The 56,995-nt window shown below is 63.8% G+C and carries 55 protein-coding genes, 2 tRNA genes, 1 other RNA gene and 3 pseudogenes (1 of these 61 cut by a window edge); 35 read left to right on the top strand and 26 right to left on the bottom strand.

The window, feature by feature from the left end:
• Window positions 1-680: tyrosine-type recombinase/integrase (locus ASG84_RS05480; RefSeq protein ID WP_057476019.1), on the top strand; the 680-nt coding region annotated here is incomplete at its 5' end.
• A gap of 25 nt (window positions 681-705) precedes the next feature.
• Here the strand turns inward: ASG84_RS05480 and ASG84_RS05485 are convergent.
• Genes ASG84_RS05485 through ASG84_RS05495 form a run of 3 tightly spaced genes read right to left on the bottom strand, consistent with a single transcriptional unit; the run spans window position 706 to window position 2,820 of the window.
• Entirely contained in the window at window positions 706-1,368 is a 663-nt protein-coding gene (locus ASG84_RS05485) for a hypothetical protein (RefSeq protein WP_057476020.1), read from the bottom strand.
• A 38-nt stretch (window positions 1,369-1,406) separates the two neighbouring features.
• Window positions 1,407-1,940 (bottom strand): DUF2637 domain-containing protein, encoded by a 534-nt coding sequence (locus ASG84_RS05490; protein ID WP_082520815.1) that lies wholly within the window; start codon window positions 1,938-1,940, stop codon window positions 1,407-1,409.
• Between the two features lie 13 nt (window positions 1,941-1,953).
• Complete coding sequence (locus tag ASG84_RS05495) at window positions 1,954-2,820, bottom strand: tyrosine-type recombinase/integrase (RefSeq protein ID WP_057476022.1); 867 nt, start codon at window positions 2,818-2,820, stop codon at window positions 1,954-1,956.
• 421 nt (window positions 2,821-3,241) lie between these two features.
• Here ASG84_RS05495 and ASG84_RS05500 point away from each other — a divergent pair, with 421 nt between their 5' ends.
• Window positions 3,242-4,156: an AfsA-related hotdog domain-containing protein gene (locus ASG84_RS05500; RefSeq protein WP_057476023.1), complete on the top strand. Its 915-nt coding sequence runs from the start codon at window positions 3,242-3,244 to the stop codon at window positions 4,154-4,156.
• Here the strand turns inward: ASG84_RS05500 and ASG84_RS05505 are convergent.
• Window positions 4,131-4,775 carry a ScbR family autoregulator-binding transcription factor gene (locus ASG84_RS05505; protein ID WP_057476217.1) on the bottom strand — a complete coding sequence of 215 codons (645 nt, stop codon included), beginning with the start codon at window positions 4,773-4,775 and terminating at the stop codon, window positions 4,131-4,133. The genes ASG84_RS05500 and ASG84_RS05505 overlap by 26 nt on opposite strands.
• A gap of 105 nt (window positions 4,776-4,880) precedes the next feature.
• On the opposite strand from ASG84_RS05505, the gene ASG84_RS05510 reads away from it, so the two are divergent.
• From ASG84_RS05510 to ASG84_RS05520, 3 genes are all read left to right on the top strand, one after another.
• On the top strand, window positions 4,881-5,348 hold the full coding sequence (locus ASG84_RS05510; RefSeq protein WP_057476024.1) for an NUDIX domain-containing protein: 468 nt from the start codon (window positions 4,881-4,883) through the stop codon (window positions 5,346-5,348).
• Between the two features lie 75 nt (window positions 5,349-5,423).
• Window positions 5,424-5,603, top strand: a complete 180-nt coding sequence (locus ASG84_RS05515; RefSeq protein ID WP_156399397.1) for a hypothetical protein — start codon at window positions 5,424-5,426, stop codon at window positions 5,601-5,603.
• 55 nt (window positions 5,604-5,658) lie between these two features.
• Window positions 5,659-7,125, top strand: coding sequence for an MFS transporter (locus ASG84_RS05520; protein ID WP_057476026.1), 1,467 nt, complete (start codon window positions 5,659-5,661; stop codon window positions 7,123-7,125).
• A 10-nt stretch (window positions 7,126-7,135) separates the two neighbouring features.
• Here ASG84_RS05520 and ASG84_RS05525 read toward each other — a convergent pair whose 3' ends face one another.
• On the bottom strand, window positions 7,136-7,858 hold the full coding sequence (locus ASG84_RS05525; RefSeq protein WP_057476027.1) for a GAF and ANTAR domain-containing protein: 723 nt from the start codon (window positions 7,856-7,858) through the stop codon (window positions 7,136-7,138).
• 126 nt (window positions 7,859-7,984) lie between these two features.
• On the opposite strand from ASG84_RS05525, the gene ASG84_RS05530 reads away from it, so the two are divergent.
• The 4 genes from ASG84_RS05530 (at window position 7,985) to ASG84_RS05545 (ending at window position 11,275) form a co-directional block, all read left to right on the top strand.
• A complete protein-coding gene (locus tag ASG84_RS05530; protein WP_057476028.1) occupies window positions 7,985-8,452 on the top strand; it encodes a universal stress protein in 468 nt (155 codons plus the stop codon).
• A gap of 104 nt (window positions 8,453-8,556) precedes the next feature.
• Complete coding sequence (locus tag ASG84_RS05535; RefSeq protein ID WP_057476029.1) at window positions 8,557-10,347, top strand: TIGR03767 family metallophosphoesterase; 1,791 nt, start codon at window positions 8,557-8,559, stop codon at window positions 10,345-10,347.
• Window positions 10,344-10,694: a hypothetical protein gene (locus tag ASG84_RS05540; protein WP_057476030.1), complete on the top strand. Its 351-nt coding sequence runs from the start codon at window positions 10,344-10,346 to the stop codon at window positions 10,692-10,694. The genes ASG84_RS05535 and ASG84_RS05540 overlap by 4 nt, the downstream gene beginning before the upstream one ends.
• The gene (locus ASG84_RS05545; RefSeq protein WP_057476031.1) at window positions 10,691-11,275 is read left to right on the top strand and encodes a hypothetical protein; all 585 of its coding nucleotides are present in this window, start codon (window positions 10,691-10,693) and stop codon (window positions 11,273-11,275) included. The genes ASG84_RS05540 and ASG84_RS05545 overlap by 4 nt, the downstream gene beginning before the upstream one ends.
• Before the next feature lie 16 nt (window positions 11,276-11,291).
• Here ASG84_RS05545 and ASG84_RS05550 read toward each other — a convergent pair whose 3' ends face one another.
• The 3 genes from ASG84_RS05550 to ASG84_RS05560 all read right to left on the bottom strand — a co-directional run bounded on the left by ASG84_RS05550 (window position 11,292) and on the right by ASG84_RS05560 (window position 14,338).
• Entirely contained in the window at window positions 11,292-11,912 is a 621-nt protein-coding gene (locus ASG84_RS05550) for a YdeI/OmpD-associated family protein (protein ID WP_057476218.1), read from the bottom strand.
• Window positions 11,913-12,056: 144 nt separating this feature from the next.
• Window positions 12,057-12,133, bottom strand: a tRNA-Ile gene (locus ASG84_RS05555).
• Window positions 12,134-12,202: 69 nt separating this feature from the next.
• The gene (locus ASG84_RS05560) at window positions 12,203-14,338 is read right to left on the bottom strand and encodes a molybdopterin-dependent oxidoreductase (RefSeq protein WP_057476032.1); all 2,136 of its coding nucleotides are present in this window, start codon (window positions 14,336-14,338) and stop codon (window positions 12,203-12,205) included.
• Between the two features lie 85 nt (window positions 14,339-14,423).
• Between ASG84_RS05560 and ASG84_RS05565 the strand changes: the two genes are divergently transcribed.
• From ASG84_RS05565 to ASG84_RS05575, 3 genes are all read left to right on the top strand, one after another.
• Entirely contained in the window at window positions 14,424-15,227 is an 804-nt protein-coding gene (locus tag ASG84_RS05565; RefSeq protein WP_057476033.1) for a serine hydrolase domain-containing protein, read from the top strand.
• Between the two features lie 144 nt (window positions 15,228-15,371).
• A complete protein-coding gene (locus ASG84_RS05570; protein WP_057476034.1) occupies window positions 15,372-15,884 on the top strand; it encodes a DUF3145 domain-containing protein in 513 nt (170 codons plus the stop codon).
• 109 nt (window positions 15,885-15,993) lie between these two features.
• Window positions 15,994-16,422, top strand: coding sequence for a cold-shock protein (locus tag ASG84_RS05575; RefSeq protein ID WP_235581550.1), 429 nt, complete (start codon window positions 15,994-15,996; stop codon window positions 16,420-16,422).
• Window positions 16,423-16,638: 216 nt separating this feature from the next.
• On the opposite strand, the gene ASG84_RS05580 is transcribed toward ASG84_RS05575, so the two are convergent.
• The 6 genes from ASG84_RS05580 to aceE all read right to left on the bottom strand — a co-directional run bounded on the left by ASG84_RS05580 (window position 16,639) and on the right by aceE (window position 25,230).
• Entirely contained in the window at window positions 16,639-18,072 is a 1,434-nt protein-coding gene (locus tag ASG84_RS05580; protein WP_057476035.1) for an acyl-CoA carboxylase subunit beta, read from the bottom strand.
• A gap of 129 nt (window positions 18,073-18,201) precedes the next feature.
• The gene (locus ASG84_RS05585) at window positions 18,202-19,452 is read right to left on the bottom strand and encodes a KasA/KasB family beta-ketoacyl-ACP synthase (protein ID WP_032403883.1); all 1,251 of its coding nucleotides are present in this window, start codon (window positions 19,450-19,452) and stop codon (window positions 18,202-18,204) included.
• 8 nt (window positions 19,453-19,460) lie between these two features.
• On the bottom strand, window positions 19,461-19,805 hold the full coding sequence (gene acpM, locus ASG84_RS05590) for a meromycolate extension acyl carrier protein AcpM (protein ID WP_052058428.1): 345 nt from the start codon (window positions 19,803-19,805) through the stop codon (window positions 19,461-19,463).
• Window positions 19,806-19,891: 86 nt separating this feature from the next.
• Window positions 19,892-20,800, bottom strand: coding sequence for an ACP S-malonyltransferase (locus tag ASG84_RS05595; protein WP_057476036.1), 909 nt, complete (start codon window positions 20,798-20,800; stop codon window positions 19,892-19,894).
• Between the two features lie 128 nt (window positions 20,801-20,928).
• Window positions 20,929-22,323 (bottom strand): PucR family transcriptional regulator, encoded by a 1,395-nt coding sequence (locus ASG84_RS05600; protein ID WP_235581551.1) that lies wholly within the window; start codon window positions 22,321-22,323, stop codon window positions 20,929-20,931.
• Between the two features lie 87 nt (window positions 22,324-22,410).
• Window positions 22,411-25,230, bottom strand: a complete 2,820-nt coding sequence (gene aceE / locus ASG84_RS05605; protein ID WP_057476221.1) for a pyruvate dehydrogenase (acetyl-transferring), homodimeric type — start codon at window positions 25,228-25,230, stop codon at window positions 22,411-22,413.
• Between the two features lie 258 nt (window positions 25,231-25,488).
• Here aceE and ASG84_RS05610 point away from each other — a divergent pair, with 258 nt between their 5' ends.
• From ASG84_RS05610 to ASG84_RS05645, 8 genes and pseudogenes are all read left to right on the top strand, one after another.
• Window positions 25,489-25,911, top strand: a complete 423-nt coding sequence (locus tag ASG84_RS05610) for a DUF3052 domain-containing protein (protein WP_032379129.1) — start codon at window positions 25,489-25,491, stop codon at window positions 25,909-25,911.
• 31 nt (window positions 25,912-25,942) lie between these two features.
• Window positions 25,943-26,404: a peroxiredoxin gene (locus ASG84_RS05615; RefSeq protein ID WP_057476037.1), complete on the top strand. Its 462-nt coding sequence runs from the start codon at window positions 25,943-25,945 to the stop codon at window positions 26,402-26,404.
• Window positions 26,405-26,491: 87 nt separating this feature from the next.
• A tRNA-Val gene (locus ASG84_RS05620) sits at window positions 26,492-26,566 on the top strand.
• A 462-nt stretch (window positions 26,567-27,028) separates the two neighbouring features.
• Window positions 27,029-27,193, top strand: a pseudogene (locus ASG84_RS28105) (IS21 family transposase); the annotation flags it as partial.
• A gap of 392 nt (window positions 27,194-27,585) precedes the next feature.
• A complete protein-coding gene (locus ASG84_RS05630) occupies window positions 27,586-29,667 on the top strand; it encodes a hypothetical protein (RefSeq protein WP_057476039.1) in 2,082 nt (693 codons plus the stop codon).
• Window positions 29,668-29,806: 139 nt separating this feature from the next.
• Window positions 29,807-30,928, top strand: a complete 1,122-nt coding sequence (locus tag ASG84_RS05635) for an NYN domain-containing protein (protein ID WP_156399399.1) — start codon at window positions 29,807-29,809, stop codon at window positions 30,926-30,928.
• Between the two features lie 93 nt (window positions 30,929-31,021).
• A pseudogene (locus ASG84_RS05640) lies at window positions 31,022-31,225 on the top strand (MetQ/NlpA family ABC transporter substrate-binding protein); the annotation flags it as partial.
• Between the two features lie 98 nt (window positions 31,226-31,323).
• A complete protein-coding gene (locus ASG84_RS05645) occupies window positions 31,324-31,995 on the top strand; it encodes a nitroreductase (RefSeq protein ID WP_057476042.1) in 672 nt (223 codons plus the stop codon).
• Window positions 31,996-32,007: 12 nt separating this feature from the next.
• On the opposite strand, the gene ASG84_RS05650 is transcribed toward ASG84_RS05645, so the two are convergent.
• A complete protein-coding gene (locus ASG84_RS05650) occupies window positions 32,008-32,949 on the bottom strand; it encodes an NAD(P)/FAD-dependent oxidoreductase (RefSeq protein WP_057476043.1) in 942 nt (313 codons plus the stop codon).
• Between the two features lie 113 nt (window positions 32,950-33,062).
• Between ASG84_RS05650 and ASG84_RS05655 the strand changes: the two genes are divergently transcribed.
• Entirely contained in the window at window positions 33,063-34,472 is a 1,410-nt protein-coding gene (locus ASG84_RS05655) for an amino acid permease (protein WP_057476044.1), read from the top strand.
• Here ASG84_RS05655 and ASG84_RS05660 read toward each other — a convergent pair.
• On the bottom strand, window positions 34,469-35,635 hold the full coding sequence (locus ASG84_RS05660; protein WP_057476045.1) for an iron-containing alcohol dehydrogenase: 1,167 nt from the start codon (window positions 35,633-35,635) through the stop codon (window positions 34,469-34,471). The two genes, ASG84_RS05655 and ASG84_RS05660, sit on opposite strands and share 4 nt — an antisense overlap.
• A gap of 88 nt (window positions 35,636-35,723) precedes the next feature.
• Window positions 35,724-37,217: a CoA-acylating methylmalonate-semialdehyde dehydrogenase gene (locus ASG84_RS05665; protein WP_057476046.1), complete on the bottom strand. Its 1,494-nt coding sequence runs from the start codon at window positions 37,215-37,217 to the stop codon at window positions 35,724-35,726.
• 112 nt (window positions 37,218-37,329) lie between these two features.
• On the opposite strand from ASG84_RS05665, the gene ASG84_RS05670 reads away from it, so the two are divergent.
• The 3 genes from ASG84_RS05670 (at window position 37,330) to ASG84_RS05675 (ending at window position 39,558) form a co-directional block, all read left to right on the top strand.
• Window positions 37,330-38,226, top strand: coding sequence for a LysR family transcriptional regulator (locus ASG84_RS05670; RefSeq protein ID WP_057476047.1), 897 nt, complete (start codon window positions 37,330-37,332; stop codon window positions 38,224-38,226).
• A 191-nt stretch (window positions 38,227-38,417) separates the two neighbouring features.
• The gene (locus tag ASG84_RS28515; protein ID WP_268793484.1) at window positions 38,418-38,543 is read left to right on the top strand and encodes a hypothetical protein; all 126 of its coding nucleotides are present in this window, start codon (window positions 38,418-38,420) and stop codon (window positions 38,541-38,543) included.
• Between the two features lie 46 nt (window positions 38,544-38,589).
• Complete coding sequence (locus tag ASG84_RS05675) at window positions 38,590-39,558, top strand: cobalamin biosynthesis protein (protein ID WP_057476048.1); 969 nt, start codon at window positions 38,590-38,592, stop codon at window positions 39,556-39,558.
• Here the strand turns inward: ASG84_RS05675 and ASG84_RS05680 are convergent.
• From ASG84_RS05680 to ASG84_RS05690, 3 genes are read right to left on the bottom strand one after another with little or no spacing between them, the layout of a single operon-like run.
• Complete coding sequence (locus ASG84_RS05680) at window positions 39,499-40,434, bottom strand: SURF1 family cytochrome oxidase biogenesis protein (protein ID WP_057476049.1); 936 nt, start codon at window positions 40,432-40,434, stop codon at window positions 39,499-39,501. The two genes, ASG84_RS05675 and ASG84_RS05680, sit on opposite strands and share 60 nt — an antisense overlap.
• A gap of 18 nt (window positions 40,435-40,452) precedes the next feature.
• Window positions 40,453-40,926, bottom strand: coding sequence for a low molecular weight protein-tyrosine-phosphatase (locus ASG84_RS05685; protein WP_200936506.1), 474 nt, complete (start codon window positions 40,924-40,926; stop codon window positions 40,453-40,455).
• Window positions 40,923-41,615, bottom strand: coding sequence for an HAD-IA family hydrolase (locus tag ASG84_RS05690; protein WP_057476050.1), 693 nt, complete (start codon window positions 41,613-41,615; stop codon window positions 40,923-40,925). The genes ASG84_RS05685 and ASG84_RS05690 overlap by 4 nt, the downstream gene beginning before the upstream one ends.
• A gap of 56 nt (window positions 41,616-41,671) precedes the next feature.
• Between ASG84_RS05690 and cobC the strand changes: the two genes are divergently transcribed.
• The 7 genes and pseudogenes from cobC to ASG84_RS28715 all read left to right on the top strand — a co-directional run bounded on the left by cobC (window position 41,672) and on the right by ASG84_RS28715 (window position 47,709).
• Window positions 41,672-42,757: an Rv2231c family pyridoxal phosphate-dependent protein CobC gene (cobC, locus tag ASG84_RS05695; protein ID WP_082520832.1), complete on the top strand. Its 1,086-nt coding sequence runs from the start codon at window positions 41,672-41,674 to the stop codon at window positions 42,755-42,757.
• 14 nt (window positions 42,758-42,771) lie between these two features.
• The gene (locus ASG84_RS05700) at window positions 42,772-43,893 is read left to right on the top strand and encodes a Nif3-like dinuclear metal center hexameric protein (RefSeq protein ID WP_057476051.1); all 1,122 of its coding nucleotides are present in this window, start codon (window positions 42,772-42,774) and stop codon (window positions 43,891-43,893) included.
• Between the two features lie 105 nt (window positions 43,894-43,998).
• Complete coding sequence (locus ASG84_RS05705) at window positions 43,999-44,736, top strand: zinc ribbon domain-containing protein (RefSeq protein ID WP_057476052.1); 738 nt, start codon at window positions 43,999-44,001, stop codon at window positions 44,734-44,736.
• Window positions 44,737-44,741: 5 nt separating this feature from the next.
• Window positions 44,742-45,851: a bifunctional RNase H/acid phosphatase gene (locus tag ASG84_RS05710; RefSeq protein ID WP_057476053.1), complete on the top strand. Its 1,110-nt coding sequence runs from the start codon at window positions 44,742-44,744 to the stop codon at window positions 45,849-45,851.
• A 97-nt stretch (window positions 45,852-45,948) separates the two neighbouring features.
• The gene (locus tag ASG84_RS05715) at window positions 45,949-46,245 is read left to right on the top strand and encodes a Uma2 family endonuclease (protein WP_057476054.1); all 297 of its coding nucleotides are present in this window, start codon (window positions 45,949-45,951) and stop codon (window positions 46,243-46,245) included.
• Between the two features lie 18 nt (window positions 46,246-46,263).
• A pseudogene (locus ASG84_RS26855) lies at window positions 46,264-47,426 on the top strand (IS30 family transposase).
• A complete protein-coding gene (locus ASG84_RS28715) occupies window positions 47,410-47,709 on the top strand; it encodes a Uma2 family endonuclease (protein WP_057476057.1) in 300 nt (99 codons plus the stop codon). The pseudogene ASG84_RS26855 and the gene ASG84_RS28715 overlap by 17 nt, the downstream one beginning before the upstream one ends.
• A 58-nt stretch (window positions 47,710-47,767) precedes the next feature.
• Here ASG84_RS28715 and ASG84_RS05735 read toward each other — a convergent pair whose 3' ends face one another.
• Together ASG84_RS05735 and ASG84_RS05740 are read right to left on the bottom strand one after the other, a co-directional pair.
• Window positions 47,768-49,018: an SLC13 family permease gene (locus tag ASG84_RS05735; protein ID WP_057476058.1), complete on the bottom strand. Its 1,251-nt coding sequence runs from the start codon at window positions 49,016-49,018 to the stop codon at window positions 47,768-47,770.
• Window positions 49,015-49,539 (bottom strand): DUF1697 domain-containing protein, encoded by a 525-nt coding sequence (locus tag ASG84_RS05740; protein ID WP_057476059.1) that lies wholly within the window; start codon window positions 49,537-49,539, stop codon window positions 49,015-49,017. The genes ASG84_RS05735 and ASG84_RS05740 overlap by 4 nt, the downstream gene beginning before the upstream one ends.
• A gap of 63 nt (window positions 49,540-49,602) precedes the next feature.
• On the opposite strand from ASG84_RS05740, the gene rnpB reads away from it, so the two are divergent.
• From rnpB to ASG84_RS05750, 3 genes are all read left to right on the top strand, one after another.
• An RNA gene (gene rnpB, locus ASG84_RS06830) (RNase P RNA component class A) lies at window positions 49,603-50,044 on the top strand.
• A gap of 61 nt (window positions 50,045-50,105) precedes the next feature.
• The gene (locus ASG84_RS05745; RefSeq protein ID WP_032379104.1) at window positions 50,106-50,288 is read left to right on the top strand and encodes a hypothetical protein; all 183 of its coding nucleotides are present in this window, start codon (window positions 50,106-50,108) and stop codon (window positions 50,286-50,288) included.
• A gap of 2 nt (window positions 50,289-50,290) precedes the next feature.
• The gene (locus ASG84_RS05750) at window positions 50,291-51,721 is read left to right on the top strand and encodes an RNB domain-containing ribonuclease (RefSeq protein WP_057476060.1); all 1,431 of its coding nucleotides are present in this window, start codon (window positions 50,291-50,293) and stop codon (window positions 51,719-51,721) included.
• Here the strand turns inward: ASG84_RS05750 and pip are convergent.
• From pip to ASG84_RS05770, 4 genes are all read right to left on the bottom strand, one after another.
• Window positions 51,711-52,667: a prolyl aminopeptidase gene (gene pip, locus ASG84_RS05755; RefSeq protein ID WP_057476061.1), complete on the bottom strand. Its 957-nt coding sequence runs from the start codon at window positions 52,665-52,667 to the stop codon at window positions 51,711-51,713. The two genes, ASG84_RS05750 and pip, sit on opposite strands and share 11 nt — an antisense overlap.
• 1 nt (window position 52,668) lies before the next feature.
• Entirely contained in the window at window positions 52,669-53,115 is a 447-nt protein-coding gene (locus ASG84_RS05760) for a hypothetical protein (RefSeq protein WP_057476062.1), read from the bottom strand.
• A gap of 31 nt (window positions 53,116-53,146) precedes the next feature.
• Window positions 53,147-53,998, bottom strand: coding sequence for a 3-methyl-2-oxobutanoate hydroxymethyltransferase (panB, locus tag ASG84_RS05765; protein ID WP_057476063.1), 852 nt, complete (start codon window positions 53,996-53,998; stop codon window positions 53,147-53,149).
• Window positions 53,999-54,116: 118 nt separating this feature from the next.
• On the bottom strand, window positions 54,117-55,847 hold the full coding sequence (locus tag ASG84_RS05770) for an NAD+ synthase (RefSeq protein WP_156399401.1): 1,731 nt from the start codon (window positions 55,845-55,847) through the stop codon (window positions 54,117-54,119).
• Between the two features lie 83 nt (window positions 55,848-55,930).
• Between ASG84_RS05770 and ASG84_RS05775 the strand changes: the two genes are divergently transcribed.
• Window positions 55,931-56,995, top strand: the 5' portion of a protein-coding gene (locus ASG84_RS05775) for an alpha/beta hydrolase (protein ID WP_057476224.1). Its footprint extends 498 nt past the window's final position; only the first 1,065 of its 1,563 coding nucleotides appear in the window; it begins with the start codon at window positions 55,931-55,933; its stop codon lies beyond the right edge, outside the window.

Consider the following 56,995-nt stretch of genomic DNA (forward strand, 5'->3'; position numbering starts at 1 on the left):
GGTGCCAGTGCCCCCAGGATCTTGTTGCTGCCCAAGCCGTCCGGGCCCTCGACGACGACCTGGTCACGAAAAACCCTGCACGACTGCTGAAATTGCCGAAGGACAAGCGCGACACCAACACCAAGGTGCACCTCGACCGCAACGAACTACAGGCAGTGTGCCGTCAGGCGTACAACTCCTCGCCCGTCGACTACGCGTTGGTTGTCATCATGGGCTACACCGGATTACGAGTGTCCGAGGTGTGCAGCCTCGACATTCCTGATGTACTCGGCTACTCCCGTGGCCACCGCGTCATGACCTTCACTCAGAAAGGTGGCGCACAGGCCATTGTCCCGCAGCCCGCCGTGGTAATGCGCGCGATCGACGCTGTGATCGATGGACGCACTGACGGACCGCTACTGCTGCGTCGCGATGGCTCGCGCATGGTCCGGCAGTCGGCGGCCAAGGTGTGCACCCGGGTGGCCAAGCATGCTGGTATCACGATGCGGGTGACGCCACATACGTTCCGGCACAGCATGATCGTCAACGCGATCGATGCGGGCGTGCCGCTACGTGAGGTGCAGATCGCGGCGCGGCACGCCGACATCTCGACAACCATCGGGATCTACGACCGTGGTCGGCGCAACCTCGATACGCACGCAGCCCACACGCTCGCTGCGTACCTCGGCGCGGTGGCGTGACGTAAGTGGGCGCGCGCAACGCCAATCAATCTGCGCGCGTCCACTTCCCGCAGTCATTCGAGGTGAAACCGGCGTCCGCTTCGCCTATGACGACAGTGATCGGGGGAGCGATGGAAATGAAATTGTTATCGATGATGTTGCCCTGTGCGTCGGACCGTTCCCAGTAGCAGTCGGAGACGGCAGCCTCCGTGGTCCAGGTACCGGGCTGGATGGTGCGTGAGCCCTCGATCGGTGCCTGCGCCACCAGGGCCTTGCCACCCAGGAAATAGGTCTGCCTGACCTCGCCGAAACGGGCCGCGTCGATTGCGGGTTGCATGTCGGGGCAGAGTAACGGGACCATGACCGTAATGCGCAGACCGTTGATGTCTTGCTTGCGCACACCTTCCCGGTCGGCCAGGCTCCAGGTGTCGAGGCTGCCGTCACGAAGTTGCCCGCAGATCGAGACATCGGTGTCGTAGGTACCCGACGAACCGGCCCGTATCGGGATGCGCCGGTCTTTCATCAGCTTGACGTATCGGTCGTACTCGGTCAGAGCTGCAGGCGACGTCGTCGGCGGTGCAGTGGTCGGTGTTACCGAGTTGGACGTCGGGGCTGCGACGTCCAACTCGACCTGTGGATCATCCGCGCAGGATGTCAGGAGGGCCGCGCTCGCCACCGCGAGCACCACTGTCGTCATCGTCCGAGTCATGCACGATGTGTACCAGACTCAGCGGTCGGTGGTGGAGGTTATCCAGCGGCGCGAGCCTCGCGAAACGAAGCCCCGAGGTCGGGCACCTCGCTCCGATCTCCGCGTGCAGTGGTGAGAAGCGGTGCGATCTCGGCGACGGTCACACTCGGTGCGTTCAGTACCGAGGCCTGAGCCTCGCCTGCCTCGGTAGCGGGTTTCGGACGATGGGCCAGCAGATACGTCAGGTGAGTGACGGCCAGCAGTGACAGCGGCGGCACGGCGGCGACAAGTATGCGGACCGCGACGGGCAACTCCCCGGTGTACGTCGCGTGCAGTGAGTTGCCGGCCAGCGACAGGCTCGCGCCGATGCCGAGCAGCGTCCAGGCGTACCACCGGTGTTCGTCGAGGGCAACGACGGCGACGGTCGCGACGAGGACCAGGCCGTCGACGATGAGCGGCCAGACCCAAGCCTGCTCCGTGGGTACGCCAGATCTCTCGGCGAGGTCGCGTAGTGCGGTGAAGCTGAGCCAGAACGCGCCCAGTGCGATCAATACGGTCCCTGCGATCGAGGCCGCAGTAGGGAAGCGGGACATGGTTTCTCCTGTGTCAGGCCGCGTTGGCGAGTGCGTTGACTGCCGCGCGAAGGTCTTCGTTGCTGGTGGCGAGGTAGCGCTGGGTGGTAGCGACGTTGGAGTGGCCGAGGAGGCGGCAGACGATCATGATGTCGCGCCCGCACGCTCGGTACATCCGTGTGGCGAATCGGTGGCGCAGTTTGTGCATGGTCCATCCAGTGGGCAGGAGGTCGCCAACGAGCTTGCCGACGTAGTGCGCCGAAATGTGCCCGTCGACGGCACCGGGAAACAGGTAGCCACGACGGCCGAGTCCGTAGGTGTGTCCGCCCGGTCCTCGGAGGATGTCCTTCGCGAGCTTGTCGGTGATCGGCACTGTCCGTTGCTTGCCGCCTTTGCCGTGCACCACGAGCTCGTACCCGTCGAACGATTCGAGTACGTCACTGGTGTGGCACTTGGCGACTTCGTCTCGGCGCATGCCGACCTCGTCGGCCAGACGTGCGGCCATCAGCTCGCGGGGGTCTGCGTTGACGATCAGCTGTGCCCACATGTTGTCGGGGACCGGTCGTGGTCGCGGCCGGGATTCGGAGACCTTCGGTAGATCGATCGCCGGGTTGGTGGTGGCGATGCCGACCCTGATGGCCCAGTCGAAAAATTTGATCAGCGACGACTTGAGGCCGCGACGGTGGTCCTTCGACCAATCCTGGTGGGCGGTCACGTGCACGATGTCGTCGGCGGTGACGGTCGCCGGAGAATCGGATCCCAGTTTGCGGGCAACGCCGCGGACATGGCTGCGGCGTGTGCGAATGGTGGTGGCCGGCGCTCCACCGGAGATCAGCCATTCGACCCATTTGATGACAGCGTCCTCCCACGCAGGGGGCAAGGAATACATTTGCTTGTGCATGGATGCACTGTGATGCAGATAACGGGCCGCATGGTTGGGTTTCGGAACACCCGTCCCAGAATTCTCACCCGGATTTATCGTGAGACGCAACTGTGTCTTGGACATGGCCACCTCACGCTGCCTGGGGAAACACCACGGTCAGGACGCTGCCAGACTGGTAATCGAAGGGTTCCTGGTTCGAGTCCAGGTGGGGGAGCGCAATCCCCGTCCGGTGCTCCGGGCGGGGATTTTTGTCGTTCCAGTCGGCGGCACCGTGAGTCTCGATCGGTTATCAGATCGTGACTCTCCTTGCTGTATATCGATTGAATGAATACGTCCAACGGATGCCTGTTTTGTCGGTGGTCCGCGACATACTGAACAAGCGGTCCGGGAGGCTCAACAGTGCTATAAAAAACCGGATCGGTCGGTTTTAAGGGGCTTCATGAGTTTGAGTTACGCAGCAACCGTTCCACGTCACCTCGTGCATCGGCGGTCGCCCGCCGACGTGCTGTTGACCGATTACGAAACGGTGGACGGAACCCATCGGGCGGCTGTTCAGCTCCCGGCTTCCCATCGGATGTTCGCTCCGGTTCGTCGAACCCACGACTCACTGCTGGTGGCCGAGGCTCTGCGCCAAGCGATCAGCCTCTTCTGCCACGTCAATCACGGCGTTCCGCTCGATCACGTCGTGTTCATCGAGCACTCTCGATTCGAGATTCTCGATCCTCTCTCGGTCGACGAGATCGACGATTCGCTCGTCGCCGAATCCATCACGACAGACGTGACGTTCGACGACGCGTCGTTGGACAACATGAAATTGTCGGCCAAGCTGTTGAACGGCGACCGCCTCGTCGCGTTCGGAACAGCGTCGGTACGGTCGCTCGGTCCCGACGTCTACTCGCAGTTTCGCACCCCGTCGATGGCAGACCCTCACTTCCGGCATCTGCCGGCCGGGACCGAAGTGGTGGAGGCCTCGGCCGTAGGACGGCTCGATCCCTCCGATGTCGTGTTGGCACGGCACACCTCGGACGGGACGATCGTCGTTGCACCCGATCCTCGTAACCTGGCGATGTTCGATCATTCCGTCGAATATCTTCCCGGCGTCACCATGCTCGAGGCCGCTCGTCAGGCCTTGCGTCTGGCGACCGGAACGCCGACGCTGGACTTCACCTCGTGCGAGGTGCGCTTCATGGGCTTCGCCGAGTGGGCGAACCCGTGCTCGGCGATCGTCGATACCGACTCCACGGACGGCGTGCACCGCATCCAGTTCGAGCACGACGGTGCGGTGTTGTCTGCGGTGTCCGTCTCGGCGACGTCCGAACCGTGGCTGGCTACTGCCGAGCGCTCCAGTCGATAACGGAGTCCTCCGCGAGCGCGACGAGTCGCGGTAGGCGTCGACGCGGGACGACGGCGGGGAGCACTATCTGCCACATCTCGGTCAGTCGTTGCTGCAGATCGGCACGCCCGGTCATCATTTCCGAGACCGTGTGCACTCCGGTGAACGACGCCACGATGTACCGACCCACCGCGCTCGGGTCGACGCCGTCGACGATGTCGCCCTCGGTTTGGGCACGCTCGATCAGATCGCCGATCTTGTCGATCCACTCTTCGAACGCCCCCGCGTGGGGACCGTCGGCGATGGCAGATTCGAGTGTCAACCGCATGCCCCCGCGCGAGATCGACTCGGTCTGCAGCTGACGTCCCAGCTCCTTGGTCACGAGAATCAACGCATCGAGCGCCTTGGGGGTGTGGTCGACAATGGCGGCCGTGGCAGTTGCCGCCATCGTCAGTTGCGCGTCGATCACGGCCTGCGCCAACTCTTCCTTGGACGAGAAATGGAAGTACATCGCGCCTTTGCTCACCTTGGCGTGAGCGATGATGGTGCTCAAACTGGCTGTGCCATAACCGAACTTCTCGAAGCTGGCGGCCGCTCCTTCGAGTACGGCCTGCCTGGTGGACGCTGCGCGCTCTTGCATCGGTAGACAATAGCTGTTACGCGTGTTCACGGCACGGCGGGTGAAGTAACCGGCGATTGCGATGGTCTGTGACGGTGTCGAACCATTCGGTGGCACCCTGTTGCCATGGTCGATACGAGTGCAGGAATCCTGTTGTTTCGCGTCGGTGCCGACGGTCCGGAGGTTCTGATCGCACACCCCGGTGGTCCGTTCTGGGCGCGTAAGGACGACGGAGCGTGGTCGATCGTCAAAGGGCTACTGGCCGAAGGTGAAGACCTGTGGACGACGGCCCGCAGAGAGTTTCGGGAGGAAACCGGGATGGATGTGCCCGCCGGAGAGCCTGTGGACCTCGGCACAGTCAAGCAACGCGGAGGAAAAATCGTCACCGCCTTCGGCGTCGAAGCCGACCTCGACGTCTCGAATGCGGTGAGCAACACATTCGAGATCGAGTGGCCGCCGAAATCCGGTGTGAAGACATCGTTCCCCGAGGTGGACCGCATCGAATGGTTCGGGCTCGAGCAGGCGAGAGCGAAGCTGCTGGCGTCGCAGCACCCGTTTCTCGATGCCGTTCAGGCGGTTGTTGCAGCGCGATAGTTTCGGCAGGCGGGCCCGGGGTATTCAGCGGCCGGAAATGACGAGGTTCGCAGATGCAGGGTGGGGAAGTGGATCATGATGCCGACGGATGCGTCCAGCGCACAGACCGTGGTGGAATCGTCTCCGGTGGAAACGTCCGTCGTGGACACCTCACTCCTGGAGACGCAGTGGGCCGGACGCGTGGTCGCGTCCGCATTCGTTCTTCTGGCCGCAGCATTGTCGTGGGTGTTCGCGGCAACTGCCATGATCGGCTAGCGGCCATCGGTCGGTTGGCCGATACTGCTCAGCTACAACTACGAAGGGCAGCACAGTGACCGACCGCAGTGTCTCCGACACTCCACCGGCAATCGAAGTACCCAAACGTTCCTGGCAAGCGCTGTTGGTTCTGTTGCTGGGTATGTTCATGGCCCTGCTCGACACCACCATCGTGAACGTGGCTCTGCCTACCATCAGCACCACGTTGGACGCGTCGGAATCGGTTCTGTCGTGGATCATCTCGGGATACGCGCTGGCATTCGGCCTGGCTCTCATTCCTGCGGGCAAGGTAGGCGACCGCGTCGGTCACAAATGGGTGTTCTTCACCGGCCTCGCGTTGTTCACCGTCGCGAGCTTCGCGTGCGGGCTCGCTCAGGACGATCTGCAGTTGGTCGTCGCGAGGGTCGTACAGGGCCTGGCGGGTGGCATGTTCGTACCCGCGGTCACCGCTTTCATCCAGCTGCTGTTTCCCGGGCCTGTGCGTGGCAAGGCTTTTGCCATCATGGGTGCCGTCATCGGAGTCTCGACTGCGCTGGGACCCATCGTCGGAGGCCTGATCATTCAGGCGTTCGGCGACGAGAACGGGTGGCGGTTGGTCTTCTGGGTCAATCTGCCCATCGGAATCGTAGGCCTGGTGGCTGCCGCCGTACTGCTCCCGAAAAAGGAAGATTCCGCTCCCACGACCCGGCCCGGAATCGACTGGCTCGGACTGGTTCTCATCTCCGCAGGACTGATAGCCCTGCTGGTTCCCTTGATCGAGGGCCAAGAACTGGGCTGGCCACTGTGGACCTACCTGACGATCGCTGCTGGGCTGGTGCTGATTGCCTCGTTCGGATGGTGGGAAGTGATCCACACCGGCCGTGGACGCAGTCCACTGGTGCCACCGCGGTTGTTCACCCGCCCGGCATTCACCGGAGGTGTGATCCTCGCGCTCGTCTACTTCGCAGCCTTCACCAGTATCTTCTTCACCATCTCGCTGCTGTGGCAGACCGGACTCGGCAATACAGCTCTGTCCTCGGGCCTGGTATCGATTCCGTTCGCGATCGGCAGCATCATTGCCTCGTCACAGAGCAACAAGCTGACCGTCCGTCTGGGGCGCACAGTTCTGATACTCGGAGCCTCGCTCGTCTCGATCGGGTTGATTTGGCTGTGGATCATCTTGGCCACCAGCTCGGCCGACACCATCTCGCACTGGACGCTGTTGGTTCCGCTGTTCATCGCAGGGCTGGGTAACGGTGCCTTCATTGCGCCGAACGCGCAGTTCATCGTGGCGACCGTGGATCGTGATGACGCGGGCGCGGCAAGCGGCGTCATTTCTACGATGCAGCGCGTCGGCTCCGCGATCGGCATCGCCGTGATCGGCAGTGTTCTGTTCGGAAGTCTGACCATCACCGGGCCCGACACGGTGGGATCCGGATTTCTGCACGGAGCGGCGATGGCAATGGCGGTCAGTGCGGCGTTCAGTGTGGTGGCGCTGGCGCTGGTCTTCGCGCTTCCCAAGAAGGTTCAGAGCGCGGGCTGAGCACACGTGCTCAGGTGTTCAGACCCTTGCTGTGCCGGTCGATGACAGATGCTGCCAGATCGGCAATCTTGACGTTCAAGTCCTGGGACGACTTCCGCAGCAATGCGAATGCCTCGTCTCCGGACACGTCGTGGAGAGCCATGATCAGACCGATGGCCTTGCCGATCTCCCTGTTGCTTTCGAGCCCGTCACGAAGCGTCGACGCTTCTTGCCCGCTGCTGACTGCGGCAACCGCGACCGATGTGAACGCCGTCAGAATGATCGCCTTGCTCGCACTCTCGAGGTCGAACACACCCGGCTGGTCGGTGAACAGGTTGAGCGCGCCGACCTTCTGATCGTCCACCTTGAGCCGAAATCCCATGGCACCTCGCACCGGCGTGCGGTTCAACACACCGCGCGCCATCGCAGGCCACTGGGTGGGAGTGCGGAAATCGGACTCGAGCTGGGCTGCCTCGCTGGTGATCGCGTCCAGGCAAGGTCCTTCGCCGGTAGCGCGCTCGATATCGTCGATCACGCGCGCGATGTCGTCCGAGGCGGCCACTGTGACGGGCTTGCCGTGGCGCATCAGCATCAGGCTGGCGTGATCGCAATGCGGAACGATCAGCACGGCGGCGTTGCAGATCGCGGTGTAGATTTCCTCGGCGCTGCTGCCTCGATACACGATGTCGGCCAGGGCGGCGAACACAGTGGCCGGATCGGTCGACGGGCCGTCGTGCTGCGAGACGTCGTTCACTTGCAACTCCCGTCCTTGTGATCGTCCTAGTGTGATCGTTCGAGCAACCGACACTCGATGTGCGTCAACCGTACCGCCACGGCATGGGGTGTTCGAACGGGTGGGTACCGGCAGTAGCCTCGGGTCGTGAGCGATGCGCAGGAGTCCACCGGGTTCGAGTACGGCCACGACGGACCGAAATCGATAGTGGTGGGAGTCGACGGGTCCGACTCGTCCTGGCGTGCCGCTGCCTACGCCGCAGGACTGGCCCGCAGACAGCGATCGCTGCTCGTGCTGGTGTACGTGCAACCCATTGCGACGGCATCGTGGGGCCAGGCCGGTATATCACTGGTCGAGACCGGTCAGCAGATTGCCGACGAGTTGCTCGACTACATCAGAACCTCGGCTGCCCAGTTCGGTGATCGAGAGCATGTTCGGTGGGAGTTCCGCACCGCACAGGGTGATCCGTACAACGGGCTGATCGCCGTCGCAGAGCAACTGCGTACCGATGCCGTAGTGGTGGGGGCGTCGGAGAATGCGGGACATCGAATCGCCGGCTCGGTGGCGGTGCGGTTGGTCAAAGCGGGCCGGTGGCCGGTGACCGTGGTGCCCTGAACGAGGCGAAATCGAGCCGATCGGCGGTCTGCCCTGTAAAAATAGGCAGCCACCTCGTCGGGTGCGAGGCGCACGTGGTGCCGTTTTCGGATCCGAGGAGTTCCATGACCGGGCTTTCGCGTAGACAATTCGTGGCTCGCGTCGGGACACTCGCGGCGGTGTGGGGAATCGCGCCTCAGGTGCTCGGTCAGGCTCTGGTCGCTCGTGCCCAACCTGCGGAGACAGTCGGGACCGGGACCCTGACGCAGACAATTTTGCGATCCGCGACCGGTCCCGGGCAGTACCGCGTCCTCGGTGCCGGTCCGGGCGAGCCGTACGTTTCTCGATCGGACATTCTGGGCCGCGCACCACTGTCGTCTCGGGTGCAGTCGAGGCGGTCGTTGCTCTACCTCGGGCACCTATCCGACATGCATGTGATCGACGCCCAATCGCCCGGCCGGATCGAGCCCATGATCGTCTCCGATCACGCTGCGTGGGGTTCGGCCTTCCACCCGCAGGATCCGCTGACCGTGCACGTCACAGCGGCGATGGTGAAGGCTTTCGCCGACGCTCGGATCAGCTCGGTCACCGGCGCACCGATGGGAGCCGCGGTGGTCACCGGAGACAGCGCCGACATGCATTCGCATCTCGAATTGCGCTGGTACATCGATGTTCTCGACGGAGTCCCGGTGAGGCCCACGAGCGGTGCGGCAGACGTCTTCGAGGGTGTTCAGGCGTGGCCGGAGGCACAGTGGGCCTATCGGCCGGGGGATCCTTCGGGAGGGTCGTTCGGCGACTACGGATTCCCCACGCTTCCCGACCTGCTCACCCAGGCGATGTCGGGAACCGTCGAGTCGGTGGGGCTACCCGTACCGTGGTACTCGGTCTACGGGAATCACGACACCCTGTTGCTCGGCACGTTCGATCTGTCCTCGCAACTGCACGCCCTCGCCGTCGGCGGTCGCAAGGCGTACACGCTGGAGGCGACGGCCACGTCGGCACTCGCCGGCTATGCCTCGACGGCAAGTCCGTTGCAGCGAATGATTGACGCGCTCGGCGTCGGATCCGGTGCGCGACCCGGCTTTCGCGCGGTGTCGGCCGATCCGTCGCGTTACCTCTTCGAGCAACGCGAATTCATGGAAGAACACTTCGAGACCACTCCGACGCCGGGTCCGATCGGGCACGGCTTCACGCAACACAATCTCGATTCTGGCGAGACCTGGTGGACGGCAGACCCCACCCCGAACATTCGCACGTTCGGACTCGACACGTGCAATGCCGTAGCCGGACCCGACGGTGCGATTCCGGAGCAGCAATTCGACTGGTTGACAGAGCAATTGGAGCGGGCGCAGGCCGAAAACAAGCTCGTGCTCATTTACACGCACCACAACAGTCTGACGCTGGAGAACCGGGCGCAGCGGCCAGGTCGCTCGGTGAAGCTCTACGGTGCAGACGAATTCGTCGATCTACTGTTGAAATATCCGGTGGTGATCGGCTGGCTCAACGGTCACACCCACCAGAACCAAATACTGGCGCACTCGAGCGGAGGACGCGGATTCTGGGAGATCACCACCGCGTCGTGCATCGACTTCCCGCAACAGCAGCAGGTGGTCGAGATCGTCGACAATCGGGACGGGACCCTGTCGCTGTTCACCACGGTGCTCGATCATGCGTCGCCGATGACGCCCGGAAACAGTGGCAGCTACCTCGATCTCGCGTCGCGCAGCCGTGAACTGGCGGCCAACGATTGGGCCGAGAATCCTCTGATGCGACGAGGTTCGCGACTGGATCGCAACACCGAACTGCTCCTGCCGGCCCCGTTCGATCTGAGCACCATCACCGACGCCGCTCTCGAGCAGCAACATCTGGACGAGCACGCGCGTTTGATCGCCCACGAGACGAGGCGGGCCCGATGAACAGTGTTCACAGGAAGATCTTCCTCGCAGCTGCGGTGGTGGCGTGCGCGGGATGCTCACAGACCGCAGCGCTTGCGCCGGTCGGCGGAGCCGAACTCGGAAACCTGCGCTACGCAGTCAACGACGTCCTGTTCGAGAAGGGAATCGACATCTTGGTCGCGCCGGTGTGCTCGGGTACCGGTGCCGACATCGAATGTGCCGGGGAGACAACCGACAACGAGGCGATTTCCGGTTCGGCTACGTCGGACGACGCGAGCACCGTCGAGATCAAGGTCGGTACGGAGGTTCTCTACTCGGGCTCCGTGCAGGACGTGCTCGATCGCAATTCGACGGTCGGTGCGCCGTGAGGGGGAGTGCGGTTCTGGCTGCCGTGGTGGTCGTGTCGGCGCTGATCCAGGCGCTGACTGTGCTGGGGGATCCGGTTCCGATGTCGTCACTCGGTTTCGCGGGATTGGTTCTGGCTTCTGGTGCCGCGGTGGTACTGGCGCTGTGGATCACCGCGTCGACGGCACTCGATGTTGTGGACGGCAACGCGTCCGGTGCGCTCGGTCGGGCTTGGCGACGGCCGGGCGTCCTGGTGTGGTGCGTGGTGCTGACCGGGGTGGCCGCTGCGCTCGCGATTCTGTTCCCATTGCTGCCGGCTGTCGTGATTCTGGTTGCGTTGCTGATACTTCCGGCCGCGGTCGACGGTCACCGACATCCGTTCCGCGCAGCGTCGGCTACGGTCGGGCAGTCGCCAGGGCGGTGCGCAGTCGCGGTTGCGGTCACCATTGTGGCCTACATCCTCGGCTGGGTCGCGGCGCTGGTGCTGGGTTTCTTCGTCACCGGCCTGGTGGCGGCGTTCCTCACGTGGGTGTGGTTCGGAGCCACTGCTGCTGTGCTGCTGACGTATTGGTCTCGGCTTTACCGACGGGCAGCGCCGGTCTGATCTCCGTCGACGGCACTCAGCCGCGGGCTCGGCGACCGGCCGCGGCTTCGGCGACAACCTGAGCTATCCGAGTTGCGCGAGTGTCGTCTCGCACGGCGCTGACAATCCACCACAGCATCTGCTTGCGGGCGCTCGGCGGAAAGCCGTCCCAGTTGGTTCGAGCGTTCGGGTCATTGTCCAGCGCCGTCGTCAACTCGGGTGGTTCCAGGAGGTCCTCGACCTGATCGGCAATCGTCCACCAGCCGTTGGATTTCGCGGCCGCGATGGCACGGCGGCCTGCTTCGGTCATCAGCCCGCTGACTTCCATATCGGCTGCGCGTTTCCGGTTCAGACGGGTCCACGGGCTCTTGGTCCTGCGCGGCGTGAACAGCTGCAGGCTGCGCTCCTCGTCGAGATTGCTGCCGGTGGAATCGATCCATCCGAAGCAGATGGCTTCCTCGACGGCGTCGGGGTACGGGCAGCGTGGTCGGTCGGTGGTGTTGCGCCACGAACACAGCCACACGCCTCGGATGGATGCGTGATTGCGCTTCAGCCAGGAACGCCACTGCGTGCGAGTTTCGGCATGCACGATCGGGTAGTCGAATTTCCATGTAGCGGGGTGGTCGGATGCCGGCGACGAAGATTTTTCAGCAGTCACGTGCACGCTCCATCTACTCGTCGTGGCGTTGCACACCGGGCTTTGGATGCGTTCAGTGTGCCCACAATCGAGGACATCCTAAGTCCGCAATGAGGCCGAGGTATTCATCGATCGGCAGGAATTCTGGCTCGGCTGTCGACACCGTGGTGGGGCGGGCGGGGCTCGAACCCGCGACCAATGGATTATGAGTCCACGGCTCTAACCGACTGAGCTACCGCCCCATGCTCGTGCCAGGTACGAGCCTGCAGAATCGTACAGAATCCGGCACCCTCGGTGGTGCATCGGGTGCGCTACTTGGCCCGGACCTGCACCGGGACCCCGTTGAGGATCGCATTGGCCGAGACGGCGTCGACGCGGCCCGGGTCGGTGATGTCGTTGACGCTCGGCCCCTGCACCGTCGTGGCAACGGACAGTTGCACGCCGGGACGCTGATGACCGAAGCCGTGCGGCATGCTCACCACGCCCGGCATCATCTTCTCGGACGCCGCCACCTCGATATCGACGGTTCCGGCAGCGGAGGTGACCGACACCATCGACCCGTCCTCGATACCGCGATGTGCGAGATCGTCCGGATGTGCCAGAAGCTGATGTCGCGCTTTGCCTTTGGTGAGCCGGGCGGTGTTGTGCATCCACGAGTTGTTGCTGCGTAGGTGCCGCCGACCGATCATCAACAACTCGTCACCATTCGCAACTGCACTGGAATGCATCAGATCCACCAACGCGGGAAGTTCGGTGACCACCACATCCTGAATCAACTGGACACGCTTGTCTCGCGTCTTCAGCTTCTGCGGGAAGCCGGGACGCAGTGGTCCGAGATCGATCCCGTGTGGATTGGCCCGAAGCTTACGCAGCGACAAACCTTTTCGACGGCTACGCAGCAGGATATCCAGAGTGCGAGCGGGGGACAGGCGCAGGCGAGCCTCGCCGATGATGCTCTTCGGGCTCACTCGTGCCTTCAGCCGATCGACAGTCGAACCCGCCATGCGGTTCTTGTAGCGGATCGACAAATCTCGGAAGATCTCCCAATCATGCTTGGCATCGGCCTGCTTCGGCAGAACCGCGGGCGAGTATTTCGCGGTGTTGTGTACCGCGAAGGAATTGAAGATCAGGTCGTAGTGATCGCGTTCGAGCGACATCGTCGGCGGCAGAATCACGTGTGCGTGACGCGAAGTCTCGTTGATGTAGAAGTCGAACGACACCATGAAATCCAGGCCCGCGAATGCGTCGTTCAGGGTGGTGCCGCCGGGCATCGACAACACCGGGTTGCCGGACAGCACCGCCATCGCGCGGATCTGGTCCTTGCCCTCGGTGGTGATCTCGTCGACAAGCGTCGAGCAGGGGTATTCGCCTGCGAACTCGGGCAGGTCGCGAACTCGACTGCGCCACTTGTCGAAATGGCCGCGGCCGACGATGCCCTGCTCGATCAAGTCGATCGCAGGATCGGTCACCATGGCCCCGCCGGGACGATCGAGATTGCCGGTGATGATGTTGAGCACCTGGATGGCCCATTGACACACGGTGCCGAACTGCTGGGTCGATACCCCCATCCGGCCGTACGCCGCGGCAGATTTGGCCGCAGCGAAATCACGAGCGAGGGTGGAGATCTCGTCCGCCGATATGCCGACGACGGGAGCCACCGCTTCTGGAGTGAACTCGGCCACCAGATCGGCCAGTCGGTCGGCCCCGTCGATGTAGTCGGCCACCGTCGTCGTGCCGTCGGCAACGATGGTGTGGATCATCGCGAGCAACAACAACGCGTCGGTGCCTGGACGAACGAAGAAGTGTGTGTCGGCTATATCGGCGGTTTCGGTCTTGCGCGGATCGACCACCACCATGCGTCCGCCCCGCTTGCGCAGCGCGCGAGCTCTTTTGGCGAAATCGGGCACCGTCATCATGCTGCCGTTCGACGCCATCGGGTTGCCGCCCAGGACGAGAAAGAAGTCGGTTCGATCGATGTCCGGAATCGGCAGCAGCAGCTGATGGCCGTACAGCAGATGGTCCACGAGTTGATGCGGCAGCTGATCCAGCGAGGTGGCGGAGTAACGATTTCGCGTCCGCAGCAGCGAGGTGAACGGAATTCCGTGCGTCATCGCGCCCATCGAGTGCACGTTGGGGTTGCCCTGGTAGATGCCGACCGAGTTGCGGCCGTACTTCTTGCGTGTCGAGACGAGACCGTCGACGACGAGGTCATATGCCTCGTTCCACCCAATCTTCTCCCATTTGTCGCCCACGCGCTTGACCGGTGTGGTGAGCCGATCGGTGTCGGCGTGCAGATCGATCAGCGACAGCGCCTTGGGGCAGATGTGACCACGCGAGAGAGGGTCTTTCTCGTCACCGCGGATGGACGTCACCGCATCGTTCTCCACCGTGAACTCGAGACCACAGATGGCCTCGCACAGATTGCACGATCCATACACAACCGACATCGCATTCCTCCCACTCATGTGCTGCGAGCGTAGCCCGGCGGGGGACCGAGGCACTGGCATCGGCAGACAATTAGGCTCGTGAATCGTGACCACCCTCGATCTCACGGCCTCGTGGCCCGTCGACCATGTCAGTGCAGCAGTCGTCACCGACTCCGGAGTTCGCGAAGAGGTCGGCGACACCGAGCGCGTCTACGAGCTGGCCTCGGTCACCAAATTGCTCAGTGCGTACGCAGTGCTCGTCGCCGTCGAGGAAGGTGCGGTGGAGCTCGATCAACCCGCAGGGCCCGAGGGTTCGACGGTGCGTCATCTGCTGGCACACGCGTCGGGCTTGGCGTTCGGCGACCGGACTGTGCAGGCACCGGCAGGCGCCAAGCGAATCTACTCGAGCGCAGGATTCGAGGTGCTGGCCGAACTGATCGAGACCGAGGCGGGTATCGCCTTCCCCGATTACCTCGACGAGGCGGTGTGCGTGCCCCTGCAGATGACGGACACGTCGCTGCCGGGATCGGCCGGTCACGGCGGCCGCTCCACGCTCGCCGATCTGACGAGGTTCGCCAGCGAGCTGCTGGAGCCGACGCTCCTGGCGTCGCAGACACTCGCGTCGGCGACAGAGGTGCAGTTTCCCGGCCTCAACGGGATCGTGCCCGGGTACGGGTCGCACAAGCCTTGCGACTGGGGGCTCGGGTTCGAGCTGCGTGACGACAAGACTCCGCACTGGACCGGGAGCAACAACTCGTCGTCCACGTTCGGTCACTTCGGGCAAGCCGGAACGTTCCTGTGGGTGGATCCGGCGGTGCGGACTGCCTGCGTGGTGTTGACCGATCGAGCGTTCGGAGACTGGGCCAAGCCGCTGTGGCCGGAGCTGTCCGACGCAGTCCTGGCGGGGTGAAACTCGTCTGTTCACAGATTGCACTGGCGCAACAGGGGCAACTCGGGGCACACTAGTACACATACGCATTGATTCACTGCAGCCAGCCGAAGCATGTCGAGGTCGTTGGGGAAGACGTCCCTCGTCGAAGCTGGAGGTAGTGCAATGCGTGGATCGAATCAATTCGCAGAAGCGACGTCGGGTGTTGTGTACATCCACTCGTCGCCCGCTGCTCTGTGCCCGCACGTCGAATGGGCGTTGACCGACGCCCTGGATTCCCGTGCGAATTTGAAATGGTCTGCGCAGCCTGCCTCCGATGGTCAGCTCCGCGCCACCACCGACTGGGTGGGCCCGGTCGGTACCGGAGGCAGGCTCGCCGGCATCCTGCGCTCGTGGCAGATGCTGCGGTTCGAGGTGACCGAGGACGCCAGTGACGGCGTCGACGGCGAACGGTTCTCACACGTACCCGGATTGGGCCTGTGGCGCGGAACGACGAGCGCGAACGGTGACGTGGTGCTCGGTGAGATGCGACTGCGCGCCTTGATGGAAAACAACCAGGGAAATTTCACCGCAGCCGTGGAACATGCTCTCGGCTCGGACTGGGACGCTGCCCTCGAACCGTTCCGCACCGGTGGTGCGGGAGCGGAAGTGACGTGGTTGAGCCGCGACGTCGGCTGACCGTAGGGGTTGCTGGGGCCTGAGTGTCGCGGTAGTTTCGCGGGCGTGCCTGGGGTAGGCATGTGGGAACGACCGTGGAGTGGTGAGTTCGATGCTGTCGACTGGAAAAGTGATTCGATTCGACGAGTTCAAGGGGTACGGGTTCGTAGCGCCGGACGAGGGCGGCGAGGACGTGTTCATTCACGTCAACGATCTGGACTTCGACAAGAGGCTCTTGGCACCGGGGGTTCGAGTCGAGTACGTCGCCGTCGAAGGCGACCGGGGTCTCAAGGCCACTCAGGTGCAGATCATCGACGGTCCGGCATCCACTGCCCTGGTAACCCGACACAAGCCGGACGTGCCGTTCCGCAATGTCCCGATCACCGAACACGAGCAACTCGAAGACGTCATCTGCGACGTGCTGTCCGAAGGGGTTTTCACCGCGGAACTGACCGAGGCTCTCCTGACCGCCAACGGCACCTTGTCAGCGACGCAGATTCTCGACATTCGATCAGCGATTTTGAGACTGGCTCACGACCACAAATGGATCGAGAGCTGACCGACGCTTCAATCGCCTGCAGCTGTCCCGAACCCGAACCCTGCCCCGGCCCCGCCTGGCCGCTGAACCCCGCCCGGCGCTGAACCCGCCCGGCCGCTGAATGAATGCGACTTTGTTGCAGTCTGAGCGACTGAAAGCCACATTGATCCCAAGGGGCGGGCTTGCGGGGCGGGCGTGCAGGCGAGAGGGCGGGGCTGGCGGCGAACCCCTAGCCGATCAGAGCGGAATGTTCTTGTGGTTGCCCCGCGCCGCAGGGGCAGCAGCGAGTGCTTTGGTGACCGTGCTGCGAGTCTTGCTCGGCTCGATGACCTCGTCGACGACACCGATGGCCACGGCACGCTCGACGCCACCGGCGATGCTCTCGTGCTCGACGGTGAGGCGATCGTGCAGGGCCTCGCGCTCTTCCTCGGGCGCGGCGGCGAGGGCCTTCTTGTGCAGGATGCCGACGGCTGCCTTCGCGCCCATCACGGCGACCTCGGAGCCGGGCCAGGCGTACACAGCAGTGGCACCGAGTGCGCGAGCGTTCATGGCGATGTACGCACCGCCGTAGATCTTGCGCGTGACCAGGGTGACGCGAGGAACGGTCGCTTCGGCGAAGGCGTGCAACAGCTTTGCGCCGCGGCGGACGACGCCTTCCCATTCCATACTGACACCGGGGAGGTATCCGGGAACGTCGACGACCACGATCAGCGGAATGCCGAACGCATCGCACAACCGCACGAAACGTGCTGCCTTCTCGGCACTTTCGGAGTTGAGGCAACCGCCGAGACGAATGGGATTGTTGGCGATGACGCCGACGGTGCGGCCGCTGATGCGTCCGAGACCGATGACGATGCTGCGGGCCCAGCCGCCCTGAAACTCCTCGAACGTCGATTCGCCTTCGACGTTGTCGAGGAGCTCGTGAACGATCGGGTGCACATCGTATGCGCGACGGTTGGATTCGGGCATCAACGCCCGGAGGTCGGTGTCTCCGTGCTCGGCGGCTGCGATGTCGAATTCGCCCTGCTCGCAGAACATCGACACCAGACGGCGGGCGCGGGTGAACGCGTCCATCTCGCTGTCGGCGACGATATGGCAGACACCGGACTTCTTGTGATGGGTGTCGGGGCCACCGAGCGAGGCCATGTCGACCTGCTCGCCGGTGACGCTGCGGACGACGTCGGGACCGGTGACGAACACGCGTCCCTCGGGAGCCATGATGACGACGTCGGTCAACGCAGGACCGTAAGCGGCGCCGCCGGCAGCGAAGCCGAGGACGACGGAAATCTGGGGGACGAGGCCGGACGCTCGAACCATGGCCTCGAAGACGAGACCTACGGCGTGGAGAGCTTCGACGCCCTCGGCGAGGCGAGCGCCACCGGAGTGCCATACGCCGACGAGCGGGGCGCGTTGTTCGATGGCGGTATCGATGGCGGCGACGATGTGCTTGCAGCCGTCGACGCCCATGGCACCGCCCATGACGGTGGCGTCGGAGCAATACGCGATGGTGTGGACTCCGTCGATCTCACCGGAGGCCGCGAGAATGCCGGATTTGTCCCGATCGTGCAGGGGGACAGTGGTTCCGGTGTCGAACAGGTTCTCGAGGCGGGCGAGTGGATCGCGGGGATCGGTAGAAGTACCGGATCGAGTGACGGGAGCCAGAATAGTCATCGCTTGTCCTTCTTCAGGGCCCCCGTGGGGGCGAGGCCCGAACCGGGGCCGTTCGCGAGGAACGGACCCCGGTTCGGATCATGCACTGCGAGAGCGAGATTCGCTGAGTCGAAAGATCGACTCAGTGCATCACGCCTTTCCGAAGGCGAGCGCTACGTTGTGCCCACCGAATCCGAACGAGTTGTTGATCGCGTAATCGATCTGTCCGACGCGGGGCTCGCCCTTGACGACGTCGAGATCGATCTCGGGATCCTGATTCTCCAAATTCAGTGTGGGAGGGATGATTCCCTCACGCACTGCCAGCACCGTCAGAACCGACTCGAGGGCACCGACGGCACCGATCGAGTGGCCGAGAGCGGATTTCGGTGCGTACACCGCTGCGTGATTTCCGACGGCCTTGTTGATCGCCAGCGCTTCGGCGGTGTCTCCGATGGGAGTTGCCGTTGCGTGTGCGTTCACGTGGGTGATGTCGGACTTCTGCAGGCCTGCGGTCTCGATGGCGCGCTGCATCGCACGCGCGGCACCCTTTCCTTCGGGGTCGGGTGCCACGAGGTGGAACCCGTCGGAGGTGATTCCGGCACCGAGCAGGCGGGCGTGGATCGTTGCGCCGCGAGCCTTGGCGTGCTCCTCGGTCTCGATGACCATGAGCGCACCCGCTTCACCGAAGACGAAGCCGTCACGATCCTTGTCGAACGGACGTGAGGCACCCTTCGGGTTGTCGTTGTTGGTGCTCATCGCCCGCATCATGGAGAAGCTGGCGATCGGAACCGCGTCGATGTAACCCTCGACGCCGCCGGTGACGACCATGTCCGCGTCGCCCATCACGATCATTCGCCATGCGTGAGCGATGGCTTCCGATCCCGAGGAGCAGGCCGAGACAGGAGTGATGACGCCGGCCTGCGCTTTGAGCTCGAGTCCGACGACCGCTGCGGGGCCGTTCGGCATGACCATCTGAACGGCGAGCGGGGACACCTTGCGGTAGCCGCCGGCCTTCATCTTGTCGTTGGCGTCGATCAGCGAATCGCCGCCACCGAGGCCGGTACCGATCGACACGCCGAGGCGAAGAGGATCGACGTCGGGGGTGCCGGCGTTCTTCCATACTTCGCGACCGAGCACGGTGGCCAGCTGCTCCACGTAGCTCAGGCGACGAATCTCGACCCGCGAGAGCAGGCTCTGCGGGTTCACCGCGAGGTGTCCGCCGATCCGCACGGGCAGGTCGTACTCGGCGACGAAATCGTCTTCGAGAGTTGCAATTCCGCTGTCGCCGTTCAGCAGACCCTTCCACGTGGCATCGACGTCACCCGCAAGTGACGTGGTCGCAGCGAGGCTGGTGACGACGACACTGGGGAAGCGTCCGTTGGCGGTGGATGGGTTGGTCATGGGCCGTGTCACTCGCTCGCGGAGTCGTCGAGCTTGGCCTTGATAGCTTCTGCGGCTTCGGGGTTCTCCGCTTCGAGCTTCTGGATGTAGTTGACGGCGTCACCGACGGTGCGCAGACCTGCGAGGTCCTCGTCGGGGATCTTCACGCCGTACTTGTCTTCGGTCTGCACTGCGATCTCGACCATGGAGAGCGAGTCGATGTCGAGATCGTCGACGAAGGACTTCTCGATGGTCACCTCGGACGGTTCGATGCCCGTGACCTCTTCGATGATCTCTGCAAGTCCGGCGATGAGGTCTTCCTGGCTGGCCACTGTTGTGGGTCCCTTCTCTTCTGTGTCGAACGCCGAAGTCATGTGCTTCGAGACGCGGTTGTGCATTTCTGCCACTCGGGGAGTGGAAGTGGATCCGCAGTGCTGGGACTGCGGTGTGGTGTGCCGAGCTATCCGAGCTCGGCCAATGCGGAAATGTCCGCCGGTGTTTTCAGGCCGAGGTTGGCGACGCCGCGCAGTTCACGCTTGGCGATGCCGACCAGTGCGCCTGCCGGGGGCAGTTCCACAAGTCCGGTGACCTGCGCCGTGCGCAGGTAGGCGTTGCACAGATCCCATCGCACGGGGCGAGTGACCTGAGCAGCAAGTTTGTTCAGTGCGTCGGCACCCGAGGTGACCGGCTGGCCGTCCGAGTTGGACAGCAGCGTCCGCGTGGGGTCCGACGGCGTGATGGCGGCTGCTGCTGCAGCAACGGTGTCGCCCGCCGACGCCATGTACTTGGTGTGGAATGCGCCTGCGACCGGCAGGGCTCGAACGCGCGCCTTCTCGGGCGCACTCTCGGCCAGTTCGGCGAGCTTGGTGAGCAGGCCCGCTGCGACGATCTGACCTGCAGCATTGACGTTGGCCGGAGCAAGGTCCAGCTCCTCGAGTCGAGCCAGCACGGCAGCTTCGTCGCCGCCGAGTACGGCGGACATGCCGGTCGGCTCGAGTGCGCAGGCCTTGGCCATCGCAGCGCCGCGGACGGCAGCGAGCGACACCGCATCATCGGAGGAGATGACGCCGGCGATAGCCGCGGCAGCAAGCTCGCCGACGGAGTGCCCGGCGATGACGGCATCCTCGGGAAAAAGGCCGCGCGACGCAATCTCCTCGAAGGCGAGCAAGGCAGATGCCACGACCAGGGGCTGTGTCACTGCGGTGTCGGTGATCTCCTCGGCGGTGGCCGTGGTGCCGAGGCGAACGAGATCCAGGCCGGAAGCCTTGGACCACAGCGCGAGCCGGTCGGCTGCGCCGGGCAGTTCGAGCCATGGCAGCAGCATACCGGGAGTCTGGGAGCCCTGACCGGGCGCAAGCAACGCAATCACAGAGTTAAGGGAACACTGTCGGCCCGTCTATCAGTGATGTCGCGCCCGATGAACTCTCGACAAGCAATTTGTGGGAACCCTACAAATTGCCTCGTGGAGATCCGCCATCGCCGGACGGTACCCGAGCGTTACGTGACGACTTCGCCGAATGTGACCTGTGTGACAAATGGGGCAGGATGGGGCGGTTCGTGATGCGTTCGAGCCAACCTTCCTACCGTTGCTGCAACTCGGAGGACGTACGCATCGCGCGGGTTGGTGGGATCGCGCCCGGTTACCTCGGCTATGCGCTTGAGGCGATAACGGACGGTATTTGGATGAACAAACAGCTGCCGTGCGCAGGTTTCTACGGCACCGCCGCAATCCAGATAGGCGTCGAGCGTGTCGGCCAGTCCGGAACCCGCCGCAGCCAACGGAACGACCACATGATCGTTCAACGCCGATATCGCTGCACTGTCGTTCAGCAGCGCACGCTCGGGTAGTAATTCGCCCGCATGCACCGGACGCGGTGCGCCTCGCCAGCCCGCCACGGCCTGCATCCCCGCGAACGCCTCCACGGCGCTCGAATGCGCTGCTCCCAGAGTGCGGGTGGTGGGACCGATGACGACGGGCCCGTCGGAGAAGTTCTGCAGCATGTCGTCGATGAATGCGTGGTGGGCGGACGAATCGCCGATCTGGCCACTGACCACCATGACCAACCGCGTGCCCTGCACCACGGCCAGTGCTGCGCGTCCGTGCTTCTGCGCCACCGCGTGCACGGTTCCTACGACGGATACACCCCGATCGTCCGGGGGAGTGCCGACCAGCACAGTCGCGGGAGCGGTGGCGTCCCAGTTCAACGTGGCGGCGCGAGAAAGCATGTCCGAGCCGGTGTCTCCGCGCACGACGGCATCGACCACGAGGGCTTCGAGGCGGGTATCCCAGGCTCCACGGGACTCGGCGGCACTGGCGTACACCGATGCGGCAGCGAAGCCGAGCTCGCGTCCGTATCGCAGCACTGCTTCGGTCAGCGCGACCAATTGCTGATCGTTGCGCGCGAGAGCCGGCAGCCACTGCTCGAAGAACTCCATCGCCACGCGGACCATGTCGACGGTCTGGCGCAGGGTGAGGCGTCGGGCGAGGTCTTGGGGGATGACCTGAAAGGCATCGAGTGAGAAGCGAATATCGCTGTGGGGATTCTTCAGCCATTCGAGAAAGTTGTCGACGGCTGTCTGAATCAGGAGCTGGACACTCGCACGTTGAGCGGCATCCAGATCGCCGAAGAACGGTAGCTGGCCCTGCATCGTCGTCACGGCCTCTGTCGAGAGTCGGCCGGAGAACTGCTTGACCCGTCGTAGAAGGGCGTCGGGCAGAGGATCGCGCTTCTGGCGGGAGGGTGCAAGTGAGGCGACCGGAAGGTGCACCTCGTTGTCCGACGTCAGGGAATCGCGGGTCAACGATTCGCGCAACGCTTCGCGATAGGCGTCGCGTCGGGACACATCGCGTGCGGACGCGCTGCCCGGTGGGTCGGGTTTCGCATCGGACATAAGGAGAACCTACGCCCGACCCCCGCCCCTATCGCGATGGACATGCTTCGCGACGTGGGACGGGGGTCGGCCGAACAGGGGTGGAACCTACGCCGAACCGGTATCGGCGTACGACGTCGGAGCTGCAGTGACGTCGTCGATCTTGTACTTGTCCGCAGCCTCGACGGCTTTGGACTTGTCGATCTCACCGGATGCGGCAAGTGCGGACAGCGTGGCAACGACGATCGACTCGGCGTCGACGTTGAACACCCGACGCGCGGCCGGACGGGTATCGGAGAACCCGAAGCCGTCGGTGCCGAGAGTGACGTAGTCGCCCGGAACCCACTGGCGAATCTGGTCCGGCACTGCACGCATCCAATCCGAGGACGCAATGACAGGGCCGTTGGCGTCGGCCAGTGCCGAGGTGACGAACGGAACGCGCTTGTCCGCACCGGGGTTGCGCAGGGACTCCCGCTCGGCGTCGACGCCGTCGCGGCGCAGTTCGCCCCACGACGTCACCGACCAGACGGCCGAGCGCACACCCCACTCCTCGAACAGCAACTCTCGGGCCTTGCGGGCCGAGACCATGCCGACGCCCGACGCCAGCAACTGCGCCTCGGGTCCGTCGCCGTCCTGCGGAGCGGCGAATTGGTAGATGCCCTTGAGCAGACCCTCGACATCGAGGTTCTCCGGCTCGGCCGGCTGCACGTACGGCTCGTTGTACAGGGTGATGTAGTAGAAGATGTTTTCGCCGCCGAAGCCCTCGACACCTTCGGTGCCGCCGTACATCCGTCGCAGACCGTCCTTGACGATGTGTGCGATTTCGTAGGAGAACGCCGGGTCGTAGGCCACGGCCGCCGGGTTGGTCGACGCCAGCAAGAGCGAATGACCGTCGGCGTGCTGCAGACCCTCACCGGTCAGGGTGGTGCGGCCGGCGGTGGCACCGAGGACGAAACCACGAGCCATCTGGTCCGCCGCGGCCCAGAGACCGTCGCCGGTGCGCTGGAAACCGAACATCGAGTAGAAGATGTACAGCGGGATCATGACCTCGCCGTGTGTGGCGTACGAGGTGCCGACCGCGGTGAACGACGACGTGGAACCGGCCTCGTTGATGCCCTCGTGCAGGATCTGCCCGACCGAGCTCTCCTTGTAGGCGAGCATCAGCTCCGAGTCCACCGAGGTGTACAGCTGGCCGTTGCGGTTGTAGATCTTCAGCGACGGGAACCACGAGTCCATGCCGAAGGTGCGGGCCTCGTCGGGGATGATCGGCACGATTCGGTGGCCGATCTCCTTGTCGCGCAACAGCTCCTTCATGACGCGCACGAGCGCCATGGTGGTGGCGACTTCCTGCTTGCCGGAGCCCTTGCGGAGGGTTTTGTACGTGTCGTCGCCCGGCTGCGGGAGCGGCTTGACGCTCACCCGACGTTCGGGGACGAAGCCGCCGAGCTTGTTGCGACGATCGAGCATGTACTGGATCTCGGGAGCATCCGCACCGGGGTGGTAGTACGGCGGCATGTACGGATCCTTCTCGAGCTCCTCATCGGAGATCGGGATGTGCTGAAGATCGCGGAACGTCTTGAGGTCGTCGAGCGTCAGCTTCTTCATCTGGTGCGTGGCGTTACGGCCCTCGAAGTGCTTGCCGAGGGTGTAGCCCTTGATGGTGTGCGCCAGGATGACCGTCGGCTGGCCCTTGTGCGACATCGCCGCCGCGTAGGCAGCGTGCACCTTGCGGTAGTCGTGACCGCCGCGCTTGAGGTTCCAGATCTCGTCGTCGGACAGATCCTTGACGAGTTCCTTGGTGCGCGGGTCACGGCCGAAGAAGTGATCGCGGACGTAGCTGCCGTCGTTGGCCTTGTACGTCTGGAAGTCGCCGTCGGGGGTGGTGTTCATCAGGTTGACGAGCGCGCCGTCGCGGTCCTTGTGCAGCAGCGCATCCCACTCGCGGCCCCAGACGACCTTGATGACGTTCCACCCGGCTCCGCGGAAGAACGACTCCAGCTCCTGGATGATCTTGCCGTTGCCGCGGACCGGGCCGTCGAGGCGCTGCAGGTTGCAGTTGACGACGAACGTGAGGTTGTCGAGACCCTCGGTGGCGGCTACGTGCGCGAGACCGCGTGATTCCGGCTCGTCCATCTCGCCGTCGCCGAGGTAGGCCCAGACGTGCTGATCGGAGGTGTCCTTGATGCCGCGGTCGTTCAGGTAGTGGTTGAAGCGGGCCTGGTAGATGGCGTTCATCGGGCCCAGGCCCATCGACACCGTCGGGAACTCCCAGAAATCCTGCATCAGACGCGGGTGCGGGTACGACGGCAGTCCGCCGCCCTCGCTCTCGTGGCTTGCCTCCTGGCGGAAGCCGTCCATGCGCTCGGCCGGGATGCGGCCCTCGAGGAAGGCGCGGGCGTAGATGCCGGGGGAGGCGTGGCCCTGGATGAAGATGTGGTCGCCGCCGCCGGGGTGGTCCTTGCCGCGGAAGAAGTGGTTGAAGCCGACCTCGTACAGAGCTGCGGAGGATGCGTACGTGGAGATGTGACCACCGACGCCGACGCCGGGACGCTGCGCGCGGTGCACCATGATCGCGGCGTTCCAGCGAATCCAGGCGCGGTAGCGGCGCTCCATCGACTCGTCGCCCGGGAACCACGGCTCGTTCTCGGTGGGGATGGTGTTGACGTAGTCCGTGGACGTCAGCGACGGCAGCGCAACGCGGCGCTCGCCGGCGCGCTCGAGCAACCTGAGCATCAGGTAGCGAGCGCGGTTGGGTCCGGACCTCTCGAGCAGGCCGTCGAACGACTCGATCCATTCGTTGGTCTCGTCGTTGTCGATATCGGGCAGGTACGACGCGACACCCTCACGGATGACGCGGACCCGGCCGTCCGAGCCCTTCTTGCCTGCAGACGATGTGTTCTGCCGTTCGCCGCTGTTCACTTCGGACAACGTGTGCACTCCTCAATGTGGCGGACGCTCGGTGTGGCGCCCGGTCCCGGTAGTCCCGCCCCTGTGACGGCGGTCTACTTTCCTCGTTCTCGTGATTCCTCCCCAATCCTGCCGCATCCCGTCGGTTCTGGTAGTACAGAGGTCCAATACCCACCAGTAGAAATTTATGTACTCAATTTCGGCGCGGTCAGCTTGCGCGAACGGCTTCAACACTGTTCGCTTTGACTACTGCACCCACAATTCAAGGAGGTCACCACCGTGGTCGCCGCGGCGGACGCTCAGAACTACGCTCAGAAACTTGGCATAACTCGCGACATGGTCGTTCAGGAGCTGGGCTGGGACGAGGACACCGACGATGATCTGCGCGCCGACGTAGAAGATGCGATCGGTGGGGAGACCCTCGACGAGGATTCCGACGAGGTGATCGACGTTGTGCTGCTGTGGTGGCGCGACGGAGACGGTGACCTGGTCGATGCACTCATGGATGCGATCGGTCCGCTTTCGGACGATGGCATCGTGTGGGTCCTCAGCCCCAAGACCGGCATGTCCGGTCATGTCGAACCCAGCGAGATTGCCGAATCCGCCCCGACCGCAGGATTGACGCAGACCTCTGCGGCAAACCTCGGCGACTGGATCGGAAGTCGATTGGTTCAGCCCAAGACTCCCGCCACCAAGCGGTAGACCGATTCTCGACACAGGAAGACGGTTCTAGATGCCGATCGAGGTTGGCGCGGAAGCGCCCGACTTCACCCTCAAAGACCAGAACAACCAACTGGTCACGTTGTCGTCGTACAGGAACGTGAAAAACGTTCTGCTCGTGTTCTATCCACTGGCGTTCACCGGTACGTGCCAGGGCGAGCTGTGCAAAGTGCGCGACGAGTTACCGTCGTTCGAGAACGACGACACCGCGATCCTGGCGATCTCGGTGGGTCCGCCTCCGACTCACAAGATCTGGGCCGCAGAACAGGGATACACATTCCCGCTGCTGTCCGACTTCTGGCCGCACGGTGCAGTAGCTCAGGCATACGGGGTGTTCAACGAAGATGCCGGATTCGCCAATCGCGGAACGTTCGTGGTCGACAAGTCCGGAATCATCAGGTTCGCCGAAATGAACGGCCCCGGGGAAGCACGAGACAGTTCATCGTGGTCCGAGGCACTCGCACAGGTGAGCTGACCTGCGGAATTGTAGTTAGAGATCAGACACGATAAATTTCTCCAAGCGTTCCGGTGGCCCGGGGTTGTCCCCAGGCCACCGGTACTCGGGCGTATAGCTCAGCGGTAGAGCTCTGGTTTTACACACCAGCGGTCGGGGGTTCGAACCCCTCTGCGCCCACCAGGGACTTGACGTCCGAACCCTTGTCATTGAAGTCATCCTCAACTCAAGGTCATCCTCTCCTGGTTCGACCCGTAGATTCTCATTTGCCGATGCTGTTCTCAACGCTTCGATCAAATCCATAGAGTCTGCCTCCTGTCTGGACAACCTCGAACTCGTCGGCATCGAGGCTGATCCGCTCGAACCACGCCTGGTTGTAGTCGCGCCGGGTTGGGCCGGATGCGACTTCGTAGGCGGCACCGCACCGATTCAGTAAGGAAGTCGCAGCACGATTGCCGCATTCATGTCCACGGCTGACCGATCGAAGACCGTGAGGTGGCCTTCAAGCTGGTCAAGCAGTGTCGAAGGGGTTAATTGCTTATCCCGAGCGATATCGCTCGGGGTCGAACCATCCACTGCCATCTCCGTCCAGTTCAGGCGATCGTGCTTGACGCGCGCTGTGAGTCTGCGACGTTCCGATTCCCACCGCCGCGGGCCGAGCGTGACCGCAACTAAGACGCAGTCACCGACCTGGTAGCGGAACGGGTCGCGAAATCGAAGGGCAGAATCTCGGCGAGACGGCTCCTGCCGATCGCCCGCAAAGCCGGATGCAAAGGGTCGGACTGCAACTTCCGCCGCCTGGTAGCCGAAGCCGATGCCCCGAAAGTGTTGTAGGCGATCGACATTCGGTTGCACTTCCGCTGTGGTGGACTCGGGAACGTCGGCGGCGGCTACACCCGGTGCGCCCAAAGCCCAGGTGATCGCTGAGAGCCCCACGGCAGCCGCGTAGCGGCGGACCTTACCAACACGGACCAACGAATGCTTCGACGCGAGACCACCCCTTCGCTTGACGGGGTGATCTCAACACGAGACGAGTCCGCCGAGCGAACCCAGAGCGGGGTATTCATCCAATTTCATTCGATCGCAGTAACGGCTACGTCAGCGACGCGAGGCGGACATGTCGTCCGAATGGAGGATCGGAACTCGATGCTTAGACCCGTAATGTCTTGCGATGGTCTGGATGTTTTGCTGAAAGGTACTGCGTGCGCAAACCGGTGTTCTTCCTGGTGGTGTCGGTATGCGTCATTTCGAGTCTCACGGTCTCGTGTGCGCAGATTCGCGGTCTCGTGAATGGGGACGAGACCGTCTCGAGTAACGCGATTGTCGACGGCAACGGCTTTGCCGTCGTAGTCGACGGATTCACCGTCAGCGCTCCTGCAGGGGTTGCCGCCGAAGGATCGGAGGTGGTCGTTACCAGCCACACCAGCGATCGTTTCCAGGACACAGGTCAGTTCGCCGGCCGCGTCGGAAGTGCCATCGAGGTCGTCTTGAACGACGGCGAGCAGCCTGCTCAGCCGATCACCGTAGCGGTATCACTCGCCGAAGATTCGGTGCCCGAGAATTTTGCTCCGCTTGCCGTCACCGACGGTCCCGATGGTCAGGTCGAGATCGTCGCTACGACCTATGATCCAGCATCGAAAGTGCTGTTCGCCAAAATGAATCACCTGTCATTTCTGCAATTCCTGCACGTTGATTTCGGCAAGATCAGTTCGTTCATGGGGGACTCGACCAAGGAATTCTTCGGCTTCGGATCGGCTGACGCACCGGACTGTGTCGGCAGACCGGTGGAAGTCGGTGGTCGAATCATCACCGCAAGCCGCACCAAGAATCTGAGCGGCGACGAGAAGAACGCGGCGTGGCCGTGCGTCGCGGTCACCGACGGCAAGCTTGAGCTCTCAATCGAATCCAACAGCAATCTTTCGTGGCTGACCTACTCTAGACCCGAGACGGCACCTGCGTACTCCTCAGGTTCAGGGTCGGCAGACACCGGCGCGCAGGCTATCTACCGGCAGCTCTCCTCCGGCAAGGAAAGAACGGCGGGTTTTCTGACGCCCGGTGGGACGGTGCGGCATACATTCCCGATAGGAACTGTTCCCGAACTCGTGGGATTGCGCAGCAGTGCGGCGCTCGGACTCACTGCAACCTTCTTGTACATGCTCGACTCGGTGGCCACGCTGTTGGGAGTGAAGTCCGATATCGCGTCCGGTGCCGGTGGGTACGACTGCATCAGAAGTGCTGTGGATACGGCAGACACAAGCTCGAAGTCCCCCGGTGAGTCCGCAGGGTCGATGCTGAGAACCGAACTGGACTGTTTGAGTGCGGTCGCAACCGGTCCACTCGGATTCTTCCTCGGCGTGCTGGGCGGTGGACTGGGCATCATCGTCAGCAGCATCACTGGCATATATACCGAGCTATCCGGCAATGCCAAGCAATTGATCAATTTCGAGGTAGAGGGATCCGCGCCCGCACCGGCCGTGGGCGAGCAGCACTTCCAAAGCCCGAGCCGTAACGTTCGCTGCCAGATGGGTGATTCGATGGCGGGGACGTGGGGTGCCGATGGCATCGGAGTCCCGGCAGTGGGATGTATAGCGATCGAATACAACGGTCCTGGTGTGGGAGTGACCTGCGAAACCTCAACATTGAACCCCTGGCAAGGCGCGGCAGCACTCGGGGTCGACGGCGCCCCTGGACGTACTCTCTGCACTGGCGGACAACCCTTCTCCAAGTCACCGTCCGAGGACTTCCCTGTTCTCCAGTACGGCGAATCCGCGGAATGGGGACGCTTCAGCTGCACAACCGACTACGTCGTCGGGGTGATCTGCCGAGACACGACGACCGGAAACGGCTTCTCCGTCTCGCGCGACAACGTGGCAATCACCGGCCAGGACGCCACCCGGTACGCCACATCCGGTGGAAACGACAGTCCGATGGACGCAGAGCTCGGTCTGTTCAGTAACACCTTCGCGGTGCGCGGAATCGAGCTGACCCTGATTCCGGACGGCACAGGCACGCTGTATCGCAACAGTGGGGCCACCGACATCGCCACCTGGCCGATCGTCTGGGAACACACCGGAACGGCCCGAGCAACGATTGTGCTCGGCAGCCCCAACCTCTCTTCCAACCAACCGAGCGCGGTGAACACCGACTTCCAAGCCGGCGCGACTTACAATGTCGTGATCCAGGACAGCCCGCGCGTGATGGTCATCGAAGGACCCGTCGCGGGTAGTGGCCGCGACCTTCCTCCGCTGTGCCCGGAAGACGATAGAAGCGCCTGCGGAGAGTGACCGGTAAGTCGAGCACGCCTCTATCGGTCGAACAAATGATTCTTCTTCACAAATTGCGCCTGTTCGGACGTGCGACTGACGATCTTGGAGAGCGAACGTAGAGTCAACTGTCTTGACAGCAGAAAGGTGGTAGACAGCGTTGCCATCCACCGCGATTTTCATCGACTTGGAGAACATAGTTCAGCCCGCGCAGATGCCAGAGAAGGCTCGTGCCGCCGACAGTCGACTCCGAAGCGTGTCGAGAGCAACGGCTGAGGGGATTTGTGATTTCGCGGAGGGTACAGTAGCGATAAGGCGCGCGTACGCCTACTCCAATCTCGAAAGATCGAACAGAGCGCTCGTCGATGCCGGATTCAGATTTGTTCCAGTCTCGGGGTCTGGAACTTCAAAGAATGCATCGGATATTTTTATGGCGACGGATGTAATGGAAGTGTTGTACACAAAGCCGGAGATATCCAGATTTGTACTCGTGACGGGCGATTCTGACTTCTCCCCTGTTTTGGTGAAGCTCGTCGAACACGGTAAGTCGGTCATCCTGATCGGTCGCAGCACGACTCGGCAAAGCATGCGGGCGAACGCGACCGATTTCATCGATATCCAAAAATTGGCAACCGCGGACAGGGGCACGCCTGTGGTTAGCGCGGCATCACAGGTGCCAGTTCAGGAGCGCGTGACTCCAGTTCTTGTGGCGCAATTGGATGAAGCGCCGGATCGGGATGTCGACGTGCGTAGTGAGCTGGCCAGTGATCTCCTGGTACGTGCCTTCAATCTGGCGGTTCCGCCTGGAAGGGGTTCAGGGGACAGAGACATCAGAACCCGGTCAGGTGGCCTCATCTTCAAAATCTACAAAATTTTGGCCGGTATCGAGGGCTATCGCGTGCAGTTTAAGTTGTCGGAAATAGTTGCGCTTTGCGGAGATATGTTCCAACAAAATGCTGGAGAAATTTCTGCTACTTCTCTGCATTCGCTGTTTCGGCAATCCGATAATCCACTGTTGAGCGACCTGCAACAAAAGCAGATTGCAACTGCCGTAAGTAATTTCGCAAACGGCGGCGATGCGCGTGTGAATCTATCGGAAGTCCAGCCGGCTGTGACTCCGTATATCGGATCCAGGATCTGTAGGCAGTACCACCTCTGGGACCTATGGAATCTGGCCGCCTATCTCGACCTGTACGTCGACACGGTCGAAATTTTGAGGCCGACGTCGACGAGAGCCTGGGGCATCACGAACATCGACGGTGTTCGAAGCCGAGTAGGTTGACCCGGGGCACGAGCGCATACTTGCCGCGGCCGTGAGCTCAACTTTTTTCGCACGCAGTCATATGTGTCGGCGTGCCCGCATGGCCCACAGGACTACCTCGCGGCCGGCATCCCCGTCGAGAAGCAGATCGTCGCACCGCCGGCACCGGACGAGTTCGCCGGTCAACGCACGATCGGTAGCCGTTGGGCAGATACCGACAACATCAAGAACCTCGTCGCCGCGTTCAAGGATCCTGCGGTGCAGGAATTCCTGGCCACCGACCCGCGTGTCAAAGACATTCTGCTTCCCCTGCAGTAGCGGCACCCGGCGTCCGACGGTCCGGCACTGGACCGTCGGGCGCAGTCGTGGTGTTACCTTCGATCCGCACCCGACAGCACTGACACGAGGCGGATGACGTGACCCGGTACGAATCGCTGACAGAACTACTCGACGAGCGGTACTCGTGCCGGCAGTTCTTGCCGAAGCAGGTCTCTCACGAGGTCCTCGAACAGCTACTCGCTGCCGCCCAGCGAACTCCCTCCTGGTCCAATACCCAGTCGTGGCAGATCATCGTCACCGAGGGCGATGCCACCCGGAAGTTCTCCGAGGCGTTGGTGGAGCACGTCGCATCCGGGGTCCCGCAACCGGACTTCGCCTTCCCTGCCAGCTACAACGCCCTGCACCGCGCTCGGCGACGCGAATGCGGTGGGGCGCTGTACGAGAGCATCGGGGTGGTCAAGTCCGACACCGAGGCCACGACGCGTCAATTCATTCGCAACTACGAGCTGTTCGACGCCCCGCACGCGGCCATCATCACCACCGATGCCGACCTGGGTGTGTACGGGGCAGTCGACTGCGGGTTGTATCTGCAGACTTTCCTGCTGGCCGCCCAGAGTCTCGGTCTCGGAGCCATCGCGCAGGCAGCATTGGCTGCGTACTCACCGTTTCTGCACGAGTGGTTCGACATCCCGGACACCCGCCGCGTGGTGGCCGGGATCTCCTTCGGCTACCCCGACGAGACTCACCCGATCAACGGATTCCGCACCAGCCGAGCGCCTTTGGACGAGACGGTCAGATTCGTCAGCTGAGCACGTGCGGCGTCAGTTCCGAAGACGACGAACCAGCTCGGTACCGACATCCGTGCCCGAACGCCATGCGCTTTCCACCCTGGGCGCTCCGGATGCACACCACTGATCGCCGGCGAACCCGACGAGTCTTCCGTCGCGCTGCTCGAGCGCAAAAGTGCAATCGTGCTGCGACGCAGGCTTTGCGAACGTCCATCGATGGGCGTGCGTCCACGTGGGTGCTGAAGAGACGACTGATAGTTCGCGCAATGCTTCGAGAACCAGTGCGATCGCGCCGTCGGGATCGTCGAGGTGCTGCTGGGCCCGCTCGGACGTGGTGTGCACGACGAGAACCGAAGCGCCGTCACCCCGCCGGGCACCGTCGTCGACGACGAACGCGATATCGGGATGGTCGTTGACGAAGGCCGCGTCGCGGAAGGGCACGTCCAAGCCGTCGAATCCGCATGCCACCGCGATGACAGGTTCGTACTCGACGGCGTCGGGGACTGCGGTCAGTCGCGTCGCTTGAGGATCGGGCATCGCCAGCACGACGTGGCCGTCGGGTAGGTCGGTCAGATCGGAGGATCCTTCGATGTGGAAGTCTCCCAGCAAGTCTCGTACCAGAGAACGGAGCCCGGTCGGGGTGGCCCATCGAACAGGGCCGGTGGTGGTGCACGGTGCCGTTTCTGCCTTGAGAATTCCGAACGTGTTGGCCCACTGCCGCGCCAGACCCCTCGACTCCCAATCTGCGACTACTGTTGTGAAATCTTGGTCTCGGACGGTGAAGTACCCGGCACCCAGATCGACTCGCCGTCCGTGCAGCTCGGGGGACGACATACGCCCGCCCGGGGCGCGTCCTCTGTCGACGATGCGAAACGGCACGGCTGCGTCGTCGAGAACCCGGGCACATGCCGCGCCGGCAATACCGGCACCGACAATGGTGATCGAGTCCGTGGAGCGGTCAGCGTCGACATTCATGTCGTCAGTATGCCCGGAGGGGGCTTTGCGTAAGCCCACCGTATGTACCACCGTTTGTCTGGACAATTCGGTCAAGGACGGCGGCAACGCTGACTCTGTGATCGACTATAGGTATGTCAATCACGGACAAGCCGGAAACCGGTGAGCAAGGACTGGGCACCAGCCTCAAACCACGGCACGTAACGATGATCTCGATAGCCGGTGTTATCGGGGCAGGGCTGTTCGTCGGCTCGGCCAACGCCATCGCCACCGCAGGACCTGCGGTGCTCCTGGCCTATTTCTTCGCCGGATTGCTGGTGATCCTGGTGATGCGCATGCTCGGGGAAATGGCCACCGCCAACCCCGACACCGGTTCGTTCTCGACGTACGCGACCCGAGCATTAGGGCATTGGGCCGGCTTCTCCGTCGGCTGGCTGTATTGGTGGTTCTGGGTATTGGTGATCCCCGTCGAGGCGACCGCCGCTGCCGCTATTCTCACCAACTGGCTGGGCGGTGCCCAGTGGATGTGGGCTCTGATCATCGTTGTCGCGCTCACTGCGACAAACCTGATCAGCGTCGGCAACTACGGCGAGTTCGAGTTCTGGTTCGCGCTGGTGAAAGTCGTGGCCATCATCGCCTTCATCGGCCTCGGCATCGCAGCCATCCTGGGATGGCTGCCGAACTCCGAAGTCAGTGGTGTGGACCAACTCTGGGCCTCGGGTGGCTTCATGCCGCTGGGCTTCGGCGCGGTGATAGCCGCCATGCTGACCACGATGTTCTCGTTCATGGGATCGGAAATCGTCACCATCGCTGCGGCCGAATCCAAGGACCCCGCGAAGGGAATCACCCGCGCGACGAACTCGGTGATCTGGCGAATCTCGATCTTCTACTTCGGCTCGATCTTCATCATCGTCGCGCTCGTGCCCTGGAACGAACTGGACCCCGCGACCGGCTCCTACCAGTATGTGCTGTCCAAGATGGGAATTCCTCACGCGGAGACCATCATGGACATCGTCATCCTGACCGCCGTCGCGTCGTGCCTCAATTCGGCTCTCTACACCGCGTCTCGCATGTTGTATTCGCTCGGTGATCGAGGGGATGCGCCCAAGGCGGTCAAGAAGATCACGTCCAACGGAGTGCCGTGGGTTGCCGTCATCGCCTCGATGGTTCTCGGCTTCCTGGCTGTGGTGGGCAACTACATCCTCCCCGAGAAGCTCTTCACGTACCTGTTGGCTACTACCGGTGCCGTCGCACTGTTCGTCTACCTCGCCATTGCCAGCAGTCAATTGGTGCTGCGACGGCATCTCGACCGCGACGGCGAACGCCCTGCCGTCCGAATGTGGCTGTACCCGTGGCTCACCTACTTGGCCATCGGATTCATCGTCTTCGTCCTGGTGATGATGGTGGTGCGGCCGGAACAGCGGTCGTCCATCCTGCTGTCCGCCGTGCTGGCGGCAGTGACGGTGATCGGCGGGATCCTGGTGCAGCGCCGAAATACGCGGCGCGACAGTGTTGCCGCCCGCGTATCCGGTACACCCGACTAGATCCCTGAGTACACCTGTCGGTACAGGTCGACGATCTCCTCGGCGGTGGGCACCACCGGATTGTTGCCCGGGCTGCCCGAGGCGAGAGCCTGTTCGGCCATCAGCGGCAACAGGTTGTCCCACTTCGATTTGTCGATACCGAACGTCTCCGGAGTGGGAACCTCGACCTCGCGGCACAGGGTGACGATCGCGTCCTGCAACTTGCCCCCGGCAACCTGATCCGAATCGCTTTCCGAGGCCGCACCGAGAGCACGCGCGCAATCGGCGTAGCGCGTCTGTGCCCCCGTGATCGAGAAGGCCGTGACGGCGGGCAACAGCATTGCATTGGACAGCCCGTGTGCCACATGGAAATGAGCACCGATCGGCCGACTCATGCCGTGCACCAGACAGACGCTTGCGTTGGAGAACGCCATTCCTGCCTGCGTCGAGGCATGCATCATCGCCTCGCGCGCCTGCCGGTCGGCGCCGTCCCGGTACGCCCGCAGCAGCGACGTTCCGATCGTGCGAATTGCACTGAGCGCCAAGCCGTCTGAGATGGGGTTGGCCTTCTTGCTGACGTACGCCTCGATGGCATGCGTCAGCGCGTCGACTCCGGTATCGGCCGTCAAACGTGCGGGCATCGACATCGTCAACTCGAAGTCGATGATCGACGCGATCGGCAGAAAAGAAAGGCCGGGGCACAGCATCTTCTCGTCCGAGGCGACATCGGTGATGATCGTGAACTGGGTTGCCTCCGAGCCACTTCCGGCTGTGGTGGGAATGGCGATGATAGGCAGGGCCGGGCCGGTCGAGAGTACGGGAGCTTTGAAGTCCCGCATCGTCCCGCCTTGCACCGCGAGAATGGCCAGCGCCTTGGCCGTGTCCATCGGACTGCCGCCGCCGAACCCGATGATCGAATCGGCCGAATGCTGCTGCACCGCTTCGAGGCCGGCGATCAGCGAATCCGTCGTCGGATCCGGGACGGTCCCCGAGAACAGTGCGGGCGTCTTCCCGGCCTCGGTCATGATCTGCATCAAACGATCGGCGGAACCGTTGCCGGCCATGAACGCATCGGTGACGAGTAGCGGCCGTGATACGCCCAGGTCGGTCAGAACTGTGCCCAGCTCTTCGACAGCACCGCCGCCCAGCTTGAGGAACCGAGGAAACGAAATATTGGCAACCATGGTGTGCTCCTTTGCGAGGTGACCATGTGCACGGAACTTCGTAGCGGGCTACGAAGTTCCGTGCACCTGGGTTGGCTGTTTTCGGGGCTCAGCTGTTTTCAGGGAAGCCGAGGTTGATGCCGCCGTGGCTGGGGTCGAGCCAGCGGCTGGTGACGGCTTTGCCTCGGGTGAAGAAGTGCACTCCTTCGGTGCCGTGTGCGTGGCTGTCGCCGAAGAGGGAGTTCTTCCAGCCACCGAAGCTGTAGTACGCCATGGGGACCGGGATCGGCACGTTGATACCGACCATGCCGACCTCCACCTCGTTCTGGAAGCGGCGGGCAGCCCCACCGTCGTTGGTGAAGATGGCGGTGCCGTTGCCGTACGGGTTCTCGTTGATCAACTGCAGTGCGTCGTCGTAGGTGTCGACGCGGACGATCGAGAGAACCGGTCCGAAGATCTCGTCGGTGTAGACGCTCATCTCGGGAGTCACGTGGTCGATGAGCGTGGGGCCGAGCCAGAATCCGTTCTCTCCACCATCAGCCTTCACGCCGCGGCCGTCTACGACGAGGGTGGCTCCCGCGGCTTCGCCTGCATCGACGTACGAGGCGACCTTGTCGCGGTGGGCCTTGGTGACGAGCGGTCCCATGTCTGCCCCGCGGGTTCCGTCGCCGGTGACCAATGGCGTGGTGCGTTCGGCGATCTTGGCCACGAGTTCGTCGGCGATGTTCCCGACGGCGACGAGTGCGGAGATGGCCATGCAGCGTTCGCCTGCCGAGCCGAAGCCGGCGTTGACCATGGCGTCGGCGGCGAGGTCGAGATCGGCATCGGGGAGGACGACGGCGTGGTTCTTGGCACCGCCGAGAGCTTGGACGCGCTTTCCGTTGGCGGTGCCGGTGGAGTACACGTACTGGGCGATGGGGGTGGAGCCGACGAAGGAGATCGATTTGATCTTCTTGTTCTCGAGCAGCTCGTCGACGGCCACCTTGTCGCCCTGCAGGACGTTGAACACGCCGTCGGGCAGGCCTGCCTCGGCCCACAGCTTTGCCAGCCAGATGCTCGCGCTCGGGTCTTTCTCGGAGGGCTTGAGGACGACGGTGTTGCCGGCCGCGATGGCGATGGGGAAGAACCACATGGGGACCATGGCGGGGAAGTTGAAGGGGGAGATGATGCCGACGGGTCCCAGCGGCTGACGGATCGAGTAGACATCGACGCCGGTCGACGCATTCTCGGTGTATCCACCTTTGAGCAGATGCGCCATGCCGCAGGCGAATTCGACGACTTCCTGGCCGCGCGAGATTTCACCCAGGGCGTCGGAGAGGACCTTGCCGTGCTCGGCGGTGATGATGGCGGCGAGCTCGTTCTTTTTGGCGTTCAGCAACTCTCGGAACGAGAACAGAATGGAGGTTCGCTTGGCCAGTGACGTGTCGCGCCACGCCGGAAATGCGGCGGCGGCGGCGTCGATGACCGCGCGGGCGTCGTCGGTGTCGGCCAGGGCGAGGGTGCCGGTGACTTCGCCGGTCGCAGGATTGGTGACGGGGGAACTCCGGTCGGACTTGCCGGAGTAGGTCTTGCCATCGATCCAGTGCGCAATGACGTCGGTCAACGTTCGATCCTTTCCATCGGTGTGTCTCGAGTCTCACTTGTAACGATGCACATGTCAAAGGTTAAAGACGCAGATTGCCGTGCAGAAATGCACAGCGCGATAGGCTCGGTGGGTGTTCAACCCGGATCACCTCCGCTACTTCCTCGAAGTGTCGCGAACAGGACGCCTGACCGACGCGTCCCGGACTCTCGGCGTGGACCACACCACCGTCGGCCGGCGCATCACGGCACTCGAAAAGTCGGCCGGACAGCGCCTGTTCGACAGAACCCCGTCGGGATGGCGATTGACCGAGGCGGGGCGGCGGCTCGTCGGCTACGCCGAAACCGTGGAGTCGACGCTCATCGCGGCGTTCGAGGATCAGACGTCCGACACCGGATCCCTGCGCGGCACCGTCCGTATCGCGGCTCCGGACGGCTTCGGAGCCTTCGTCCTGACACCGAAACTCGGGGTACTGCGGGACAAGCACCCTGATCTCGATATCGAACTGGTCACCGCGACAGAGCACAACTCCTTGGCTACGAGAGAATTCGATATCGCCATCACACTGGAGCGGCCGTCGCCGAGATTCGTCGTCACCCGCAGACTGGCGACGTACTCGCTCGAGCTCTATGCCACCGAGGAGTATCTCGCCGCGATGTCGCCGATCCATACCGTCGACGACCTCCGAGGCCACACGTTGATTTCGTACGTCGACGCTCTGCTCGATGTCGCGCCGCTGCGAATCCTGGATTCGATTCTGCCCGAGGGCCGCGCGCAGATTCAGACCAACAACATCACCGGGCAGTGGATCGCGGCGAGATCGGGTGTGGGAATCGCGCCGTTGCCCAGTTACATCGGTGCGCCGGACGCTGCACTCACGCCGGTGCTGCCCGGCGTCGTCTCGGTCGAGCGGACGTACTGGACGGTGGTGCCGCGAGAGCTGACCGGTCTCGCACGGGTGAAGGCCGTCGACGACTTTCTGCGCTCGGTCGTGACCGACGAGAAGCATTTGCTTCCTGTGTCACAGTAACTACAGGAGAACTGCACAGCGCGAGATCGCCGGTGGCCGTTGAATTTTGGAGGTTCGGATGAGACGGGTGTCTCGTGACGACCGACACACGTGACGGCCGCCTCAAACGCGTAGGAATCGGCCTACTGGCGGGTAACAATCGGGTACAGCCAAGTCCGCACAGCGGATCCACTCGAGATTCTGGGGGAATCATGACAATGTTCGTAATGGCAGCCGTCGGCTTCGTAGGAATGGCAATCGCACTTCTCAACGACGGAAGCGACATCGACTTCGGCAACCGTCAGCTCGCGAGCGCATACCGCCAGCGCTGGGCCTGACCCACCGGGTTTCTGCGCCGGATGCGCAGTTGGCAAGATTCGTGGGATGTGGACACACCCCCGAGCGATCGGCTTACTAGTCGGCTACGGCCTCGATCGCGTGTTCGCAGACCCGAAGCGCTGGCATCCGGTCGCGGGGTTCGGCACGACGGCACTGCACGTCGAACGAGCCCTCTACCGTGACAACAGAGCCGCAGGAGTCGTTCATGCCGTGCTGCTGGTCGGCTCCATGACCGCTTTCGGTGTCGGCTCGAGCCGTTCGGCCGCTCGCCTGGGTGGACCCGCCGAGACCGTTCTGGTCGCGGCCGCCACCTGGGCAGCGCTGGGCGGAACGTCTCTGTCCCGGGTAGGTGGGCACATGGCAGACCTACTCGACAGCGAGGATCTGGTGGGCGGCCGTGAGTTGCTCCCGTCACTGTGTGGTCGCGATCCGGAATTCCTCGACTCCGATGGGCTGGCACGAGCCGCCCTCGAATCCATCGCAGAGAACACGTCCGACGCCGCGGTGGGTGTTCTCGTGTGGGGCGCGTTGGCGGGGGTGCCCGGAATTCTGGCCTATCGCGCGAGCAACACGCTGGACGCAATGGTCGGCTACCGGTCCGAGAAGTACCTTCGCTTCGGTTGGGCCTCGGCACGAATCGACGACGTCCTGAATCTGGTGCCCGCCCGGGTCACTGGACTGGCGACGATACTGGCAGCACCGCTGGTGCACGGATCGCCCGTCGAGGCGGCAAAGATGTGGCGTCGTGACGCGTCCAAGCACCCCAGCCCCAATGCAGGCGTCGCCGAGGCCTCGGCCGCCGGCGCGCTGGGGCTGCAGCTCGGAGGTAGAACGCAGTATCGACACGGCATCGAGAATCGGCCGACCCTGGGGGACGGGGCCTCACCGACCGCTCGCGACCTTCGACGAGCGGTCACCCTGTCGACTCGCGTGCAAGAACTGTCGGTGATCGCGTCAGCGGTTCTTGCCGTAGCGATCGGCCAGGCGAGGATCCGACGGCACCGTCGGACGTGATGCAGAGCGCGCCCTGGCGCGTTTCTCGCGTCGGGTGGGAAGTGTGAACTCCTCTTCCTCTACCGAACCGGGCCGGTCGTCTGGTCCGTCGCGGTCGTCGGGCACAGGACCGGGCTCGCCGGACATCGCGTCGGCCATCTCGGCACGAGACATCCGACGCTCCCTGATCTCGGCGCGAACGAAGTACGCCAGACCCAGCGGTGCCATGATCCCGAATGCAAGCCACTGCAGACCGTAGGAGAGGTAGGGACCCGCATCGGTCTGCGGCAATTCGATCAGGCCGAGTCCGCCCGGCTGGTCGTCGTCGAGCTGCAGGTACCCGTCGATTGCATCGACTCCGACCGCTGCGCCGATCTGCTCCGGGTTGATGTTGTAGACCTGCAGGTGACCGTCCTCTTCGATCGGTTCCCGCGACGTGCCCTCGGCTTGGCGCACCCGCGCGTCGAGCGTCACCTGTCCCGTGGGTGCGGGCTCGAAGTCGGGCGGTCTGGTGCCCTCCACAGGCAGTACGTAGCCGCGGTTGACCAATACGGTGGGCCCACCGTCGAGCACGAACGGGGTGATGACCTCGTACGCAGGCTGTTCACGAATGCTGCGCAGTCGCACCAACGCCTCGGAGTCGGGCAGGTAGGAGCCGGTTGCAGTCACTCGACGCCATTCGTCGTCGGCCGGGAAGCCGTTGGCGGTGAGGATGTCCGAGATCGGTACGGGATCTGCACCGACCGACCGGGTGATCAGGTCGTTGCGTGCAGAGGTCGAGGTGTTCTTGCCCAGCTGCCACGGAGCGAGCACGCTGAAGCACAGAAACGCGAAGGCCAGCGCGACGGCGGCCAGCACCAACCACTTCGGACGCAGCAAGAACCCTAACTTCTCCACCCCACCACGGTAGCCGGGTCAGCCGGAGAGCTGAGACCGTGCCCAGTTCAGCAGCCCCGGGATCGCACTTTCGATCTGCTCGCGCACCTCGGTGAACGCCGAGTCCGACGAGTAGTACGGGTCGGCGACCGACGAGTCGTCGGCATCGGGATCGAACGATCGCAACAGCGCCACTCGATCGGCGGGCGCACCGAGTTGCAACAGCGCCTTCGCATGGCCCGTGTCGAGCGCGACGATCAGATCGGCTGCCAGATGGTCCGGTCCGACCTGCGCGGCCTCGTGCTCACCGTCGTAGCCGTGGGCAACGAGCTCGGCGACAGTTCGGGGATCGGCACCGTCGCCCACGTGCCAGCCGCCGGTGCCTGCACTCGACACCCGCACGGCATCGGCCAGGCCGGCGTCGCGCAGATGCGCCGCAAAGACCTTCTCGGCCATCGGCGATCGGCAGATGTTGCCGGTGCACACGAATGTCACATGCAGTGGCTCGTTCACCGGGCTGCCACCGTGTTCTGCTCGAGCACCGCAGTCAACTCGTCCATGTTCGATGCAGTGAACGCGGCGTCGTCGCTCTCGCCGTCGATGCCGTAGCCCCACTCCACGTAGACGGTGGGAATGCCGAATCGAGCCGCACCGTGCACGTCGTGGTCACGATCACCGATCATGATCACCCCGGCGGTGCCGCCGTTCGTGTGTTCGACCGGGTCGATGCCGAGATTGGACAACGAGTGCGCGATGACATCGGACTTCGCTCGCCGGGTGCCGTCGTTGCTGGCACCGCCGATGAACTCGAAGTATCGAGACAGACCGAAGTGGTCGAGAATTCGTACGGCGAAGCGCTCCGACTTGGACGTCGCCACTCCGAGGCGCACGCCGCGTTCCTGCAACCGCGTCAATACCGGTTCGATGCCCTCGAACGCGGTGTTCTCGGCCCAGCCCCGCTCGTCGTACCGCTCGAAATACGCCGCCAACGCTCGTTGCGCCGCGTCCTCGTCCAGTCCGAGCCCGCGCAAGGTGTCGATCAGGGGCGGCCCGACGACCAGCGACAGCTGCTCATCGGTCGGCTCGGGCGCGTCCACCGAGGCCAGTGCGTGGCGAAAACCGGCATGAATTCCCGGTGCGGAATCGGTCAGAGTTCCATCGAGATCGAACAGAACAACGGACGCGGGGGTAACGGCAGGCATGTTCGAAGCCTATCGGTGCGGACTGTTCGGGTATGTCTGCGGCTACGCTCGTCGCGATGTCCGATACAGCTGCCGAACCCGACGCGCTTCTCCGTCACAAGCCGGATGAGCTCCTTCGTCACAGGCCGGATGAGCTCCTTCGTCACCACGGCGACGTCGAGGTCGAGTCCGGTTTCGTCGATTTCGCCGTCAACGTGCGCGGCGACGGCCCGCCGCCCTGGCTACGGGATCGGCTTGCCACCGCACTGAGTTCACTGGGTTCGTACCCGAGCGCTGCAGCCGAGTACGCCGCACGAGAGCAGGTGGCCGCACACCACGGGCGCTCCCCGGACGAGGTGCTGCTGCTCAGCGGCGGGGCCGAGGGCTTCTCGATGCTGCCGCGCTTGGAGCCCTCCCTCGCGGCAACGATTCATCCGTCCTTCACCGAGCCCGATTGGGTGCTGGAACAGGCGGGTGTACCGGTGCATCGGGTAATCCTTCCGCCGCCCTTCGCACTCGACCCGACGCTCGTGCCCGAGGCCGCCGACATGGTGATCATCGGCAACCCCACCAACCCGACGTCGGTTCTGCACCCGTGCGAGGCGGTGCTGAGCCTGCGTCGGCCCGGCCGAACGGTGGTGGTCGACGAGGCCTTCGCCGACGCGGTGCTCGGGGCCGGAGAATCGGTCGCGTCGCAGAGCCTGGATGACGTAGTGGTCCTGCGCAGCCTGACGAAGACATGGGCGTTGGCGGGGCTGCGGTGCGGATACGCGGTGGGGCACACCGACGTTCTTGCCAGGATGCAGCACGGCCGCGCGCACTGGCCGCTGGGGAGCCTGCAGATCGAAGCGATCCGTGCCTGCACCGAACCGTTTGCCATCGATCAGGCACGTGCCGAGTCCGAGCGCATCGATCGTGAACGAACAGAGATGATCGGACGACTCGATGCCCTCGGTCTCGAGATCGCCGGTCCGGCCCGTGCACCGTTTCTGCTGGTGCGTGTCGACGGTGCCGATTCGGTACGAGAATGCCTGCGCGCGAGGGGTATCGCGGTGCGTCGCGGCGACACGTTCCCGGGACTCGACCGTCACTACCTGCGTGTGGCGGTCCGCGACTCAGTGCAGGTCGACATACTGGTGGATGCGTTGAACACCGTTCTGTGAGGAGAGCAACGAACATGGCAGTGACACTGGCCGAGGTCATCGAGGTTCTCGACACCGCGTACCCACCGCATCTGGCCGAGAGCTGGGACTCGGTGGGGCTGGTGTGCGGAGACCCCAAAGCTGCTGTGCAGCAGGTGTTGTACACCGTCGACGTCACCGAGGCGGTGGTCGACGAGGCCATCGCGTGGGGTGCCGATCTGATCGTCGCCCACCACCCGCTGCTACTCAGAGGCGTCGACACCGTGGCGGCCGATACCGCCAAGGGCTCGGTGATCCACCGCCTGATCAAAGCCGACTGTGCACTGTTCACCGCCCACACCAACGCAGACTCTGCCGATCCCGGTGTGTCGGACGCGCTCGCAGCCGCGCTCGGCGTGATCGACACCAGACCACTCGACCCCATTCCTGCTCCTGCACACGACAAATGGGTGGTCTTCGTACCGACCTCCGATTCGGCCACGGTGCGACAGGCGCTGTTCGACGCCGGAGCCGGACAGATCGGCGACTACAGCGAAGCGAGCTGGCACGCGACCGGTCTCGGCCAGTTCCGCCCCGGTCCGAATGCGCACCCGACATTGGGCATTGTCGGTGAGGTGCACACGGTGACAGAGGATCGCATCGAGGTTGTTGCCCCTAAATCGGAACGCGCGCATGTGCTTTCGGCTCTACGCCACGCGCACCCCTACGAGGAGCCTGCGTTCGATGTCTTCGAGTCCGCGGCCTTACCGTCGTGCACCGGCTTGGGGCGCATCGGCCGACTGCCGAGTCCGATGACCCTCGCCGAGTTCACCGACGTCGTTCGGGGCGCGTTGCCGGCTACCAGCTGGGGCGTCCGAGCCGCCGGTGATCCCGAGGCCGCGGTCTCGGTGATTGCGATGTGCGGGGGAGCTGGCGATTCGTTCCTCTCTGCAGTCGCGCGGACCGACGCCGACGTGTACGTCACCTCGGATCTGCGGCACCACCCCGTCGACGAACATCTGCGCGCGGGTGGCCCCGCGGTGATCGACACCGCGCACTGGGCGTCGGAGTTCCCATGGTGTGAACAAGCACGCAGCATCGTCGACGCGAAGCTCGGTGACACGGACGGGTGGAGCAGCCGGGTGACCGAGGTGCGCACCGACCCGTGGAGGCTGTGACGGATGAACCCCGCGACCGGCCATCGAGTGGATCGGGCTCGCTCGGTTTACTGCAGCCGGTAGGGTAATCGGAATCAACTTCCATAGTCGCAGGAGTCATCAAGCGTGAACGTCGATCCCAAAGTCCAGGCCTCGCTACTCGAATTGGCCGGTGTGGATACCGAACTCTCGCAGATCGCCCACCGCCGCAAAAGCCTCCCCGAGCAGCAGGAGGTGGACAAGCTCGAGACCGAGCGCACCACCCGCAAGGACGCCGCGGTGACGGTGCAGATTTCTATGGACGACCTCGATCGAGACATTCGTAAGCTCGAGGGTGAGGTCGACGCGGTTCGTCAGCGCGAGGCGCGCGACAAGAAGATGCTCGAGAGCGGCACGATCGCCCCGAAGCAGATGACCGAATTGCAGCACGAGCTCGGCAGCCTCGAACGTCGCCAGGGCATCCTGGAGGAGGAACTGCTCGAGGTCATGGAGCAGCGTGAGGCCAGTGAGCGGGACTACGAGCACGCCGGCGCGCAGCTCACCCAGATCGAGGACGAACTCGTCGACGCCGGTCGACGCCGAGACGACGCCGTCGCAGACCTCGATGTCGCCGAGAAGCGCAGCGCCGAGCGGCGCGAATCGTTGGTCTCGGGATTGCCCGCGGATCTGCTTGCGCTGTACGAGAAGCAGCGCGCGCTCACCGGCCGCGGTGCAGCCTTGCTGCAAGCTCGCCGCTGTGGGGCATGCCGAATCGAGCTGGATCGCAACGAGATCGCAAGCATCGCCAACAAGCCGGCCGATGCATTGATTCGCTGCTCCGAGTGCAACGCAATCCTGGTGCGCACGAAGGAATCCGGAATTTGAGCCAGGTGTCGCGGGTTGTCGCCGAAGCAGACGGTGGATCGCGGGGAAACCCCGGGCCCGCTGGATACGGCGCAGTGGTGTTCAGCGCCGATCGCTCGCAGGTTCTTGCCGAGCGTCGTGCGTCGTTGGGAGTGGCGACCAACAATGTCGCCGAGTACAACGGCCTGATCGCCGCACTGACTGCGGCTCGCGACGTCGGGGCACGTGAGGTTGCCGTGCGCATGGACTCCAAACTCGTCGTCGAGCAAATGTCCGGACGCTGGAAAGTGAAGCATCCGGACATGATTCCGCTTCAGCGGAAAGCGGCCGAACTGGCTCGCGGCTTCGATTCCGTCACCTACGAGTGGATTCCGCGCGCGCAGAACTCGCACGCCGACGCACTGGCGAACGAGGCTATGGACGCAGCGGCCGAGGGCGTCGACCTGACACCCAAGTCCGATGCCGAGCCGGTCGCCAAGAAGACCGAGTCGCCGGGGTGGACCGGTGCAATGGGGGAACCGACGCGCCTGCTGTTGCTGCGCCACGGACAGACCCCCATGTCGGTCGACCGGCGATACTCCGGCCGCGGCAATCCGGACTTGACCGAACTGGGTCGACGCCAAGCTGATTCTGCCGCAACGGTTCTCGGTTCGCGTACCGATATCGATGCGATCGTGGCCTCGCCGTTGGCGCGGGCACAACAGACCGCCTCAGCGACGGCCGACCGCCTAGGATTGCCCGTCACCACCGTGGACGGTCTCATCGAGACCGATTTCGGTGATTGGGAGGCTCTGACGTTCGGTGAGGCGAAAGAGCGATTTCCAGAGCAGCATCGGGCGTGGATGGGCGACACCTCGGTAGCCCCGCCGAACGGGGAGAGTTTCGACGCGGTGCGTGTACGCATCGAAGCGACCCGTGACCAGTTGCTCACCGAGTACGCCGGAAAGACCCTTCTGGTGGTCACCCATGTCACCCCGATCAAGATGCTGCTGCAACTTGCGCTCGACGTCGGCCCGTCGCTGCTGTACCGACTGCACCTGGATCTCGCGTCACTGAGTATCGCCGAGTTCTACCCCGACGGAGGCGCGTCGGTGCGACTGGTGAACGACACCTCGCACCTGACCCCACTTAGCTGACGCTTCTGCCACGCGGGTGACGGCACCTTCACAGCCACGTGCAAGCAGCGCAGCCATTGTCGGTGGTGCCAGCAGTGACCACGGATAAACTGCACGAGTGACCGCCGCCAGAGCGCATCCCACACTGCTGTCTGTCGAGCAGTGGCGTGCGCTGGGTGAGGACGATTTTCACGCCGAAATGCAGGAGGGTGTGCCTATCGAGTCACCGCGACCGTCGAAAGCCCACGCTCGAATTCTGTTCCGTCTGTGTACACAGCTCGCCGAACAGCTACTGGTCGAGCTGGAGGCGTTACCGGAGGTCGAGGTTGTCGTCGATGCGGTGACGCCGGCGACAGTGCGCGTACCTGATGTGGTGGTGTGCGGCGGATTCGAGCGGTGGTTGCAACGTGCCTGATCATTAGGGATGTTTGCGATGGTTCACCCGGGTTTCTCTCATCAGGTTCGGATGACGTTCTGGTCACTGCGTAGCAGTGGCGTGACGGTCAAGGACGCTGCCCTCGCGGTCGGGATCAGCGAGGGCAGCGGCTGGAATTGGGTGTACGAACGCGGTGGTGTGCGGCCACGCTCGACACCGGAGCCAACGGGCCGTTTCCTCTCACTGGAGGAACGGGAGTTCATCGCCGACGGTGTCCGGGACGGGTGGACGATGACCGCGATCGCGACATGCCTTAGCCGAGCGGTGTCGACGATCAGTCGAGAACTCAAGCGGCACACTTATTCTCGAGGTCGATACAAGCCGCATCAGGCCGAACGTGATGCCCGAAAGGCAGCCAAACGCCCGAAGAAGGGCAAGCTCGAGCTCACACCGTTACTGCGGGATCGGGTGCAGGCGCTGCTCGAGTTGGACTACTCGCCCGAACAGATCTCGGCGACACTGAGGAAGGAATTTCCTCACTCGACGGGATGCATGTGTCGCACGAAACGATCTACCAAAGCTTGTACGTTCAGAGCAAAGGTGGCCTGACCAAGGAGCTGACCAGGCACCTTCGGACGGGTCGGCCGGTGCGTCTCGCGCATCGCCGTACCACCGAACGGCGATCACGCATCCCGGGGATGGTCAACATTTCCGAGCGGCCCGCCGAGGTCGCCGACCGCAACGTTCCCGGCCATTGGGAGGGTGATCTGATCATCGGCACCAAGGGCGGGTCGGCGATCGGGACGTTGGTCGAGCGGACGTCGAGGTTGGTGATGTTGCTGCATCTGCCCACCGATCATTCCGCCGCGTCGGTGGCCGAGGCGATGACGGCGAAGATCACGGAACTGCCTGCGGCACTGATGCGTTCGATCACCTGGGATCAGGGCCGGGAGATGGCCAAGCATGCCGAGATCACCATCGCCACAGGGGTGCAGATCTATTTCTGTGATCCGCACTCCCCGTGGCAGCGGGGCACCAACGAGAACACCAACGGTCTGCTCCGTCAGTACTTCAAGAAGGGCACCGATCTGTCGGTGCACGGGCCCGAACGACTCGACGAGGTCGCCGCTTTACTGAACAACCGCCCCAGAAAAACCCTGGGGTGGGATACTCCCCTGGAGGAGTACAACAAACGACTGCTCGTTGCGACGACCACGTGAACCCGTCTGCGAAATCGACTCACCCGAGGCGCTGTACGCGAAGGACGTCGTTCTGGTCGTCGAGGTCATCTCGCCTGGGTCTCGGCGTACCGATGTGGTGACCAAGCGCAGCGAGTACGCCGACGCGGGGATCGAGCATTACTGGATTGTCGATCCGGAGGCTGCCACGCTGACAACGCTGGATCTGAGTTCGCGCGGCTATGTCGAACAGGTCCGCCGAGGGCTGTGCGTCATCGAAGCCCCGTTACCGGTGACGATCGACCTCGACGCCGCGCTGAGCTGAGCTGATTCTGCTTTTTTCGCGACTTATCCCGCTCGAATCGCGGCCCGACTGGCAAGGCTCAGATCTGCAGCGCAAGCCACAGGCCCGCCACCGCACCCACGATGGTCAGCGGTGTGGTGATGACGCCGAGTACGGTGAACGTTCGCAGATCCGCTGGCTCGCCATTGGCCGATGCGACGCGTCGCCACAGCATGATCGCCAGCGACCCGACGTAGGTGAGGTTGGGGCCGAGGTTCACCCCGATCACCATGGCCAACAACAACGACGGGGGAGCGTCGGCACCGAACGCGGCCAGTAGCAGCAGGGTCGCGGGCAGGTTGTTGACGATGTTCGACGCCACCGCCGCGATGGCAGCTGCGGCCAGCAGGGACGCGAAGGTGGTGTCGGACGGCAGGATTCGCGCCAGCCAGTCGCCGATCGGACCGGTTGTCACGCCGAGAACGACGATGCCGAGAAGAAAGACGAAGCCACAGAACGGAAGATCGGCACCGCGCAGTATGGCGCGAGGTGTGGTGTGCCGAGCTCGAAGTGCCGGGATCGCGAGCGCAATCGACCCCACCGCAGCGACCCAGAACGGTTCGATATCGAACAATCCCGCGACAGCGAAGCCGACGAGTGTCGCACCGAGGATGAGCAGCGTGCTGCGCGGTGCGGGCACGTCGTCGGTGTCCTGCTCGGTGGGACTGCTCGGTGGGGCCCCCGTGCCGGTCAGATCCTTGCGGAAGAAGATCAGGAACACCGCTAGTTCGATAGCGACCGCGAAAATCCACGGCAGTGCCATCAACGCGGTGAAGTGCAGGAAGGTCAGGCCGGTTGCGGCAAAGGCCAACAGGTTGGTCAGGTTCGACACCGGCAGCAGAGTCGACGCCGAATTGGACAGGTGCGCAGTGGCGTAACTGTGTGGACGCGGCGACATCCCCAGGATGCGAGCGGCACCGATGATGGCCGGTGTCAGGAGAACCACGGTGGCGTCGAGGCTCAGCACGGCCGTGGTTGCCGCGGCGGCTGCGAACACGAGGGTGAGCAGTCTGCGGGGGCTGCCCTTGGATCCGCGGCGTAGCTTCGCGGCGATCCAGGTGAAGACACCGAGGGCATCCGACAGATGCGCCAGGATCAGGATGAACGCCAGGAACACGACGGTGGGAGCGAGCTCGAGTACCTGCTCACGTGCGGCATCGAGGCTGACGAGGCCGACGAGAAGAACGACGGCTGCCGCTGGAAGTGCGGCGACGATCTCGGGGAGACCGCGCGGGCGAACGATGGCGAAGACGAGGACGGCGGCGACCAATGCCGCAGCGAGAACGGTCACGCGAGAATCTTCACGAGAGTGCGCACGTTTCGCGTGGTGGTCGTGGCCTTGTACTTCGCCTTTGCCGTGGCTTTCCCGAACGTGCTGTCGGTGGTGTTGCCCTTTCGCACCTCCCAGTAGAGCACGCTGTTCCCTTCGGCAATCCTTTCCAGTTCGGGGTCGAGTTCGTCTGCAAGAGCGGACAATTCGGTCAAATGGCTATCGTCGTTGCCGAACACCACATAAGGATGCCAGCCTTCCCGTTCGGCGTCGAACGGGTAGGACTCCACTATCGCGTCCAGTGCCGGGACGTCGAGCATGACAACCCAGGCTTGGTAGCCGAATGCCTGGGCGAGCGTGCTTTCCACCTGTGCTTTCAAGGCGGCGGCGGTCAGCGGAGACTGCAGCAGCACATTGCCGGTCGCCAGAATCGTGCGGACATTCGTGAAGCCGGCCGCGCTCAGCGCCGCACGTAGGTCGACCATCTTGATGTTGATGCCGCCGACGTTGATGCCGCGCAGCAACACGACCCATTCACTCATAGGGGGAACTGTAGTTCGGTGTCCGGCGCGCGAGGATCGCCGAGTAGGCTGTGCAATCGCGAACGAGTTGGCCGGACGGCTGCGGCTCGGAGGACCGGCGGATCAGTTCCGTCGCGCTTCGGGCCGAGGAAAGTCCGGACTCCACAGAGCAGGGCGGTTGTTAACGGCAACCCGAGGTGACTCGCGGGACAGTGCCACAGAAAACAGACCGCCTGCGGATCGGTTCTTCGGAATCGAATTGCAGGTCAGGGTGAAACGGTGCGGTAAGAGCGCACCAGCACCCCAGGTGACTGGGGTGGCTAGGTAAACCCCGCCCGGAGCAAGGTCGAAGGCTGCACCGCGAAAGTGGTGCAGCTGCGCAGGTGCTCGAGGGCTGCTCGCCCGAGCCTGCGGGTGGACTGCTCGAGGTACCCGGCAACGGTGTGCCCAGATGGATGGTCGTCGACGTCGAACCGGCGAAAGCGGGAACGGCAGACAGGATCCGGCTTACAGGCCGACTCGTTCGCACTCATCATTTCTCGCGCAGTTTCTCCTACTGCGTCGCTCCATGGGGCACACTGGAAGTCATGACCGACGACGACACCTCCTGGTACTACGACATCAGCACCAAGCAGGTTGTGCAGGGCAAGGAGACCAACGCCCTCGACCGCATGGGCCCGTATCCGGACAAGGCCACTGCAGAACAGGCGCTGAAGATCGCGGCCGCGCGGAACAAGGCAGCCGACTCCGACGACGACTGGAACAACTGACGGTGCTGCTCACCCGGCTGAGGGCTCCGAACTTCGATTTCGAGGCCGTCAGATCGGAGTTCGGTCTGTCCGATGTCTTCGACGCAGCGGTGTTGGACGACGCGCAGAACGCCCGAGATCTGCACGCCGACAGCAGGATCGACCGCACCGACATTCCCTTCGTCACCATCGACCCGCCCGGCTCGAAGGACCTCGACCAAGCCGTACACATCGAGAAGACGTCGAACGGCTTGGTGGTGCACTACGCGATCGCCGACGTGGGCGCGCTGGTGATGCCCGGGGGAGCGCTCGACGCGGAAACCCGCCGACGCGGCCAGACGTTCTATCTGCCCGACGGATCTGTGCCGCTGCACCCCCGTGAGTTGTCGGAGGGCTCGGGCAGCCTGCTGGAGGGGCAAACTCGCTGCGCCGCTCTGTGGACCATCGAACTCGACGACGTCGGCGAAGCAGCTGCCTGGACGGTTACCCGCGCGCTGGTGCGATCTGTCGCACGGCTGGATTACGCCGGAGTTCAAGCCGACGTCGACGCGGGAACTCCACATCCCTCGATCGCAGCGCTGGCGGAATTCGGATCGCAACGGGCGAACGCCGCCAGACGCCGCGGAGCCATCGACATCACCCTGCCCGAGCAGGAAGTGGTGCCCGACGGGCAGGGCTGGCGCATCGTCCTGCAACCACGCACTGCGGTGGACGGGTGGAACGCCGAGGTATCGCTGTTGACGGGGATGTGCGCCGCCAGAATCATGCTCGACGCCGGAATCGGCATCGTACGCACCCTGCCGCCTGCCTCGTCCGAATCCGTGGAAACATTGAAGAAGACGGCAACAGTACTCGGAATCGACTGGCCCGCAGGAGCATCCGCCGGGTCGGTGCTGGCCGGCCTGCCCACCGACGAGCCGTCGACTCTCGCGATGATGACCCAGGCGACCGGGTTGCTGCGCGGGGCGGACTACCTCGCGGTCGACCGCTCGACGAACCCCGCCGACAGTGACGCATCGGTCGAGCATTCGGGAATCGGTGCGCCGTACGCCCATGTGACGGCACCACTGCGTCGGCTGTCGGATCGCTTCGCCACCGAGGTGTGCCTGGCCGTCGTAGCCGGATCGCCTGTACCGGACTGGGCGACGCAGGCATTGCCGGAGTTACCCGCCACCATGCGCGGATCCGATTCGACGGCGTCGAAAGTGGATCGTGCCTGCGTCGACCTCACCGAGGCTCATGTCCTGAAAGATCGAGTGGGCGAGGAATTCGATGCAATCGTGCTTCGCGGTGCCGAGGGCAAGCGAGATGCCGAGGTACTCGTGTCGAATCCGATCGTCATCGGAAAGTGCGACGGCGAACCCCCTGCGGGGGAGTCGGTGGCGGTCCGGCTGACCCAGGCCGACACCGACTCGCGCAAGATCGCTTTCGGTTACTCGCCCTTCACGGCCTGAAGCGGTCGGTCGCGTCGACGAGGTGGTGCACGATGCCGGGCTCGGCCGCGGAATGCCCAGCGTCGTCGACGATCACGAGATCGGCACCCGGCCAGGCCTTGTGCAGCGCCCACGCGCTCGTTGCCGGGCATACGACGTCGTAGCGGCCCTGCACGATGACACCTGGAATTCCGTCGAGCAGGTGCGCGTCGCGTAGCAGCTGATTCTCTTGGAGAAAGCAGTTGTTGCGGAAGTAGTGATTCTCGATACCGGCGAATGCGAGGGCGAACCGCGGATCCGAGTTGTCTTGCACTGCATCGGGTTTCGGCAGCAGGTAACTCGTTGCCGCCTCCCAGGTGGACCACGCCACCGCTGCTCGCGTCGCGGCTTCGTAGTCCTCGGACATCAATTGCCGGTGATACGCCTCGACGAGATTGCCGTCGCGTTCGCCCTCCGGAATGGGTGCGAGAAATTTCTCCCACAGATCGGGAAAGAGGTGGCCGGCACCGCCCCCGTAGTACCAGTCGATCTCCGACGGCCGTACGAGAAAGATTCCTCGCAGGATCAGCCCGCGCACGCGATCGCGGTGCGACTGCGCGTAGGCCAGTGACAGCGTCGAGCCCCACGAACCGCCGAACACCAACCACGTGTCGATACTTAGGTGATCCCGGAGCTTCTCCATGTCCGAGATCAACCGGTCGGTGCTGTTGACCGACAGATCGGCGCCGTCGGCGATGTGCGGGGTCGACTGCCCGCAGCCCCGCTGATCGAACAACACGATCCGGTAGGCCTGCGGGTCGAAGTAGCGCCGCTGCAACGGATTTGTGGCACCGCCCGGACCGCCGTGGACGAACACCACCGGCGCACCCTCCGGGTTTCCGGAGACTTCCCAGTAGATCTGTTGGCTGTCGCCGACATCGAGGTGGCCGGTCTCGGTGGGGTCGATCTCGGGATACAGAGCCCGCATCCTAGAAGCCCACCAGACCCGACGCCAGGTCCGGAATGTCGAGCGAGCGGATGGCCTCGTCTCGAACGTCCGAACACGTCTCGGTCGTGATGTCGTCGACGATCGCCCGGTTCTGCACCACCTGCAGGTTGATGACGCCGCTCTGCGCCGCCCAGGTCTGCACCAGAATATTCAGACCGCCCCGCCCGAGCGTGGGACCCTGAACGCGCCAATTGGACAGCTGCGCTTCCAGATCGGTGCACAACTGCTGCTTCTGGGCATCGGTGATCACTGCTTGCGCAGGCGTCGACGTGATCGTGGTGGTCGGTGCGACCGTCGTCGTGGACGACGAACCGGTGTTGGTGGTATCGGTGCTGCATGCGCCCACGAGAGTGAGCAGCGCAGCCGCACCGGCCAGTGCGACTGCGCTTCTACCTGCGATGGACGTAGTACCCCGTCTGGTTGTCATGGCCTCGAGTGTGCCATCCGAACCGGAAAGATCAGTAGCTGTGTTCGGGTCCGGGGAACACGCCCGAGCGAACCTCGGACATGTACGTGGTGGCCGCGGTGCGCAGTGAATCGCCGACGTCGGCGAACTTCTTCACGAACTTCGCGGTCTTGCCGTTGGTGTATCCGGCCATGTCCTGCCACACCAGTACCTGTGCGTCGCATTCGTTGCCCGCACCGATGCCCACCGTCGGGATCGTGAGCTTGCGCGTGACCTGTCCGGCGATGTCGGCGGGAACCATCTCCATGACGACGGCGAACGCACCGGCCTCCTGGACCGCGATGGCGTCGGCCACCAGCTGCTCGGACGCGTCGCCGCGGCCCTGCACCCGGAAGCCGCCGAGGGTGTTGACACTCTGCGGAGTGAAGCCCACATGGGCCATTACCGGAATGCCCGCGGCAGTGATGGCGGCGATCTGGCCCGCGACGCGTTCGCCGCCTTCGAGCTTGACCGCGCCTGCGAGACCTTCCTTCATGAACCGGACTGCCGTCTCCAGAGCCTGCTGCGGCGAGGCCTCGTAGGTTCCGAAGGGTAGGTCGGCGACAACCAGAGCGTGCGGCGCACCGCGGACCACTCCACGGACCAGCGGAAGCAGTTCGTCGACCGTGATCGGGACGGTGGTGTCGTAGCCGTAGACGACGTTCGCAGCAGAATCACCGACGAGGAGAACCGGAACGCCGGCTTCCTCGAAAATGCGCGCACTGGAGTAGTCGTACGCGGTGAGCATTCCCCAGCGCTCTCCCTCTGCCTTCATCTGCAACAGGTGGTGGGTGCGGGTCTTACGAGTCAACGCGCTGGAAGGTACTTCGTCGGAGGAGCCGCCGTACACAGCAGTTTCGGACATCTTTGTCCCTTTCTGGTCCTCGAGGCCCGCTCGGCGGGTCCCCGGGATGGGGTGTGATGACATCGACGAGTCTGCCACTGCGCAGGTTCCGCCGGAACGCTCCGGACAGTGCAATTCGTCACAGTGGATCGGGTGTTGCGTAGTCCCGCCACCCGTTGGTGATCGGCATCCGGCGGTCGCGCCCGAAGGCGCGAGAGGTGACCTTGCTGCCGATCGGATACTGACGCCGCTTGTACTCCGACCCATCGACCTTACGGAGAATGTCCGCGACCACCGCCGCGTCGAAACCGGCCGCAACGATGTCGTCGTACCCCTGATCGTTGTCGACGTACCTGAACAGGATCGCGTCGAGTTCGTCGTAATCGGGCAACGAGTCGGTGTCGAGCTGTCCGGGCCTGAGCTCGGCGGACGGCGGCTTGTCGATGCTGGACTCGGGGATCGGAGGTACGTCTCCGCGGTCGGCAGCGGACTTGTTCCGCCACCGCGCCAACTCCCACACGAGCGACTTCGGTACGTCCTTGATCGGCGCGAAGCCGCCGACCGCATCGCCGTAGATGGTCGAATAGCCAACGGCCAGTTCGGATTTGTTGCCGGTGGCCAGAACCAGATGGCCGAATGTGTTCGACAGTGCCATCAGCGTCATGCCGCGGCAGCGCGCCTGAATGTTCTCCTCGGCCAGTCCGGTCAGGTGCAGCTGGTCGACGAAGGAGGCGACCATGTCGGCAATGGGCTCGACGCTGAAGTGGATACCGGTGCGCGACGCAAGATCCTCTGCATCGGTGCGGGAGTGACCCGAGGAGTACGTCGACGGCATCGACACTGCGTGCACAGCATCGCTGCCGAGGGCATCGACGGCGAGGGCCGCAACCACCGCCGAGTCGATGCCACCCGACAAACCCAGAGCCACAGAACGAAAGCCGTTCTTGTGCACGTAATCTCGTAAGCCGGTCACCAGCGCGCCCCACACCTGTTCCTCGGCACAGGCAACGTCGGACAGAAACGGCTCGGCTCGCTGCCAGCCGGTGATCGCGACGTCGGGCAGAGTTACCCGATCGATGCCCCAACCGGGCACCGCGACCGCGTCGGGACGTGGATCGGTGGGCGCGTCCACGTCGACGATCAACAGATGCTCGACGAATTGCGGGGAGCGCCCCCAAGTGGAACCGTCGGGGCCGATGACGAAGCTCGCCCCGTCGAACACCAGCTCGTCCTGTCCGCCGACCACGTTCACGTAGGCGATCGGGACGCCGATCTCGTTGGCCCGGCGCGCGGCGATGGAGTGCCGTACCTCGTTCTTGCCTCGCTCGAAGGGGCTGGCGTTGAGGCAGAGCAACATGTCGACACCCGCTGCCCCATATGCTGCCACCGACCCGCCTGACTGCCAGATGTCCTCGCAGACAACAACTCCGAGCCTGACCTCGTTGATCTCGACGATGCTCAAGCGGGATCCGGGAGCGAAATATCGGGCCTCGTCGAACACTCGGTAGGTGGGAAGGGAGTGCTTGTCGTAGCGAGTTGCCACCCGTCCGTCGACGATCACCGCGGCACTGTTACGGGAGCCCCCGGCATCGCGATCGAGGTAGCCCACCACCACGATGCGGTCGCCGCAGCCGGCGGCATCGAGAGCCGTGGCCAATTCGGTCAGGGCTCCGACCGACGCGGCGGCGAACGACGGCCGAAGAGCCAGGTCCTCCACGGGATATCCCGTCAGGGCCATCTCGGGAAACACCACCACGTTGGCACCGTCGTGGGCGGCGCGGACCGTCCATTCGACGATTGCGGCGGAGTTCGCCGTCAGATCGCCGACGACGGAGTTGGTCTGGGCAAGGGCGAGTCGGAGGGCCTGCACCACGTAGACGCTAGTGCTCGGCGGCCGTCCCTGCCGGGCAGCGGGAATGGAGTGTGGTCGAAGAGACCTGGCACGATCGTGCCATGAGAACGCGCACCAGGAACACGGCCATGGCGCTGTCCGCCATCGCCGTGTTGCTCGCAGGGTGCTCCGGCCCCGAGCCCACTGCCGCACCGGAGTCCTCCGATCGGCCCGAAGCATCGGCTTCGGTTGCCGGTCCTGTTCCTGCGGGTCTGGAGGCGTTCTACGACCAAACGCTCGACTGGGAGTCCTGCGATCGGTACAACACCGACGGCAGCGAACTGGGTGACTCCGTCGAGTGCGCGATGGTCACCGTGCCGCTCGACTACGCCGATCCCACCGGCACGACCATCGAGGTCGCGATATCCCGGACGCGGGCGGCGGGGGAGAAGATCGGATCGATCCTGATGAACCCCGGCGGCCCCGGCTCTTCGGGTCTGTATCTGGCGACCCAGGCCGATGGCACCGCCATTGCCGACCGCTTCGATCGCATCGGATTCGATCCGCGCGGGATCGGGGCCTCCGAACCGGAGGTGCGCTGTCTGACATCCGAGGAGGTCGACGAGGAACGGCGCGAGCCGGACGTCGATGTCAGCCCCGAGGGCATCGCAGCCACCGAGGCCGAGCATCGAGACTATGCCGCCCAGTGCGTCGACCGGACCGGAGCAGACATACTCGAGCACGTCGGCACCAGAGAAGTGGTGCGCGACATGGACGTCATCCGGGCAATTCTGGGCGACGAGAAGTTGACGTACGTGGGCTATTCCTACGGCACCCGCATCGGCACCGCCTACGCCGAGGAATTCCCGTCGAACGTTCGGGCGATGGTGCTCGACGGTGCGCTCGACCCCGACCAGTCACCCGTCGACGAGGCCGTCGCCCAGGGCGCGGCGTTCCAGACCGCGTTCGATCAGTTCGCCGCCGATTGTGCACAGACCGACACCTGTCCGCTCGGAACCGATCCGGCGCAGGCCGTCGCACAGTTTCGATCCTTGGTCGACCCACTGATCGACCGTCCCGCCGAGACGACCGACCCCCGGGGCCTCAGTTACGACGACGCGATCACCGGGGCTCAGCAGGCTCTGTACTCGCAGCAGCTGTGGCGGCTGCTGCGGGCGGGGTTGAAC

The organism is Rhodococcus sp. Leaf278 (assembly GCF_001426085.1).
Classification (GTDB): Bacteria; Actinomycetota; Actinomycetes; order Mycobacteriales; family Mycobacteriaceae; genus Rhodococcoides.

Excerpts from the sequence above, each read along its gene's own strand:
- ASG84_RS05485 (WP_057476020.1), bottom strand. The coding sequence starts at position 1,368 with ATGACTCGGACGATGACGACAGTGGTGCTCGCGGTGGCGAGCGCGGCC.
- ASG84_RS05490 (WP_082520815.1), bottom strand. The coding sequence starts at position 1,940 with ATGTCCCGCTTCCCTACTGCGGCCTCGATCGCAGGGACCGTATTGATC.
- ASG84_RS05495 (WP_057476022.1), bottom strand. The coding sequence starts at position 2,820 with ATGCACAAGCAAATGTATTCCTTGCCCCCTGCGTGGGAGGACGCTGTC.
- ASG84_RS05500 (WP_057476023.1), top strand. The coding sequence starts at position 3,242 with ATGAGTTTGAGTTACGCAGCAACCGTTCCACGTCACCTCGTGCATCGG.
- ASG84_RS05505 (WP_057476217.1), bottom strand. The coding sequence starts at position 4,775 with ATGCAAGAGCGCGCAGCGTCCACCAGGCAGGCCGTACTCGAAGGAGCG.
- ASG84_RS05510 (WP_057476024.1), top strand. The coding sequence starts at position 4,881 with ATGGTCGATACGAGTGCAGGAATCCTGTTGTTTCGCGTCGGTGCCGAC.
- ASG84_RS05515 (WP_156399397.1), top strand. The coding sequence starts at position 5,424 with ATGATGCCGACGGATGCGTCCAGCGCACAGACCGTGGTGGAATCGTCT.
- ASG84_RS05535 (WP_057476029.1), top strand. The coding sequence starts at position 8,557 with ATGACCGGGCTTTCGCGTAGACAATTCGTGGCTCGCGTCGGGACACTC.
- ASG84_RS05540 (WP_057476030.1), top strand. The coding sequence starts at position 10,344 with ATGAACAGTGTTCACAGGAAGATCTTCCTCGCAGCTGCGGTGGTGGCG.
- ASG84_RS05560 (WP_057476032.1), bottom strand. The coding sequence starts at position 14,338 with ATGTCGGTTGTGTATGGATCGTGCAATCTGTGCGAGGCCATCTGTGGT.
- ASG84_RS05570 (WP_057476034.1), top strand. The coding sequence starts at position 15,372 with ATGCGTGGATCGAATCAATTCGCAGAAGCGACGTCGGGTGTTGTGTAC.
- ASG84_RS05580 (WP_057476035.1), bottom strand. The coding sequence starts at position 18,072 with ATGACTATTCTGGCTCCCGTCACTCGATCCGGTACTTCTACCGATCCC.
- ASG84_RS05585 (WP_032403883.1), bottom strand. The coding sequence starts at position 19,452 with ATGACCAACCCATCCACCGCCAACGGACGCTTCCCCAGTGTCGTCGTC.
- acpM (WP_052058428.1), bottom strand. The coding sequence starts at position 19,805 with ATGACTTCGGCGTTCGACACAGAAGAGAAGGGACCCACAACAGTGGCC.
- ASG84_RS05600 (WP_235581551.1), bottom strand. The coding sequence starts at position 22,323 with ATGTCCGATGCGAAACCCGACCCACCGGGCAGCGCGTCCGCACGCGAT.
- ASG84_RS05615 (WP_057476037.1), top strand. The coding sequence starts at position 25,943 with ATGCCGATCGAGGTTGGCGCGGAAGCGCCCGACTTCACCCTCAAAGAC.
- ASG84_RS05650 (WP_057476043.1), bottom strand. The coding sequence starts at position 32,949 with ATGAATGTCGACGCTGACCGCTCCACGGACTCGATCACCATTGTCGGT.
- ASG84_RS05655 (WP_057476044.1), top strand. The coding sequence starts at position 33,063 with ATGTCAATCACGGACAAGCCGGAAACCGGTGAGCAAGGACTGGGCACC.
- ASG84_RS05660 (WP_057476045.1), bottom strand. The coding sequence starts at position 35,635 with ATGGTTGCCAATATTTCGTTTCCTCGGTTCCTCAAGCTGGGCGGCGGT.
- ASG84_RS28515 (WP_268793484.1), top strand. The coding sequence starts at position 38,418 with ATGACAATGTTCGTAATGGCAGCCGTCGGCTTCGTAGGAATGGCAATC.
- ASG84_RS05675 (WP_057476048.1), top strand. The coding sequence starts at position 38,590 with ATGTGGACACACCCCCGAGCGATCGGCTTACTAGTCGGCTACGGCCTC.
- ASG84_RS05690 (WP_057476050.1), bottom strand. The coding sequence starts at position 41,615 with ATGCCTGCCGTTACCCCCGCGTCCGTTGTTCTGTTCGATCTCGATGGA.
- cobC (WP_082520832.1), top strand. The coding sequence starts at position 41,672 with ATGTCCGATACAGCTGCCGAACCCGACGCGCTTCTCCGTCACAAGCCG.
- ASG84_RS05700 (WP_057476051.1), top strand. The coding sequence starts at position 42,772 with ATGGCAGTGACACTGGCCGAGGTCATCGAGGTTCTCGACACCGCGTAC.
- ASG84_RS05740 (WP_057476059.1), bottom strand. The coding sequence starts at position 49,539 with ATGAGTGAATGGGTCGTGTTGCTGCGCGGCATCAACGTCGGCGGCATC.
- ASG84_RS05745 (WP_032379104.1), top strand. The coding sequence starts at position 50,106 with ATGACCGACGACGACACCTCCTGGTACTACGACATCAGCACCAAGCAG.
- pip (WP_057476061.1), bottom strand. The coding sequence starts at position 52,667 with ATGCGGGCTCTGTATCCCGAGATCGACCCCACCGAGACCGGCCACCTC.
- ASG84_RS05760 (WP_057476062.1), bottom strand. The coding sequence starts at position 53,115 with ATGACAACCAGACGGGGTACTACGTCCATCGCAGGTAGAAGCGCAGTC.
- panB (WP_057476063.1), bottom strand. The coding sequence starts at position 53,998 with ATGTCCGAAACTGCTGTGTACGGCGGCTCCTCCGACGAAGTACCTTCC.